Annotated in this window: 60 protein-coding genes (2 of these 60 cut by a window edge); 38 read left to right on the top strand and 22 right to left on the bottom strand. The window is 59.6% G+C overall.

Features of this window, described 5'->3' with window-relative positions; all coding sequences use genetic code 11:
• Positions 1-20, bottom strand: the 5' portion of a protein-coding gene (locus AB4N41_RS19195; RefSeq protein ID WP_236169561.1) for a DUF3772 domain-containing protein. Its footprint begins 2,362 nt before the window's first position; only the first 20 of its 2,382 coding nucleotides appear in the window; its start codon is at positions 18-20; its stop codon lies off the left edge, out of view.
• A 165-nt stretch (positions 21-185) separates the two neighbouring features.
• Here AB4N41_RS19195 and AB4N41_RS19200 point away from each other — a divergent pair, with 165 nt between their 5' ends.
• The 5 genes from AB4N41_RS19200 (at position 186) to AB4N41_RS19220 (ending at position 2,244) form a co-directional block, all read left to right on the top strand.
• A complete protein-coding gene (locus AB4N41_RS19200; protein WP_150635663.1) occupies positions 186-695 on the top strand; it encodes a CinA family protein in 510 nt (169 codons plus the stop codon).
• Positions 692-1,210 carry a hypothetical protein gene (locus AB4N41_RS19205; RefSeq protein WP_252877891.1) on the top strand — a complete coding sequence of 173 codons (519 nt, stop codon included), beginning with the start codon at positions 692-694 and terminating at the stop codon, positions 1,208-1,210. The genes AB4N41_RS19200 and AB4N41_RS19205 overlap by 4 nt, the downstream gene beginning before the upstream one ends.
• A 7-nt stretch (positions 1,211-1,217) precedes the next feature.
• Positions 1,218-1,673, top strand: a complete 456-nt coding sequence (locus AB4N41_RS19210) for a DUF421 domain-containing protein (RefSeq protein ID WP_024012534.1) — start codon at positions 1,218-1,220, stop codon at positions 1,671-1,673.
• An 86-nt stretch (positions 1,674-1,759) separates the two neighbouring features.
• The gene (locus AB4N41_RS19215; RefSeq protein WP_024012535.1) at positions 1,760-1,987 is read left to right on the top strand and encodes a PLD nuclease N-terminal domain-containing protein; all 228 of its coding nucleotides are present in this window, start codon (positions 1,760-1,762) and stop codon (positions 1,985-1,987) included.
• A gap of 110 nt (positions 1,988-2,097) precedes the next feature.
• Positions 2,098-2,244, top strand: coding sequence for a hypothetical protein (locus AB4N41_RS19220; RefSeq protein ID WP_016774259.1), 147 nt, complete (start codon positions 2,098-2,100; stop codon positions 2,242-2,244).
• Positions 2,245-2,356: 112 nt separating this feature from the next.
• Here AB4N41_RS19220 and AB4N41_RS19225 read toward each other — a convergent pair whose 3' ends face one another.
• Entirely contained in the window at positions 2,357-3,583 is a 1,227-nt protein-coding gene (locus tag AB4N41_RS19225; protein WP_150635661.1) for an MFS transporter, read from the bottom strand.
• A gap of 107 nt (positions 3,584-3,690) precedes the next feature.
• Here AB4N41_RS19225 and AB4N41_RS19230 point away from each other — a divergent pair, with 107 nt between their 5' ends.
• Positions 3,691-4,143 (top strand): winged helix-turn-helix transcriptional regulator, encoded by a 453-nt coding sequence (locus tag AB4N41_RS19230; protein WP_056784779.1) that lies wholly within the window; start codon positions 3,691-3,693, stop codon positions 4,141-4,143.
• Between the two features lie 168 nt (positions 4,144-4,311).
• The gene (locus AB4N41_RS19235; RefSeq protein ID WP_150635660.1) at positions 4,312-4,737 is read left to right on the top strand and encodes a VOC family protein; all 426 of its coding nucleotides are present in this window, start codon (positions 4,312-4,314) and stop codon (positions 4,735-4,737) included.
• Here the strand turns inward: AB4N41_RS19235 and AB4N41_RS19240 are convergent, their stop codons facing one another.
• On the bottom strand, positions 4,738-5,652 hold the full coding sequence (locus AB4N41_RS19240) for a LysR family transcriptional regulator (protein ID WP_197891978.1): 915 nt from the start codon (positions 5,650-5,652) through the stop codon (positions 4,738-4,740).
• A gap of 202 nt (positions 5,653-5,854) precedes the next feature.
• Here AB4N41_RS19240 and AB4N41_RS19245 point away from each other — a divergent pair, with 202 nt between their 5' ends.
• Complete coding sequence (locus AB4N41_RS19245; RefSeq protein WP_252877892.1) at positions 5,855-7,195, top strand: nucleobase:cation symporter-2 family protein; 1,341 nt, start codon at positions 5,855-5,857, stop codon at positions 7,193-7,195.
• A 33-nt stretch (positions 7,196-7,228) separates the two neighbouring features.
• Positions 7,229-7,738 carry a nucleoside deaminase gene (locus tag AB4N41_RS19250; RefSeq protein ID WP_095179608.1) on the top strand — a complete coding sequence of 170 codons (510 nt, stop codon included), beginning with the start codon at positions 7,229-7,231 and terminating at the stop codon, positions 7,736-7,738.
• Positions 7,739-7,906: 168 nt separating this feature from the next.
• On the opposite strand, the gene AB4N41_RS19255 is transcribed toward AB4N41_RS19250, so the two are convergent.
• From AB4N41_RS19255 to AB4N41_RS19280, 6 genes are all read right to left on the bottom strand, one after another.
• Positions 7,907-8,155, bottom strand: coding sequence for a DUF6555 family protein (locus tag AB4N41_RS19255; protein WP_041480580.1), 249 nt, complete (start codon positions 8,153-8,155; stop codon positions 7,907-7,909).
• A gap of 84 nt (positions 8,156-8,239) precedes the next feature.
• On the bottom strand, positions 8,240-8,446 hold the full coding sequence (locus AB4N41_RS19260) for a hypothetical protein (protein ID WP_370593551.1): 207 nt from the start codon (positions 8,444-8,446) through the stop codon (positions 8,240-8,242).
• Between the two features lie 178 nt (positions 8,447-8,624).
• Entirely contained in the window at positions 8,625-9,557 is a 933-nt protein-coding gene (locus tag AB4N41_RS19265) for an MBL fold metallo-hydrolase (RefSeq protein WP_252877893.1), read from the bottom strand.
• A 40-nt stretch (positions 9,558-9,597) separates the two neighbouring features.
• Entirely contained in the window at positions 9,598-10,800 is a 1,203-nt protein-coding gene (locus AB4N41_RS19270) for an NAD(P)/FAD-dependent oxidoreductase (RefSeq protein ID WP_095179611.1), read from the bottom strand.
• Between the two features lie 223 nt (positions 10,801-11,023).
• Positions 11,024-11,380 carry a response regulator transcription factor gene (locus AB4N41_RS19275; RefSeq protein WP_056784799.1) on the bottom strand — a complete coding sequence of 119 codons (357 nt, stop codon included), beginning with the start codon at positions 11,378-11,380 and terminating at the stop codon, positions 11,024-11,026.
• A gap of 96 nt (positions 11,381-11,476) precedes the next feature.
• The gene (locus AB4N41_RS19280) at positions 11,477-12,481 is read right to left on the bottom strand and encodes a GlxA family transcriptional regulator (protein WP_056784802.1); all 1,005 of its coding nucleotides are present in this window, start codon (positions 12,479-12,481) and stop codon (positions 11,477-11,479) included.
• Positions 12,482-12,680: 199 nt separating this feature from the next.
• Here AB4N41_RS19280 and AB4N41_RS19285 point away from each other — a divergent pair, with 199 nt between their 5' ends.
• Positions 12,681-13,352 (top strand): response regulator transcription factor, encoded by a 672-nt coding sequence (locus AB4N41_RS19285; RefSeq protein ID WP_056784803.1) that lies wholly within the window; start codon positions 12,681-12,683, stop codon positions 13,350-13,352.
• Between the two features lie 56 nt (positions 13,353-13,408).
• On the top strand, positions 13,409-18,871 hold the full coding sequence (locus AB4N41_RS19290; protein ID WP_056784805.1) for a trifunctional serine/threonine-protein kinase/ATP-binding protein/sensor histidine kinase: 5,463 nt from the start codon (positions 13,409-13,411) through the stop codon (positions 18,869-18,871).
• Between the two features lie 57 nt (positions 18,872-18,928).
• Here AB4N41_RS19290 and AB4N41_RS19295 read toward each other — a convergent pair whose 3' ends face one another.
• On the bottom strand, positions 18,929-19,693 hold the full coding sequence (locus AB4N41_RS19295; RefSeq protein WP_252877894.1) for an SDR family oxidoreductase: 765 nt from the start codon (positions 19,691-19,693) through the stop codon (positions 18,929-18,931).
• Between the two features lie 116 nt (positions 19,694-19,809).
• Here AB4N41_RS19295 and AB4N41_RS19300 point away from each other — a divergent pair, with 116 nt between their 5' ends.
• The gene (locus tag AB4N41_RS19300; RefSeq protein ID WP_252877895.1) at positions 19,810-20,754 is read left to right on the top strand and encodes a GlxA family transcriptional regulator; all 945 of its coding nucleotides are present in this window, start codon (positions 19,810-19,812) and stop codon (positions 20,752-20,754) included.
• 12 nt (positions 20,755-20,766) lie between these two features.
• On the opposite strand, the gene AB4N41_RS19305 is transcribed toward AB4N41_RS19300, so the two are convergent.
• Positions 20,767-21,534 (bottom strand): sulfite exporter TauE/SafE family protein, encoded by a 768-nt coding sequence (locus tag AB4N41_RS19305; RefSeq protein ID WP_457263509.1) that lies wholly within the window; start codon positions 21,532-21,534, stop codon positions 20,767-20,769.
• Positions 21,535-21,677: 143 nt separating this feature from the next.
• Positions 21,678-22,652, bottom strand: coding sequence for a hypothetical protein (locus tag AB4N41_RS19310; RefSeq protein WP_252869237.1), 975 nt, complete (start codon positions 22,650-22,652; stop codon positions 21,678-21,680).
• 143 nt (positions 22,653-22,795) lie between these two features.
• On the opposite strand from AB4N41_RS19310, the gene AB4N41_RS19315 reads away from it, so the two are divergent.
• From AB4N41_RS19315 to AB4N41_RS19340, 6 genes are all read left to right on the top strand, one after another.
• Positions 22,796-23,662 carry a LysR family transcriptional regulator gene (locus AB4N41_RS19315; protein WP_095179615.1) on the top strand — a complete coding sequence of 289 codons (867 nt, stop codon included), beginning with the start codon at positions 22,796-22,798 and terminating at the stop codon, positions 23,660-23,662.
• A gap of 124 nt (positions 23,663-23,786) precedes the next feature.
• Positions 23,787-24,347 (top strand): nucleotidyltransferase family protein, encoded by a 561-nt coding sequence (locus AB4N41_RS19320; protein WP_095179616.1) that lies wholly within the window; start codon positions 23,787-23,789, stop codon positions 24,345-24,347.
• 617 nt (positions 24,348-24,964) lie between these two features.
• Positions 24,965-25,324 carry a DUF6124 family protein gene (locus AB4N41_RS19325; RefSeq protein ID WP_252877897.1) on the top strand — a complete coding sequence of 120 codons (360 nt, stop codon included), beginning with the start codon at positions 24,965-24,967 and terminating at the stop codon, positions 25,322-25,324.
• A 138-nt stretch (positions 25,325-25,462) separates the two neighbouring features.
• Positions 25,463-27,004 carry a phospholipase effector Tle1 domain-containing protein gene (locus AB4N41_RS19330; RefSeq protein ID WP_056784821.1) on the top strand — a complete coding sequence of 514 codons (1,542 nt, stop codon included), beginning with the start codon at positions 25,463-25,465 and terminating at the stop codon, positions 27,002-27,004.
• On the top strand, positions 27,004-27,660 hold the full coding sequence (locus AB4N41_RS19335) for a DUF2931 family protein (RefSeq protein ID WP_460137906.1): 657 nt from the start codon (positions 27,004-27,006) through the stop codon (positions 27,658-27,660). The genes AB4N41_RS19330 and AB4N41_RS19335 overlap by 1 nt, the downstream gene beginning before the upstream one ends.
• Positions 27,661-27,740: 80 nt before the next feature.
• Positions 27,741-28,034, top strand: a complete 294-nt coding sequence (locus AB4N41_RS19340; RefSeq protein WP_252877898.1) for a hypothetical protein — start codon at positions 27,741-27,743, stop codon at positions 28,032-28,034.
• Between the two features lie 64 nt (positions 28,035-28,098).
• Here the strand turns inward: AB4N41_RS19340 and AB4N41_RS19345 are convergent, their stop codons facing one another.
• Together AB4N41_RS19345 and AB4N41_RS19350 are read right to left on the bottom strand one after the other, a co-directional pair.
• Positions 28,099-29,058, bottom strand: coding sequence for an EamA family transporter (locus tag AB4N41_RS19345; RefSeq protein ID WP_041480569.1), 960 nt, complete (start codon positions 29,056-29,058; stop codon positions 28,099-28,101).
• 167 nt (positions 29,059-29,225) lie between these two features.
• On the bottom strand, positions 29,226-30,152 hold the full coding sequence (locus tag AB4N41_RS19350) for a LysR family transcriptional regulator (RefSeq protein ID WP_095179622.1): 927 nt from the start codon (positions 30,150-30,152) through the stop codon (positions 29,226-29,228).
• Positions 30,153-30,264: 112 nt separating this feature from the next.
• Here AB4N41_RS19350 and AB4N41_RS19355 point away from each other — a divergent pair, with 112 nt between their 5' ends.
• The 8 genes from AB4N41_RS19355 (at position 30,265) to AB4N41_RS19390 (ending at position 36,172) form a co-directional block, all read left to right on the top strand.
• Positions 30,265-31,017, top strand: coding sequence for a 3-oxoacyl-ACP reductase family protein (locus AB4N41_RS19355; protein WP_041480567.1), 753 nt, complete (start codon positions 30,265-30,267; stop codon positions 31,015-31,017).
• Between the two features lie 7 nt (positions 31,018-31,024).
• On the top strand, positions 31,025-31,621 hold the full coding sequence (locus tag AB4N41_RS19360) for an NADPH-dependent F420 reductase (protein ID WP_252878170.1): 597 nt from the start codon (positions 31,025-31,027) through the stop codon (positions 31,619-31,621).
• A gap of 49 nt (positions 31,622-31,670) precedes the next feature.
• Positions 31,671-32,069 (top strand): nuclear transport factor 2 family protein, encoded by a 399-nt coding sequence (locus AB4N41_RS19365; RefSeq protein WP_252877899.1) that lies wholly within the window; start codon positions 31,671-31,673, stop codon positions 32,067-32,069.
• Positions 32,070-32,176: 107 nt separating this feature from the next.
• Entirely contained in the window at positions 32,177-32,479 is a 303-nt protein-coding gene (locus tag AB4N41_RS19370) for an ArsR/SmtB family transcription factor (protein ID WP_024012559.1), read from the top strand.
• Between the two features lie 62 nt (positions 32,480-32,541).
• On the top strand, positions 32,542-33,516 hold the full coding sequence (locus AB4N41_RS19375; protein WP_252877900.1) for a zinc-dependent alcohol dehydrogenase family protein: 975 nt from the start codon (positions 32,542-32,544) through the stop codon (positions 33,514-33,516).
• Positions 33,517-33,544: 28 nt separating this feature from the next.
• Positions 33,545-33,886 (top strand): antibiotic biosynthesis monooxygenase family protein, encoded by a 342-nt coding sequence (locus AB4N41_RS19380; protein WP_150635651.1) that lies wholly within the window; start codon positions 33,545-33,547, stop codon positions 33,884-33,886.
• Between the two features lie 164 nt (positions 33,887-34,050).
• Positions 34,051-34,752: a DUF695 domain-containing protein gene (locus AB4N41_RS19385; RefSeq protein WP_252877901.1), complete on the top strand. Its 702-nt coding sequence runs from the start codon at positions 34,051-34,053 to the stop codon at positions 34,750-34,752.
• A gap of 274 nt (positions 34,753-35,026) precedes the next feature.
• Positions 35,027-36,172 carry a sensor histidine kinase gene (locus AB4N41_RS19390; RefSeq protein ID WP_252869247.1) on the top strand — a complete coding sequence of 382 codons (1,146 nt, stop codon included), beginning with the start codon at positions 35,027-35,029 and terminating at the stop codon, positions 36,170-36,172.
• A 39-nt stretch (positions 36,173-36,211) separates the two neighbouring features.
• On the opposite strand, the gene AB4N41_RS19395 is transcribed toward AB4N41_RS19390, so the two are convergent.
• Entirely contained in the window at positions 36,212-38,068 is a 1,857-nt protein-coding gene (locus AB4N41_RS19395; RefSeq protein ID WP_236169182.1) for an ABC transporter ATP-binding protein, read from the bottom strand.
• Between the two features lie 298 nt (positions 38,069-38,366).
• Between AB4N41_RS19395 and AB4N41_RS19400 the strand changes: the two genes are divergently transcribed.
• From AB4N41_RS19400 to AB4N41_RS19410, 3 genes are read left to right on the top strand one after another with little or no spacing between them, the layout of a single operon-like run.
• Positions 38,367-39,017: a hypothetical protein gene (locus AB4N41_RS19400; protein ID WP_406228832.1), complete on the top strand. Its 651-nt coding sequence runs from the start codon at positions 38,367-38,369 to the stop codon at positions 39,015-39,017.
• Positions 39,017-39,445, top strand: a complete 429-nt coding sequence (locus tag AB4N41_RS19405) for a phage holin family protein (RefSeq protein ID WP_052392217.1) — start codon at positions 39,017-39,019, stop codon at positions 39,443-39,445. Before AB4N41_RS19400 ends, AB4N41_RS19405 begins: the two co-directional genes overlap by 1 nt.
• A complete protein-coding gene (locus tag AB4N41_RS19410) occupies positions 39,442-40,254 on the top strand; it encodes a DUF3618 domain-containing protein (protein WP_460137907.1) in 813 nt (270 codons plus the stop codon). The genes AB4N41_RS19405 and AB4N41_RS19410 overlap by 4 nt, the downstream gene beginning before the upstream one ends.
• Before the next feature lie 369 nt (positions 40,255-40,623).
• Here AB4N41_RS19410 and AB4N41_RS19415 read toward each other — a convergent pair whose 3' ends face one another.
• On the bottom strand, positions 40,624-41,517 hold the full coding sequence (locus AB4N41_RS19415; protein WP_460137908.1) for a LysR family transcriptional regulator: 894 nt from the start codon (positions 41,515-41,517) through the stop codon (positions 40,624-40,626).
• A 130-nt stretch (positions 41,518-41,647) separates the two neighbouring features.
• Here AB4N41_RS19415 and AB4N41_RS19420 point away from each other — a divergent pair, with 130 nt between their 5' ends.
• On the top strand, positions 41,648-42,859 hold the full coding sequence (locus tag AB4N41_RS19420) for an MFS transporter (protein WP_460137909.1): 1,212 nt from the start codon (positions 41,648-41,650) through the stop codon (positions 42,857-42,859).
• Position 42,860: 1 nt separating this feature from the next.
• Here AB4N41_RS19420 and AB4N41_RS19425 read toward each other — a convergent pair whose 3' ends face one another.
• On the bottom strand, positions 42,861-43,019 hold the full coding sequence (locus AB4N41_RS19425; RefSeq protein WP_081932631.1) for a DUF2986 domain-containing protein: 159 nt from the start codon (positions 43,017-43,019) through the stop codon (positions 42,861-42,863).
• 125 nt (positions 43,020-43,144) lie between these two features.
• On the opposite strand from AB4N41_RS19425, the gene AB4N41_RS19430 reads away from it, so the two are divergent.
• From AB4N41_RS19430 to AB4N41_RS19440, 3 genes are all read left to right on the top strand, one after another.
• Positions 43,145-43,645, top strand: coding sequence for an anti-virulence regulator CigR family protein (locus AB4N41_RS19430; protein WP_353188051.1), 501 nt, complete (start codon positions 43,145-43,147; stop codon positions 43,643-43,645).
• A gap of 152 nt (positions 43,646-43,797) precedes the next feature.
• Positions 43,798-44,772 carry a quinone oxidoreductase family protein gene (locus tag AB4N41_RS19435; RefSeq protein WP_460137910.1) on the top strand — a complete coding sequence of 325 codons (975 nt, stop codon included), beginning with the start codon at positions 43,798-43,800 and terminating at the stop codon, positions 44,770-44,772.
• Positions 44,769-45,695: a LysR family transcriptional regulator gene (locus tag AB4N41_RS19440; protein ID WP_252877910.1), complete on the top strand. Its 927-nt coding sequence runs from the start codon at positions 44,769-44,771 to the stop codon at positions 45,693-45,695. Before AB4N41_RS19435 ends, AB4N41_RS19440 begins: the two co-directional genes overlap by 4 nt.
• A gap of 239 nt (positions 45,696-45,934) precedes the next feature.
• Here AB4N41_RS19440 and AB4N41_RS19445 read toward each other — a convergent pair whose 3' ends face one another.
• Complete coding sequence (locus AB4N41_RS19445; RefSeq protein WP_016774305.1) at positions 45,935-46,411, bottom strand: hemerythrin domain-containing protein; 477 nt, start codon at positions 46,409-46,411, stop codon at positions 45,935-45,937.
• A 254-nt stretch (positions 46,412-46,665) separates the two neighbouring features.
• On the bottom strand, positions 46,666-46,881 hold the full coding sequence (locus tag AB4N41_RS19450; protein ID WP_041480553.1) for a PLD nuclease N-terminal domain-containing protein: 216 nt from the start codon (positions 46,879-46,881) through the stop codon (positions 46,666-46,668).
• Between the two features lie 169 nt (positions 46,882-47,050).
• Between AB4N41_RS19450 and AB4N41_RS19455 the strand changes: the two genes are divergently transcribed.
• A complete protein-coding gene (locus tag AB4N41_RS19455; RefSeq protein WP_310220454.1) occupies positions 47,051-48,178 on the top strand; it encodes a saccharopine dehydrogenase family protein in 1,128 nt (375 codons plus the stop codon).
• 1 nt (position 48,179) lies between these two features.
• Positions 48,180-48,677, top strand: a complete 498-nt coding sequence (locus AB4N41_RS19460) for a DUF2269 family protein (RefSeq protein ID WP_252877912.1) — start codon at positions 48,180-48,182, stop codon at positions 48,675-48,677.
• Here the strand turns inward: AB4N41_RS19460 and AB4N41_RS19465 are convergent.
• Both AB4N41_RS19465 and AB4N41_RS19470 read right to left on the bottom strand, forming a co-directional pair.
• Positions 48,660-49,112: a thiol-disulfide oxidoreductase DCC family protein gene (locus AB4N41_RS19465; RefSeq protein WP_310220457.1), complete on the bottom strand. Its 453-nt coding sequence runs from the start codon at positions 49,110-49,112 to the stop codon at positions 48,660-48,662. The genes AB4N41_RS19460 and AB4N41_RS19465 overlap by 18 nt on opposite strands.
• 51 nt (positions 49,113-49,163) lie before the next feature.
• A complete protein-coding gene (locus AB4N41_RS19470; protein WP_460137911.1) occupies positions 49,164-50,084 on the bottom strand; it encodes an AraC family transcriptional regulator in 921 nt (306 codons plus the stop codon).
• Positions 50,085-50,172: 88 nt separating this feature from the next.
• Between AB4N41_RS19470 and AB4N41_RS19475 the strand changes: the two genes are divergently transcribed.
• Positions 50,173-51,141, top strand: a complete 969-nt coding sequence (locus AB4N41_RS19475; RefSeq protein ID WP_460137912.1) for an oxidoreductase — start codon at positions 50,173-50,175, stop codon at positions 51,139-51,141.
• Between the two features lie 203 nt (positions 51,142-51,344).
• On the opposite strand, the gene AB4N41_RS19480 is transcribed toward AB4N41_RS19475, so the two are convergent.
• A complete protein-coding gene (locus AB4N41_RS19480) occupies positions 51,345-52,220 on the bottom strand; it encodes a LysR family transcriptional regulator (protein ID WP_431078520.1) in 876 nt (291 codons plus the stop codon).
• 98 nt (positions 52,221-52,318) lie between these two features.
• On the opposite strand from AB4N41_RS19480, the gene AB4N41_RS19485 reads away from it, so the two are divergent.
• Together AB4N41_RS19485 and dctA are read left to right on the top strand one after the other, a co-directional pair.
• Entirely contained in the window at positions 52,319-53,488 is a 1,170-nt protein-coding gene (locus AB4N41_RS19485; RefSeq protein ID WP_315435498.1) for a mandelate racemase/muconate lactonizing enzyme family protein, read from the top strand.
• 101 nt (positions 53,489-53,589) lie between these two features.
• Positions 53,590-54,848, top strand: the 5' portion of a protein-coding gene (dctA, locus tag AB4N41_RS19490; protein ID WP_460137913.1) for a C4-dicarboxylate transporter DctA. 49 nt of this gene lie beyond the right edge of the window; the window shows 1,259 of its 1,308 coding nt (coding positions 1-1,259); the start codon lies at positions 53,590-53,592; its stop codon lies off the right edge, out of view.

Below are 54,848 nucleotides of genomic sequence, written 5' to 3' on the forward strand. Positions count from 1 at the left end.
GACTTGAATGAACAGCGCATGGGGGCGGCGGGCTCGAGTGGATCACACAGTCTATGAGGGTAGGTGATCGTGCCGAACAGGGCGGAAAACTTTCACTGGAAGAGGCGGGTATACGCTCATCCAGTCCAGCGGAATGATCCGCACAGCGAGCTGTCAACCGGCAATAACAGCTTCGAGAGCGTGCCATGTCCATCGCCAAGGAAACGATTGAATACCTGCGCCAACATTCGCTGATCATCACCACCGCCGAATCCTGCACGGCCGGGGAAATCGTCATGTTGCTGTCGGAAGTGCCCGGCAGCGGCGAGCTGATCGAATGCGGCTACGTGGTCTATTCGCCGCAAGCCAAGCAGCGCTTGCTCCACGTCAGCCCGGCGACCATGGAAACCTTCAATCTGACCAGCGTTGAAGTGGCCAGTGAAATGGCCATCGGTGCGTTGCGCGACAGCACGGCCAACGTCGCGGTCGCCACCACCGGCATTCTCGGACCCGATGATATGGACGGCATCAAGGCCGGTACGGTGTGTTTCGCCTGGGCATTCCAGTTCGATGACCAACATTTTCTGTTCAGCACCCGGCAATGGTTTCCCGGATCGCGCAGTGAAGTGCAGACCCTGGCCTGTGAGTTCGCCTTGCAGCAGTTGCCGGCCTATCACCGTCGTGCCTTGCGCGGCGAAGGAGGGTGGCGCCGATGAAGCACGACGCTGACCATCCCGATCTGCAAAGTCGACAGTTCCCGGTGCAGGAGGACATGGCCTATCAGTTGAAGGTCTGGCGCTTCGAGCACATTGGTTGGTATCTGCTGGTGTTGTGCATGCTGCTGGGCCTGTTGGGGTTGTTTTCCCGGGGCGTGCTCAGTTCGCAGGACGCTCGCAGCGATGACGGTAAAGTCCAGGTCGAATACGAGATGTTCCATCGCAACGGCTCGACCAACCCGCTGAAACTCAGCGTGCACGCGACCCCTGAAGCTACCGTCGAATTGGACATCGGCGGCGAGATGCTCGATGGCTTCAGCGTCGAAACCATGCAGCCGGCACCGGTGCGTATGCGCAGCTCAAAACAGGGTATGCGCTTGTGGTTGCAGGCGGATGCCCAAGGCCAGGCGACGCTCTATGTGACGCTGCGCGGCGACGGACTGGGCCTGTTTCGCAGCCATATCCGCACGCTAGGCTCGAGCGAAGTGAAGCTCACTCAATTCATTTATCCATAGGTGACCCATGGACTCGGTGTTGCGCGCACTCGCGATGTATCTGGCACTGATGGTGCTGTTCAAAATTGCCGGCCGGCGTTCGCTGGCCGAGCTGACGACGTTTGATTTCGTCCTGCTGATGATCATCGGTGAAGCCACCCAGCAAGCGCTGCTCGGTGATGATTTTTCTCTGACCAATGCGTTTCTGGTGATCATTACGCTGATCGCTGTGGATGTCGGTTTTTCCCTGCTCAAACAGCGTTCCAGTTGGGTGTCGCGGCTGATCGATGGCGAGCCGACGATCATTGTCGAGAATGGCAAGCTGTTGCACCGACGCCTGCGTCATGCGCGGCTGGTCGAGGCGGATGTCATGGAGGCGGCACGCTCCAGTCAGGGCATAGAAACCATCGACCAGATCAAATTCGCAATCATCGAGCGCAACGGCAAGATTTCCGTGATCCGCCAGGATCCGGAAGGCGGCTGAACCTTTGACGCCGCACGGCCGCAATTTTTTTGAACGCTGAAAAAGCCTCACAGCCCAATGCTTACAAGTCATCGGAGGATTGCGAAATGAACGAGGCAGCCAGTTATTTTTCCATCGCCGTGGCGGTGATCATTCTGCTGGTCGATCTGTGGGCGATCGTCAGTGTGTTTCGCAGCAACAAAAGCGTCGGCGTCAAAGCCGCCTGGGCGATCGGTCTGATCGTATTCCCGGTGCTCGGCCTGATCGTGTGGGGCATCGCTGGCCCGCGCGGCGTCAAGGAAGGGCCTTCGTCGCCGGAGCACAGTAAGGGTTGAGAGCCTGATGCGGTCCTGCAATGATTTTGCGCGCATTCCGGAAATGTAGGTGAACGATGCATGCTCAAGCTTGAACCGGGTAGCGATACCACTGCTGAAAGGAGATCGACATGAAGAAAATCTGCGTATGTCTGGGGTTCTGCTCAATGTTTCTGTTGAGCGGCTGCTTCGATTCCAACGATGCACCCAACAAGGATGGTGACAAAAGCAAACCGTCGGTGCAGATGCAGACCGAGAAGCCTGAGGAGGGCAAGTAACTGCTGGCGAGTAATCCCTGTGGGAGCGAGCCTGCTCGCGAAGGCGTCAGGTCAGACAATTCGCTGCTGACTGATGCTTAGTCTTCGCGAGCAGGCTCGCTCCCACATTGGTTCAGTCGTGTGAATAAACGTACTCCAGCCACACCCAATACATCAGTGCCACAGCACTGATCCCGCCCCCGAGAAAACACACCGCCACCCAGCCAGAGTGCGCATAGGTATACGTCGCCGCGATGGCGCCCAGACCACTGCCCACCGAGTAAAAACACATATACGCACCGACCAGTCGGCTCTGCGCATCGGGCCGTGCGGCGAAGATCAGGCTTTGATTGGTGACGTGCACCGCTTGCACGGCGAAGTCGAGCAGGATTACTCCGACGGCCATCGCTAGCAGCGAACTGTCGACAAATGCGATGGGTAGCCAGGACAGCGTCAGCAGCGCCAAGGCAATTCCGGTGGTGCGATTGCCCAAGCCGCGATCGGCCAGGCGCCCAGCCCGTGCGGCGGCGAGCGCGCCCGCTACCCCCGCCAGTCCGAACAGGCCGATCTGCGTGTGGGACAACGACAGGGGCGCGGCGCTGAGCGGCAGCACCATCGACGTCCACAACACACTGAACGCGGCGAAAATCAGCAGGGCGAAGATGCCTCTGATGCGCAATACCCGCTCAGTCAAAAAAAGTTGGAACATCGAGCGCAGCAATTGCCGATAGCTGCCCTGTGAGGGCGGTTTTGCCGAGGCGGGCAGGGTGCGCCAAAGCACCAAAGCCATACCGACCATCGTGACTGCCGAGACAAAATACACGCCGCGCCATCCGGCCAGATCAGCCACTACGCCGGAAACGAAACGCGCCAGCAAAATGCCCAGTACCACGCCACTGGTGACGGTGCCCACCGCGGCGCCGCGTTGCTCCGGGCGAGCAAGGCTGGCGGTGCAGGCGACCACCACTTGCACCACCACCGCCAGCAGACCCACCAGCATCATGGCGCCGAGCAACACTCCCCAGCTCTCGGACAGGCCCACGGCACACAGCGCCGTTGCAGACAAAAGCAGTTGGCTGACGATGAGTTTCTTGCGATCGAGCAGATCACCCAGCGGCACAATGAACAGCAGCCCGACCGCATACCCGGCTTGCGTGGCCGTGACCACAACGCCGATTGCACCGGGTGAAACGCCGAGGCTGGCGGCCATCGATTCCAACAATGGCTGTGCGAAATAAACATTGGCCACTGCCATCGCGCAGGTGATTGCAAAGAGAAAAGTCTGCAAACGACTCAGCCCGGTCGTTGCGCTGTCAGCTGCGGCTTGCGCATTGATCAGGGTTTGCGTCTGACACGGCATCCTTGCTTCCTCGTAGTGTGGTTTTGAATTGAAACCGATACGTTGATCTTTATTCATTCGGGTTGTTAAATGCAACCACATTCAATAGCCGATCCATCAGGAATCACATGGCCCGACAACAAACATTGGCGCAGAGCGAATGCCCGGTGGCCCGAACACTCGAAGCCATTGGCGATCGCTGGGCCTTGATGATCATTCGCGATGCGTTCGATGACGTGCGCCGTTTCAGTGAATTCCAGAAACGTCTGGGCTTGGCCAAGAACATCCTCACGGTCAAACTGAAAATGCTCGTCGAGCTCGGCGTGTTGCAGATTCAGCCCGCGTCCGATGGCAGCGCCTACAAGGAATACGTGCTCACCGACATGGGCCGGGCGGTGTTCCCCATCGTCGTCAGCCTGCGGCAGTGGGGCGAGCGTTTTCTGTTTGTCGAGGGGGAGGAGCACTCGATCCTGCTCGACAACGAACGGGCCGAGCCCGTCGAAACTATCGTCGTGCGCTCCAGCGCCGGCGCGGTGCTGGCCCCGGCAGACTGTCACCGAAAAGTGGTGACGCGCCGGTAAAGAAGCCGAGCAGATAGTCGTGGCGCGTATTCACAGACGCGCTATCTCAGGGCATGGAACGTCGGGTCGGCATCTGGCGAGTTTCTGATCTAGGCTGTTTCCAACCTCGAGCAACAGCGGTGCGCCGTTGCCAGATTGGTTTAACCAACGCGATTGCCGGAGTGCCTGATGAGTCTTTCACCTTTCCACCTCGCCATCCCGGTCTACGATCTTGCCGCTTGCCGCCGTTTTTACGGTGAAGTGTTCGGTCTGGACGAGGGCCGATCCAGCGCGCAGTGGGTCGATTTCAATTTTTACGGCCACCAATTGGTCATCCATGAACAGCCGCAGACAGCTGCCCAGGAAAGCGTTCACAGCAACCCGGTCGACGGTCACGACGTACCGGTCCCGCACTTCGGCATCATTTTAGAGTGGCAGCAATGGGAAGCACTGGCCGAGCGACTGAAGTCATTCGGCACGCAATTCGTGATCGAGCCCTACATTCGATTCAAGGGGCAGGTCGGCGAACAGGCGACCATGTTTCTGCTCGACCCCTGCGGCAATGCGCTGGAATTCAAGGCGTTCAAGGACATGGGCCAGGTGTTCGCCAAGTAATCACAGCGTAGTGATCTGCCCGTTGCGATCGCGCTCATAAACCTTGTTGGCCTGGAGCTTTTCCTTAAGCCAGCGCTCGGCCGTCCCTAGTGGCCGTTGGCGTGCCCATAACAGGTCGACGCCGATTTGCCAGTCGGTATGCGGGTACGCCGACAGCTGCAACTCGACCAGTTCGCCATTGCCCAGTTCACGCTGGATCAGCTGGCGCGGCAGGGTCGCCCAGCCGAGGCCGGCGCGGACCATTTCGAGCAGGGCCAGATAGCTTTCCGCTTGCCACAGTTGCGTCGAACGCAGGTATTCACTGCTCGGCAGTTTGCTGGCGTGCGCACTGAACGCCAGGCGCCGATGCACGTGCAAATCGTCGAACGTGACGTTGTCCAGTTTCGCCAGCGGATGATCGGGATGACAGACGTGCAGCATGATCAGTTTGCCCAGTTGCTGGAACGCCAGTTCCCGGGGATAGCCCGGCTGCGAAAACGCCACGCCCAGCACCGCCTCGCCACTGCTGACCAGTTCGCTGACATCGCCGTAGACCGGGTGGCGAATGATCAGATCGACAAACGGAAAGGCCTGCTCGAACGCTTGCAGCACCGGCATGATCGGGCCGTATGGCGTTTCAATCGCCAGGGTCAGGCTCGGTTCGACGCTATCGGAAAGGCAATCGGCGTGGGCCTCGAAGGTCATGCAGCGCTCCAGTACCGCCTCTGCCTGGACCAGCAATTTATGCCCGCTGGCGGTGAGGGCAGGGCTGCGATTGCTGCGGTCGAACAACTCGACGCCAAGGTCGGTTTCCAGATTGGCGATCGCCGCGCTGATGGTCGATTGCGTCTTGCCCAGCTTGCGCCCGGCGGCGGAGAACGAGCCGCTTTTCACCACCTGGACGAACATCAGCAACTGATCGAGTGAGAAGCGCACGCGGTGTACTCCGAGGTTGAGCGAGACGGCGATTGTGCCGCGTCTTTGCCATCGAAAAAAGCGATGGTTGCCAATTTGTTTCATCGTTAAAAACATTCAAGGATGACCCCGCGTCTTCGAACGCCGGGGCCGATTCTGTTTGTGCGTCTGTCCCTGAGCGCCCGCGATTACACCCAACGCTGCCCCTTCAGGAGCTTGTGCCATGACTACACAACGCGTTCACCCGGTCGATGAGGTGTTGCCCCTGCGGCAGCTTTTCACCTTCGGTCTGCAGCATGTTCTGGTGATGTATGCGGGAGCGGTGGCGGTGCCGCTGATTCTCGGCAGTGCGATGGGGCTGACGTCGGCTCAGGTGGTTTTACTGATCAACGCCAACCTGCTGACCTCTGGTGTGGCGACGCTGATTCAGACCCTCGGCTTCTGGAAGTTCGGCGCGCGTTTACCGTTGATTCAGGGCTGCTCGTTCATTGCGCTGGCGCCGATGATCATGATCGGCAAGGAGTTCGGCCTCAGCCAGATCTTCGGGGCGGTGATCGCCGCCGGCTTCCTGACCATCGCACTGGCGCCGGTGTTCAGCCGCTTGTTGCGATTCTTTCCACCCGTGGTGATTGGCAGCCTGATCACCATCATCGGTATTTCACTGATGCCGGCGGCGGCGATCTGGCTGGGTGGTGGCAATCCCGATTCGCCTGACTTCGGTCGCCCGGCCAATCTGCTGCTGGGTCTGGCCACGGTCAGTGTGACGCTGGTGATTTATGCGAAATTCAGCGGCTTCATCGGTAACCTCAGTGTGCTCATCGGCTTGTTTGTCGGCAGTCTGATCGCTGCCGCCTGCGGCATGACGCACTTCAATCGGGTCAGCGAGGCGGCGTGGTTCGAGTTGAGCGCGCCAATGGCGTTCGGTCCGCCGGAATTTTCTCTGGTACCGATTCTGATCATGACCCTGGCGATGCTGGTGATCATGGCCGAGACCACTGGCAACTGCCTGGCCATTGGCAAACTGGTCGGCAAACCCACCACCCAGCAAACCCTTGGCAACGCGTTCCGCGCCGACGGCTTGTCGACCATGCTCGGTGGCTTGTTCAACAGTTTTCCCTATAACGCCTTCACGCAAAACACCGGCCTGATTGCGCTTTCCAGCATCAAGAGCCGCTTCGTCGTTGCGGCCGCTGGCGCGATCATGGTGTTGATGGGCTTGTTTCCCAAGCTCGGCGCGCTGATTGCGGCGGTGCCGACGCCGGTGCTGGGCGGCTGCGCGATCGTCATGTTCGGCATGACCACGGTGGCGGGCATTCAGGAACTGTCACGGGTGCAGTTCGAGGGCACACGCAACGCCATTATTGTTGCGGTGTCGGTCAGCGTCGGCGTCCTGCCGATGTCGTTTCCGGCCCTGTTCGAACATGTCGGCCCGACGCTGAAACTGGTGCTCGACAGCGGCATTTTTCTCGGTGCGATCACCGCCATTCTGCTCAACCTCTTGCTCAACAAACAAAAACCATCGACCGACGCCGTCGGCGCTTCCACGGCCGAACTGGCCGACTGACTTTTGTCTTTTCTCACTGCCCAGGAGTTACCCATGAATCAATTCACTCAGCTTGTCCCGGCCGGCGTCAGCGATCTGGACCTGGCATTGCTGCGCCAGACCATCGCCCTGTCGCAGGCGTCGAAACAACGTGGCCGGCACCCGTTTGCGGCGCTGGTGGCGGACCGCGACGGCAACGTCATTGCCGAAGCGGGCAACAATTCGATGCCGCCGGAAGGTGATCCCACCCAGCACGCCGAACTGGTCGCGGTGGCTGCGGCGGCGAAGCGTTTGTCACCCACGGAGCTGGAGGCGTGCACGCTGTACACCAGCGCCGAACCTTGCTGCATGTGCGCGGGCGCGGTGTATTGGACCGGTGTCGGGCGAGTGGTGTACGCGTTATCGGAACATGCTTTGCTCGGGCTGACCGGCGATCATCCCGAGAACCCGACGTTCTCGTTGCCGTGTCGCGAAGTGTTTGCCAGAGGGCAGCGCACGGTGAGCGTTTTCGGGCCGATGCTGGAGGAAGAGGCGGCTGAGCCGCATAAAGGGTTCTGGTCTTAGTTGATATGGATCGTTCCCACGCGGAGCGTGAGGAACGATCAGTTTCGCGCGGTCAGGTACTGGTCACTTCACCGGGACGATAACCGCACATTCCCCAGCGGAATGCCCCCCTGGTCTGTTGTGGGGCGCCTGGCTGACTTGCAAGCTCAGCCAGGCGACCCGATTTGCCTAAGCCTCCGTCCAGTCCAGCGCTGCGGTCTCGCGCCACTTCACCTCCGTAATCCCATAGCGCTCGGCCTGGGGTTTGGAAACCACTTTCAACGGTGGTTTACCCGGTTTCGGAATCGGCGCAATACCGGCGTCACAGCTCGCCCAATGCCAAGCGTCGGCGTTGCGCATACTCTTGGCGCGGATGACGAATGATTTTGGCTGGTCGTGATGTTTGTATTCGATGACGAAAATATCGGTGCTACGCATGAGTTCCTCCTTACGCTCATACGTAAATGATTTTGTCCGACAAGAAAAATTCAAAGGATTTTCTGGCCAGATGATCATCGTCACTCAGCGCTCTGAAACGCGGTTCTTCATGAAGCCGCGCAGGTTCATCAGGAACAGGCAAAGCTGCAGAACGATCAGCGCGTAAGCCCCGGCATGGACGCCCCAGATCACCCACAGCAAATTGCTCAGACTGAAACAAACGAAGCCGCTCATGCGCCGTTGCGGTCGTTGCGAACCGATCAGCCAGGCGGCCAGAACGGTGACCAGCATCGCCGGCCATTGCACCCAATCCAGATATGCCAACACTCCATCCTCTGCTCAGATTTGCTTGATGCAGAAAGGGTACACAGCAACCGAAGTATGGTCACCGCCCGCACGGTTCTGCGTAGCAATGGCGGTGAAAAAGGTTTCGCCCGGCAGAAGCCGGGCGAAGATTTCAGGCGCGCAATCAGTAATCCCAAATCGCAGGTATCCAACGGAAAGCAGCACCATTGATCGCGACCCTACCCACCGAAGGGAAGGCCAGATGCGTGGCGACAAACAGCTCGCCGCTGGCGGCGGCTTCCTTGAGCATGCGCACGCGCACTTCCACCGATTTGGTCGGATCGTGTTCGAAACCGTTGTGCCAGTCAGGGTGATCGAACGCCACCGGGAACAACGCGTCACCGGCAAAGGTCAGGCGCTCGCCACCGGAGTTGACGTAGACCACGCAGTGCCCTGGCGTATGACCACCGGTGAGTTTTGCAACTACGCCCGGTGCAACCTGACATTCGTCTTCGAATATGTGCAACTTGCTTTCATAGTGGTTGATGAACGCGTTGGCGGTGCTGCGCAGGACGTCTGGTACTGGTGCGGGCATGTCGGTGCTGGTGAAGTCTGGCGTGGACCAGAAATTCACTTCGGCAGCGGTGACGTGGATGCGCACGTCGTGGCGCAGACGGCTCTTCACCGAGTCGACCAGTAGGCCGCCGATATGGTCCATGTGCATGTGCGTGATGACGATATCAGTGATGTCGGCGAGGTCCACCCCGGCAGCGGCCAGGCGCTTGGGGAACTGCCCGGCGCGCGGGAAACCGGGGAATTGGCCACCGAGGCCGGCGTCGACGAGGATGACTTGTTCGCCGCTACGCACCACCAGCACGTTGAGCGCCCAGTCGAAGGCGTCAGGGCCCAGATACATTTCCTTGAACCAGGCGGCACGGTCGGCGGGGGCGGCATTGGTTGACATGGTCTGGGTCGGCAACGGCAACACGCCGTCGCTGATCACCATCACGTCAATGTCGCCCAGGCGCAGGGCGTAGCGCGACGGCACCAGTTCTTCGCTTTGCGTTTGCAGGGCCACCGCGCGGTTGGCGGTGAAGGAATCCAGATGCAGGGTCATGGTGTTCTCCTTGTTCTCAGGGCTAAAGCGGAGGGTGAAATCAGGCTACAGGGATCAGCGGATCGGCGGCCGCGAGGGCGGCGCGACGTTCGGCGGCGGGCGGGTAGATCCACACCGTGTTGATCTGCGTCTTCAGCTCTTTGGCTTCGGCCTTCACCAGTTTCAGCTGACGATCCCAGCCTTCGGTGTACACCGCGCCCCAGGCGCCCAGATCCAGGCAAGTCACGTACTTGGGCTGGCGATACATTGTCGGAGCGACGCCGAGGATATCGGCGGCGGCGTTGTTGCCGGCGTAGCGACCCAGGCTGATCGCATGCTGGCAAGACATCGCGGCATAGTTGCCGAGGTCGTCAGTGGCGGCGCGAGCGACATCACCGGCGGCAAAGACGTGATCGATGCCGTGCACCTTGAGGTTGCCATCGACATGCAAGCGGCCCTGGCCATCGCGTTCGGCGTCGAGTTGTTCGGTGAGCGGGCTGGCGCGGAAACCTACGGTCCAGATCACGGTGTGGCTTTCGATGTGGCGGCCATCGGCGAGGGTGACGCCATTGGCATCCACAGCGGCAACGCTGGCATCGACGATCCATTCGATACCCAGGTCATTGGACGCCTCGATGATCGACGGGCGAATGCCATCGCCCATGGTCGCAGCGATGTCCTTGCTGCGATCGACAATGATCACGCGCAGGTCTTGATCCTCACCGAGAATCGCGCGCAGGCGCGCCGGCATTTCCGTCGCAGTTTCAATCCCGGTGAAACCGCCACCGGCGACCACCACGGTGTTGCGCGCAACGCTGGGCGGTTGGTTGCCGAGGGCGATGAGATGGCGTTCCAGACGCGCCGAGGATTCGATCTGATCGACATCGAACGCATGCTCCTTGAGGCCAACCACCGGAGGCCGAGCGAGCTGGCTGCCGCTGGCGAGAACCAGCCGATCGTAGGCCAGTTCACCCGGACGCCCGGCCTCGTCGCGGTAACCGATTCGGCGCGCCCGGGCATCGATGCTTTCAGCGGTGCCTTTGACGAAGCGCACACCCACCGCATCGAACAGCGCGTCGAGCGGCGCGTACATGCTGTGCACGTCCGGCTCGTAGAAGCGCGGGCGAATACGCAATTCCGCTTGCGGGGCGAGCAGCGTGATCTCGACATCCTGACGGGCATGCATATCCAGCAAACGCGCAGCGCTCAGCGCACTCCACAGCCCGCCGAACCCTGCACCGATCACCAATAATTGCTGTTTCATAATGTGCTCCCTGACGCTGATGGATGGATGACACCCGAGTCCGATGCGGACTCTGGCGTGACGATCACTGGCCGCCGTAACTGCTTGCCGTACTGCCTGGCGCTCAATCGCCCGCTGTGTAGAGCCATGCTAGGGCGGGGAGGCTACGAGCGCAGTTGTCCATCGGTGTGCGTGGGGTACGCATGGGTGGAAGGGGGGTATACGAAGGTATGGGGAAAAAGGATCAACCCAGCGCTTTTTCCAGGCAGGCGAGCAAACGTTCAGCCTGAAATGGCTTGGCCAGACACGCGATGACCCCGGGTACGCTGTTGGGCATTTTGCCCGCATGCGCCGACACAAAAATCACCGGCATCCGCCAGCCTTGCGCCCGCAGTGCATCCAGCATCTGCAAACCACCCATGCCCGGCATCTGAATATCGGAAATCAAACAATCAGTCTGCGCCGGCCCGTCCGAGTCAAGGTAGTCCGCTGGCGCCGCATAGCAGAACACCTGATACCCCGACGCTCGCAGCAGGCTGCTCAGCGATGTGCGCATTGCCTCGTCGTCGTCCACTACCGCAATGACATGCGTCTTGTACATAAAGCTCCCGGGCCGGGCGGCCGAGCTGGTGACTCCTGTCGTTCTTGCACCATACGCTGATGGCCAGCGGGCAAAACTATACGTAGGTATAGCGGTTCAGCCATCGCGGCTGAAGCGACTGCGGTAGTCGCGCGGGGAGATCGACAGGTGGCGCTGGAAGCAGGCGCGCAGGCGTTCTTCATCGTTGAAGCCGCAGAGACGGGCGATTCGTTCGATTTTGTGCGGGGAGTTTTCCAGCAGGCGTTTGGCCGCTTCGAGCCGGAACAGCTCGAGCGCTTTCGACGGTGTGCGCCCGGTGCGCGCTTTATAGACCCGCGTGAAGTTGCGCAGGCTCATTGCGGCTTGCTCGGCGAGGCGCTCCACCGTCAGATTCGGGTCGCCGAGGCGCTCCATGAGCCAAAGGTGCAGATCATCGAACATCGCAGCGTCCTGCGCCTGCGATTGCAGCAGCGTGCTGTATTGCGCCTGGCCGCCGGGGCGTTTGATGTACACCACCAATTCCCGCGCGACTTGCAACGTCACTTCACGGCCGTAATCGGCCTCTACCAGCGCCAGCGCCAGATCGATCCCGGCGGTGACTCCGGCCGAGGTCCAGACCTTGCCTTGCTGAATGAAGATCGCGTCGGCATCTACCTCGACCGCTGGAAAGCGATCGCGCAAAGCGTCGCACATCGCCCAGTGAGTGGCAGCGCGGCGGGCGTCGAGCAATCCGGCCTGAGCCAGCAGAAACGCACCACTGCACACCGAGACCACGCGGCGGGCGAGGTGAGCATGGTCCTGCAGCCAGTCGCTCAGTTCGCGGTGCTCCTCAAGGGTCTGGCAGATGTCAGGGGCGCCGGGCACGACCAGCGTGTCCAGCGCGGTGGTGTCGAGCGTGGTTAACGCTTGGGTGTCGATGGCCAGCCCTTCGACGGTCGGGATCAAGCCGCCGCTGAGGCTGGCGGTGTGCAGTTGATAACCGGGCTGCCCGCGCTCGACCAAGGCTTTGCTCGCCGCCCAGAACACGGTCTGCGCACCGCTGAGATCGAGCAGGCTCAGCCGTGGGTAGGCGATAAACACCACGTCGCGCGGGGCCGTTGTAAAAGCGGGATGAGTGGACATCGCGGGCCTGCCTGTTTGCAGCGCTAGAGGCGGGACTGCCTCAGCCTGGCCGATTTTCAGGGGTTTCTGGCCGGCCGGCAATGGTGCTGACTGTTAGCCTGATTGCTGACCGTCCGGCCGGTGTCTGGCTGCGGTGGCCATCCTGAACTAGATTTATTGACCAGCCCAATGCGTGCTGCGATCTCGCCGAGGAGACACAATGACCTTGTGGTCGCATTCCAGCCCTGCGCAAAGTCCCGATGTGCTCGGCGAACCAGTGGTGTACGTGGTCGATGACGATGCCTCGATGCGCCAGGCGCTCGACAGCTTGCTGCGCTCGATCGGCTTGCAGGTGCGAACCTTCGACAGCGCCGGAGATTTTCTCGCGCAAGCGCAACGTGAGGTACCCGGTTGCCTGGTGCTCGACGTGCGCCTGCGCGGCGAAAGTGGCCTGACGTTTCAGGAACAGATGGAAAAAAATGGCTTGCGCATCCCTGTGGTGTTCATGACCGGCCACGGCGACATCGCCATGAGCGTCAAGGCGATGAAGGCCGGCGCGGTGGATTTTCTGGCCAAGCCGTTCCGTGATCAGGACATGCTCGACGCCGTGGCCAGTGCGTTGGCTCGCGACCGTGCGCGGCTAGCAGCCGAACACTCCGGCGCCGTTTTGTGTCGGGCTTACCAAACCCTGACCGCACGTGAGCGCGAAGTGCTCGGCTTCGTCATTGCCGGGCTGATGAACAAACAGATTGCCGGACAGCTCAACCTCAGCGAGGTCACGGTCAAGGTCCACCGTGGCCAGGTCATGCGCAAAATGGCCGCACGTTCAGTGGCCGATCTGGTGCGTATCGCAGAAGCGCTGGGCATCGAGCCTGTCCAGCGCAACCCCTGAGCGCTGGCGACGTGCAACTCACCGTGCGGCAAAAAACCTGAGCAGTGTTGACGCAGATGGCCAGCAGAAAACAGATTTTGTGGGACGACGGCGAGCGGGTGCTGTCCCGTGAGCGCGGTTCGAATGATGGCAGCCTACTGGCGGTGCGTCCGGCGATGGGCCAGCCATTGCCGAGCACCCTGGAGCGTCTGGCGCATGAATACAGCCTCAGGGACGACCTCAATCCTGCCTGGGCGTTGCAGCCGACAGCTTTCGAGCGTACGGGCACCCGAGTTCGTCTGCTGTTCGACGATCCGGGTGGCGAGCCGTTGTCGCGATTGCTGGTCGCTCCGCTGGATATCGAAACCTGTCTGGAATTGGCCACGAACATCGCCAAGGCACTGGGCCATATGCATCAGTGTGGTCTGGTGCACAAAGACCTGAAACCGCAGCATGTCTTTGTCCATTGCCATGACGGGCAGGCGCGGCTGACCGGCTTCGGCCTGGCCACGCGCTTGCCACGGGAACGGCAAGCGCCCACGCCACCGGAATCTATCGCCGGCACGCTGGCTTACATGGCGCCGGAGCAAACCGGGCGGATGAATCGTTCGATCGATTCGCGTAGTGATCTGTATGCCTTTGGCGTGACGCTGTACCAGATGCTCACCGGCTCGCTGCCGTTCAGTGCCAGTGAACCGATGGAGTGGGTGCATTGCCATATCGCGCGGCTGCCAATGCCCGTGTGTGAACGGGTGGCGACGGTGCCGCCGATGTTCTCGCGAGTGGTCATGAAACTGCTGGCGAAAACTGCCGAGGAGCGCTATCAGAGCGCAGTCGGTGTCGAGCATGACTTGCGCCGTTGCCTCGATGACTGGCGCCGTATGCGGCAGATCGAGACGTTCACGTTGGACGAGCAGGGCGCCTGCGAGCGCTTGCTGATTCCGGAAAAACTCTACGGCCGCGAACACGAAGTGCAAACGTTGATCGATGCCTTCGCCAATGTGGTGCAGACAGGCGCGCCGACACTGGTGCTGGTATCCGGCTATTCCGGCATCGGCAAATCGTCGGTGGTCAGTGAACTGCACAAGGTGCTGGTGCCGTCGCGTGGCTTGTTCGCCGCCGGCAAGTTCGACCAGTACCAGCGCGACGTGCCTTATTCGACTCTGGTTCAGGCCTTTCAGGGGCTGGTGCGGACGCTGTTGGGCAAGCGCACCGACGTACTGGCGGGCTGGCGCGAAGCACTGTTGCGGGCACTGGAAGCGAATGCGCGGTTGATCACCGATCTGATCCCCGAACTCAAGCTGATCATCGGCGAGCCGCCGCCCGTGCCTGAGTTGGAGCCGCAACAGGCGCAGCAGCGGTTCCTTCAGGTCTTGCAGCGTTTTATCGGCGTGTTCGCTCAGTCCGAGCATCCGTTGGCGCTGTTCCTTGACGACCTGCAATGGCTCGACGCGGCCACCCTTGATCTGCTCGAAGATTTGCTCAGTCGCGCAGAGACCCCTCATCTGCTGCTGGTCGGTGCTTATCGCGACAACGAGGTAGATGGCGATCACCCACTCAGCCGCACACTCAAGACCCTGCATCACGCCGGCGTACACATTGACGAAATTCGTCTGGCGCCACTGGCTGGCGCGCACATCGAACAACTGATCAGCGAGTCACTGCGCTGCCCGCCGGCGAGCATTGTCGCGCTGGCGCGGCTGGTGCTGGACAAGACCGCTGGCAATCCGTTCTTCGTCATCCAGTTTCTGCACGCCCTGGCCGAGGAGAAGCTGCTGACATACGAGCCTGCGTGCCAGCGCTGGCGGTGGGATGTGCACCTGATCAACGGCAAGGGCTACACCGACAATGTCGTCGATTTGATGGTCGGCAAACTGGCGCGGCTGCCCCAGGAAACCCGCCAGGCGCTGCAACAACTGGCCTGCCTGGGCAACGTCGCGCGTCTCGACACGCTGGCCACAGTCCTTGATGTGCCGGTGCCTCACGTTCACTCCGCATTGTGGCCGGCGGTGCGGCTTGAGTTGGTCGAGCGTCAGGACGGTGCCTACAGGTTTGTGCATGATCGCATCCATGAGGCGGCGTATTCGCTGATCGCTGAAACCGAACGGGCGCAAATGCACTTGCGCATCGGCCGGCTGCTGGCACTGCAAACCCAGGGTGAGCGGCGCGAGGAGGCGATCTTCGAGATTGTCGGCCAGCTCAATCGCGGTGCGCATCTGATCAGCCTGCGTGCCGAGCGCGAGCAACTGGCCGAGTTCAACCTGCTCGCCGGCCAGCGAGCGAAGGCCTCGACCGCTTATACCTCAGCACTGACCTATCTGGGCGCCGGCGCAGAACTGTTGGGCGAGCAGGGTTATGACAGTCGGCATGAACTGGGTTTCGCTCTGGAGCTGAACCGTGCCGAGTGCGAATTTCTCACCGGCCAACTGCAGCTTGCCGACTCGCGCCTGGCGACATTGGCCGAGCGCGCCGTGACCACCGTCGAGCGCGCGGCGGTGGCGTGCCTGCAGATGGATGTCTACTTGCTGCTTGATCGCAGTGACCGGGCGGTGACGGTGTGTCTGGCCTTTCTGCGTCAGGTCGGCATCGATTGGCCAGCGCGTCCGGACGATATTCAGGTGCGCGACGAATATCAGCAGGTCTGGACCAGCCTGCGCGGGCGCAGTATCGAGCAGATGATCGACTTGCCGCTGATGGAGGATCCTGCCGCGCGGGCCACCCTCGATGCGCTGGGCAAACTCTTCGCGCCGGCGGTGCAGTCGGATCTGAACCTCGCCAGCCTGACCATTTGCAAAGCGATCAGCCTGAGCCTGCAATATGGCAACTGCGACGCCTCCTGCCTGCTCTATGCCAACTTCGGGCGCGTGTCGGGGCCGCGTTTTGGCGACTATGCCGCTGGTTATCGATTTGGCCGTCTGGGCTGCGATCTGGTTGATCGGCGCGGGCTCACGCGTTATGAGGCGAGCACCTGGTTGTGCTTCTCGATCTTCGTGGTGCGCTGGATGCGGCCAGTGCGCGAGTGCCGCGAACTGTTGCGCCGTGCGCTCAACGCGGCCCATCGCAGCGGCGATCTGCCGTATGCCGCGTTCGCCGGAAACAGCCTGATTTCCGATCTGTTGTTTATCGGCGAGCCGCTGGCCGAGGTGCAGGCGCAAGCGGAATCAGGGCTGGTCTATGCACAAAAGGTCGGTTTCGGTCTGGTGGCGGATTTCATGCGCTGCCAGTTGACGCTGATCCGCATGCTGCGCGGGCAGACGCCGACGTTCGGCTGTTTCGACGATGACGGGTTCGATGAAACAGCTGTCGAGGCGCATCTGGCCGGTTCGGCGGATCTGGCGCTGGCGCGCGGCAAGTACTGGGTACGCAAGTTGCAGGCGCGCTATCTGGCCGGGGATTACGCGGCGGCCGCTGAGTGCGCGGCCCAGGCGCAGGGACTTTTGTGGGTGGTTTCGGCGTTTTTCGAGGAGGCCGAATACCATTTCTACGCGGCGTTGACCTTGGCGGCCCACGGCGAAACTGACGCCGGTGCTTTGCAGCGTCTGGGTCAACATCATGAACAGTTGCAGACGTGGGCGCGCTTGTGTGCAGAGACCTTCGCCAGTCAGGTGGCGCTGGTCGGCGCGGAAATGGCGCGCGTCACCGGACAGTTGCTCGAAGCCGAATTGCAGTACGAGCAAGCCATTCAATTGGCTCAGGACAATGGTTTGCTCCATATCGAAGCGCTGGCCAACGAACTGGCCGCACGGTTCTACGGCGCTCGCGGGCTGGTCAGGATATCCCGGGTTTACCTGCGCGACGCACGCTACGCCTATCTGCGTTGGGGGGCTGCTGGCAAGGTGCGGGAGCTGGAGCGACGTCATCGTTTTCTGCGTGCCGAAGAGGCGCAACCGAATCCGGTCACCACGCTCATTACGCCAGTTGAACATCTCGACCTGGCAACGGTGCTCAAGGTCTCTCAAGCAGTCTCCGGCGAGATCGTCCTGGACCGTTTGATCGAAACGGTGATGCGCACCGCGATCGAACAGGCCGGGGCCGAGCATGGCCTGCTCATTTTGTTGAACGCCGACATTCCCTATGTCGCTGCGCGAACCCGTATCGGCGACGGTGCCACGCAGCTGTGCAACGCGCCGCTGCACACGGTGGCGCTGGCAGAGTCAGTGCTCTACCAGACGCTGCGCACCGGCGAAAACCTGTGCCTGGACGACGCGGTTGCCGATCCGCTGTTCGCCGCTGATCCATACGTTCAGCAACGAGGCGCGCGCTCGATCCTGTGCCTGGCATTGATGAATCAGGCGCGGGTCGCCGGGGCGCTGTATCTGGAAAACAACCTGTCCGCCGGGGTGTTCAGCCCGACGCGTCTCGCCGTGTTGCGCCTGGTGGCGTCGCAGGCAGCGATCTCGCTGGACAACGCGCGCCTGTACCGCGACCTCGCCGAGCGAGAAGCGAAGATCCGTCGGCTGGTCGACGCCAACATCATCGGCATCATCGTCTGGGGCGTGGAAGGGGAAATCATCGAGGCCAATGACGCGTTCCTGCGCATGGTCGGTTACACCCGTGATGAGTTGCTTTCGGGCAGTGTCCATTGGCGTGACATGACCCCGCCGGCGATGCGCGCTAACAGCGATATTGCACTGGCAACGGCGATCCACACTGGCCGGGCCCAGCCATTCGAAAAGGAGTACATCCGCAAGGACGGCAGTCGGCTGCCGGTGATTGTCGGTCTGGCTGCCTTCGAAGCGAGTCAGCAACAGGGCCTGGCCTTTGTGCTGGATATCAGCGAACGCAAGCTGGCTGAAGAGCAAGTGCGCGAAGGCGAGCGTCGTTATCGTCAGGTGCAAACGGAACTGGCCCACGCCAATCGTGTGGCAACCATGGGTCAGTTGGCCGCATCGATTGCCCACGAAGTCAATCAGCCGATCGCCGCCACGGTGACCCATGCTAATGCCGCGTTGCGCTGGCTCGGTGCAAAGCCACCAAATATCAACGAGGTCGAGCAGGGCCTGCGGCATATCATTCTCGACGGCAACCGCGCCGCCGACGTACTCGGGCGCATCCGCGCGCTGATTCACAAAACGCCACCGCAGCGTCAGCCTGTCAGCCTCAATCTGCTGATTGAAGAAATGGTCGGTTTCAGCCGGGGCGAAGCGCTCAAGCACGGCGCCGAAGTCAGCGTTGAGCTGGCGGCAGATTTGCCTTTCGTAGTGGCGGACCGGGTCGAACTGCAACAGGTGTTGCTCAACCTGATCATCAACAGCCTCGAAGCCATGACGATCATGGCAGAGGGGCAGCGACGTCTGCTGATTCGCAGTGAGGCGCTGGGCGATAACGTGCACATCAGCGTCAGCGATTCGGGGCCGGGCTTTGCCTGCGAGCGGGCGGAGCAAGTGTTCACGGCGTTCTTCACAACCAAATCCACCGGGCTGGGCATGGGCCTGTCGATTTGCCGCACGATCATTGAAGGACATGGCGGCAAATTGTGGGCCGAGCGCAATGAGCCGAGGGGGGCGCGGGTGGTGTTTGGCTTGCCGCGTTGTGAATGAACATGATCAACAGCCAGGCTACCCGGGCATTGAGCCCGGATGTTTCTGTCGGTGAGTTCAGGCCACCGGAATAGGATTTTCCAGCAGCGACAGGTTGAACTGCTCGATCAACCCGTGCTCGTTCGCGCCCTGGTTGGCTCGCAGCGGCAGCACTCGGTCGACCAGCACTTCGGTGGTGGCGGTTTCCAGCTTGATCAGGGTTTCCTCGATGAACTCGTCCAGCGGCATGGCGCGCTCGTCGCCGCTCTTGTGAATCAGGTCGGTATCGACCCAAGGTGGCGCGATTTCCAGGACCTTGACGCTGGTGTCGCGCAGCATGAAACGTTGCGACAGCGAGTAGGAATGGATCGCCGCTTTGGTCGCCGAATACAGCGCCGTGGTCGCCAGCGGCAGGTAGGCCAGCACCGAGCTGTTGTTGATGATGTAGGCCTCGGGCTGGCGCTTGAGGTGTTCGACGAACGCGGCGCTGACGCGCACCGGGCCGAGCAGGTTGGTCTGCAACAGACCTACTGCCTGCACATCGTCGTAGGCGCCGGAACCCGCGTTGTCGAAGGGCATGATCCCGGCGTTGTTGATGATCACGTTCAACGACGGATGGCGGCGGATGACTTCGGCGGCGACGTCCTTGATCTGCTGCGCATCGTTGATGTCCAGCTGCACGGTGTCGATGCCCGGATTCGCCTGGGCAATCTCTGCCAGCAGGGTCTGGCGACGACCAGCGATGATGACCTTGTTGCCGCGCTGATGCAGGGCCTCGGCCAGTGCGCGGCCGATGCCGGAAGTGCCGCCGGTGATGAAGATCGTGTTGGCTTCAAGTTTCATGAGCTGCGTCCCGCGAGTGGATTGATTGGAATGCAAGCCATGATGGAGAAAACCTGCTCCGACCTGAATGACGTATGTGGTAGTGTTTCAGGACATTCAACAAACGGAGCGCGACCATGCATCGAGTCGGCTATCTGCTCACGGAAGGTTTTCAGGTGATGGCGCTGGCGACCCAGTCGGTGTTCGAGTTCGCCAACATCGTCACGGGCAAAGCCGTGTACAAGGTGCAGAACTTTTCCCAGGCCGGCGGCATCGTCAGCTCCTCGCTGGGCTTGCACGTCGATACGTTGCCGCTGACGCAAGCGGGGCTGGCCGACAGTTGGCTGGTGGCGGGAACGCTGACACCGCTGACGCCGCCCGATGCTAATGTGCTGCACAGCGTGCGCGGGCTCGCCGACGGCGCACGCCGCGTGGCCGGCATCTGCACCGGCTCGTTCGTACTGGCGCAGGCGGGCGTGCTGGACAACCGCCGCGTGACCACGCACTGGGCGTTCGCCCCGGCGCTGCGCAGGATGCATCCCTCGGTGAACGTCGAGGACGACCGGATCTTTATCATCGACGGCCCGGTGTGGACGTCGGCGGGCATGACCGCTGGTGTCGACATGGCGTTGGGCATGGTCGAAAAAGATCTGGGCAGCGACATTGCGCGCTCGGTGGCCCATCGGCTGGTGATGCATCAGCGCCGCTCGGGCGGGCAGTCGCAGCACTCGGAATTGCTGTCGCTGTCACCCAAATCCGATCGCATTCAGAGTGCGCTGGATTACGCGCGCAAGCACCTCAATCGCCCGTTGAGCGTCGAAGAACTGGCCGAAGTGGTGCACCTGAGTCCGCGGCAATTCACCCGCGTGTTCACCGCCGAAACCGGCCAGTCTCCGGCCAAGGCGATAGAGAGCCTGCGCCTGGAAGCGGCGCGTTTGCTGATCGAGCAGAGCAATCACAGTCTGGATATTGTTGCCAGAGAAACCGGGTTTCGTGACCGTCGGCATATGCGCGAGGTGTTCATGCGCGGCTTTGGCGTGCCGCCGCAGGCGGTACGGCGGGATTCGCGGCGGAGGGTATGACGTGACCAGGGTCTACGAAAAAATGTTGATCCCCATTCTGCCGATCAGGAATACGAGCAGAATCAGGAAGAAAACTCTGATGAAACTGCTTCCATACCGTAATGCCAAAAAGACACCGGTCAGTGCACCGGCCATATTGCATAAAGCAACTATGCCGCCAATCGCCCACAAGACATTACCGGAGGGGATAAAAAATATGAGCGCAGCGCTGAACGTCCCCAGGTTGACCAGTTTTGCAGAGGCTGATGCATTGAGGAAATCAAAGCCAAAGACCTTGACGAAGATAAACAGCAGCAGGCTGCCACTGCCCGGGCCGAAGACACCATCGTAGAAACCGATCAGGCTGCCAAAGAAAACTCCAAGGCAAATGTCTTTCTTTCCGAAGTGGCGGTCGGTGCCTGCCAAACCAAGTTTTTTTTCCATAAACGTGTAGATAGCCATGACTATCAATATGAAAAAGACGACGATCTCCATCAATCTTTTAGGAACAAGGGATACCGAGAGAGCTCCGAGAAAAGAAAATAAAAAAGCGGCGAGCATGGTCGGAAGCATTAAATTCCAGCGAATTTTTATGCGCTTCAGGTAACCCGATATTGATGAAATATTGCCTGCCAGAACGGCCAGTTTGTTGGTGCCGAAAATGGTGGCAAGGCTGTACTGGGGTAGAGCATGTAGAAGTGCCGGCACCTGTACCAGGCCCCCGCCACCGACCGCAGCGTCTATCAGGCCACCACAAAACGCGAAGAAACCCAATGCAAGAACAGCGTGTTCAACATCCATGCGATAGATCCCTGCGGAACGTCATTTGGCCGGAAGGTTCATGAGTCGCTCGTGGTTTGGTTTAAATATCGTCAAAACATGCCGATCATTCTCCAAGCTCACATTATGAGAGTTCATCGGCATGCTTCGTTAATCCATAGAGATCAACAGGTCATAATCCGATGCATGGCGGAGAATGCATTGCCGACTCTTTCATTGTAATTGAGCATGATGCCCTTCAGTCGCGCAGGCTTGAATTCCAGACCTACCGTCTGACCGTAAGCTTGCGCGGCCGCCAAGGCATGCAATCCGTGTTTGTTCTCAACTTCTCCGGAGTGCCCCATTACGTAGCCTTTGGCGTTACGCAGGTTTTGCGTGTTTGTCCTCAAGAACGGATTGGCCGCGAGGAGCTTTGCTTCAATATATTGAGCGATGAAATTGTATTCACGACCGTTCCACAGTTCAGATGAGATTGAAACCATCATCGCATCCATAATTGAAGATTTGTGTTCCTGCGAGTTTAGTGCCGTTTTATGCTTGGCGACCCCGGTGTTGTATAGGAAGTCCGCGAAGTCATTGCATTCAGCAATTTTGAATTGTTCTTCAACCCAGGCTGACGCACCAAAAGCTGCAGTCATGTAGTTGTACATTCCGTCATGGCCCTGATGTCCAAGACCGAAATCATCTTTCGCCACTTCATGCATATGCGCCATGACATTGTGGTAACCCTCACGTCTGTCGGCAGATACCGATATCGCATCCGCCGACAGGCGCATGATGATTTTTGCCGAGACAAGGCTGGTGGTTTTATGGGTTTCATTCCACCCATTGAAAAAGCTCAATACCGACGAGTCTATTACTGGCTTATCGAGGAACGCCCTGAATGCGCTTTCAGCCGCCAGTTGTGCGTCTTGCGTGATGGAATGATTGAGTACCTCAAGCATGGCGTCCTGTATCTCAGCAACGTTGCCGACGCAGGCCAGCAACGGTTGACGCCGTTGGTTTTCTTCTAAGGTACGTCCGGGAATTTTCAAGTTGCGTATGTGCTTGGGCAGGGCCTGGATAAATGTCTCGCCAAATTCTTGCATGGATTTATGTTCAAGCGGTTCCAAACGACTCTGTGGCGATGCTGAGCTCATGATGTGTCCTTCTCCCTAAAGACCTATGAAATGTTTGGTTTTAACGCACTTTCTTGCCTTGCAGCGGCGAAATTAGCCCGATTTGTTGACCTGCGACAAGTGACTTATACTGACCCAATCATTCATTTTTAATGAGCGTTTACATGGAGTTTTCGCAACTGGTCATGTTCAAGGCAGTAGCCGATCTGGGCAGTATCGTCCGTGCCTCGGAGCGATTGCACTGCGTGCCGTCCAACATCACCAACCGCATCAAGCTTCTGGAACGTGAGCTTGGAGTTGACCTGTTTATAAGGAAAGGCAGAGGATTGATCATCAGCCCTTCAGGTCGGCTTTTTCTCGGCTATACCAACAAAATCCTGTCTTTGTGCGAAGAATCGCAACGAGCGCTTGATCCGTCGTCAGCTCCTTCGGGAGAACTCAGGATTGGTGCCATAGAATCATCCGCTACCGGCCGGTTACCCAAAGTGCTATCCAGGTTTCATCAACTTTATCCGGCTGTACAAATGCAATTCAGCACTGGCGATTGGTCACAATTATCCGCAGAAGTGGTCAACTACACGTTGGACGGGGCAATAATTGCCGTCAGGCCAGAACATCCGGACATCGAGAGTCTGGAGATCTATGAAGAGGATCTAGTGGTGATTGCCTCGCCGTCCGCGGGGGTGATAAACCAGCCAGAGGACCTGCGCGGTGTGGATTTATTCATGTGGCCTGAAGGATGTCCCTACAGAAAGGCTTTGGTAACCTGGCTGGAGCGGTACAAAGTTTTCAATCCGATAACAAGCATAGCCAGTTATGGCACCATCCTTGGCTGCGTAAGTTCAGGCGCCGGGATATCGTTGGTGCCGAGAGGCATGTTTGAACAGTTCCGCCAGCTCGGCGGTATTCAAGGATTCTTCTTCAATGACTTAAAGCCTGTGCAGAATTATTTTATCTGGAACAGGCACGTTGAATCTCATCGCGCAAAAGACAAGTTTGCCGATTTGCTCAAGGAAGAGTTCAAGGTTTGAGAAGTGGGCGGCAGTTGGCCCTATCCTGCAAAGTTCGCCTGCACTCGTCATTCAGCACAAGGGACCGAGCCCTTACAGAGACCACTGATAGGCTCTCGCAACCATGGTCATTGGATTGAAATAAATGAATCTGGAAGCGCAACTGCGGGATCTGATTGCTGAAGATCTCGTCCGCATGCACATCTTGCGCATAGTCAGGGATCTCAACTTGCCGGACTGCTGGGTTGCCGCAGGTTTTGTGCGCAGCCTGGTTTGGGATCATCTGCATCAGCGCCAACCTTCGCCGTTGCCCGAGGACATTGATGTCATATGGTTTGACAGAACACGTCCCGGTGATCAAACGGATTTGGCCGTGGAGGTCGAGCTTGCAGCACTGTGCAGTGACTTGAAGTGGTCGGTGAAAAACCAGGCACGCATGCACCAGCGGAACGCCGATGCGCCTTATGGGGCGGCTGCGGATGCAATGACGTTCTGGCCGGAAACTGCTACGGCAGTAGGTGTCAGGCTTGATCGGCATGGTGCGATAGAGGTTTCGGCGCCGTTGGGGCTGGAGGATTTGTTTGCGCTGAAAGTGCGGCCAACCGCCCGATTTGAAAGTGATAAATACGTGGTGTTTCTGGAGCGCCTGCAGTCGAAGAGATGGCTCGAGATCTGGCCGAAATTGACGCTCGTAACGCAGGGTTGATGCCGCCCCGATTGATCGTTTAAACCGATAAGGAAATCTTTATGCATCCCGACCTTTCGTAGAGCGCTCGGGTTTTTGATTGAGGCTTTGAAGTACCAGGGACAACTAGCGGCACACGACCGAGGAGCAAAATGGAGATTGACCCGCTGCTTAAGAAGCGACAGTTGAATGTGCAGGAGCAGAATGCTGTGACTGCCCATCGCCTGATCCCCTTGTAGGAGTGAGCCTGTTCGCGATGACGCCAGCCCATTCACCGCCACATAAACAGAAAACCCTTAGCCCGTTTAAACAGTAAATCAAGCATTAAGCAAACGGCTACAACGCCTTGCGCCATTCCCTACGACTACGCCAGAATCCGCCGGCTTGTGCGTCTAGGTCGCGGGTTCTATCGTCTGTCGGTCGCTGAAAAACAGTGATCGGGTTTGGTAGCCCGCCATAACTAGTCGCATCGCGCACCGTTCGCAGACCGGCTTCAGGTCGCTGCTCAATGGTGGCCATGCGCAGGACACCTTCGGGTGTGCCGGTTCCTAGTTACCGGTCTACCAACCCGCGTATGGCCGCCACCTTCGTTTGGTAGCGAATGTGAAGGCTCCTTTTAGCTAACTAGGAGTTTCACCATGTTCAAAGTCACACCCAATCCCCCAACCACCGACCCCGCATCCCCCTACGAATCAAGTGCATCGAAAAAACTACACGAAGCCGCCGAACGCGCCCTCGATCACTACCTCGGCCCGGCAGACATCCTGGCCAGCACCAACACCCCGGAACAGATGTTCCTCGCCAACCCGAAATACGACACCGAATCCCTGCTGGCCAACGCCAGCGAATCCCTCGGCTCGGCCACCACCATGCTCTACGACTTCGCCGCGCTGCTCGACAACCCGCGCCGCAAAACCCTGCTAGGCATCGCCCAGGTCGTCATGCTCGGCGAAGTCGCGGTCAATCAGGCTTTGGACAAAGTCGAAATAGCCAAATAACCCGCAATGCGACGAGCGCAAAACCTCGTCGCAACACCCGGGCGCACCACGGCTGGCACACGGCCACGGCTTGCACCACCCGGGCTCGACTGTCACCCTTCGGGCCGTTCTTCAAGGATCAGAACAAGGAATCAAGGATTGAGTGGTTACGTTCCAAACCCGCCGAAAAACTACCGCTACGAACAAGCCAAACCCGTCGACCTGCACGCCCAGCACTGGGCCGAATATGAGAAGCACGGGAAAGAGCCCGCGCGCGAGCCTGAGAAGATAGGCATTGCGTTGAGGATCGGGGTTTTCTTTGATGGCACTGGCAACAATGCGAACAACTCTGCTGCGGGGTTGTTGTGTGGTGCTCAGCATCCGATTGCGCCTGAGGATATTCCTCCCAGTTGTCAGCCCTATATGGGAGATCCGGACAGCAGTTATGGCTCTGGCGCGACGAATATCAAAAAACTTGCCGATCTGTATTACGAGGCTCCGATTGCTGATGGAGAAGGGCCTATAAAACAGGTGTCACGCCCGTTATATATCGAAGGCATCGGTACTCAATCCAACGAGAAAGACAGTATCGTCGGTCAAAGCACGGGACGTGGAGAGACGGGAGTAGCCGGTAGGGTGCAGACTTCGTTTACGTTCATCAAACAGGTTGTTGAAGACGCCCTGCAAGAAAATCCGAACAGTGAAATTGCCTCGCTAACTTTTGACACTTTTGGATTCAGTCGAGGTGCAGCGGCGGCACGTCATTTCTGCAATGAAATTGTACGAGGCAAGCAGGGGCCGTTAAGGGATCTGCTTAGCACTTACGCCCATAATTTCAGCCGCACCTTTCTAGATCAATATGGCAGCAGTATCCGAATGGGCTTCATCGGTCTATTCGACACCGTGCCGTCTATTGCCGGTTTCACTAATTTCGGTAGAGTGCAAAGCCCCATTGCTCCGGGCATTAAACTGTATCTCGACCCTCGCTTCTTCAAGGATGTTGTCCACTTGGTGGCGCGCGATGAATGTCGTGCCAATTTCGCCCTCAGCAATGTCAATCCCGATTATCCAGAATATGTTTTTCCGGGCGTGCATTCGGATATCGGTGGTAGCTATCTCGACGAAGTCGAGGAATGCGTATTGGTCAGTCCCATGCAGAGACTTGATGTATGGAGCAACACTGACGTTCAATCAACTTCGATCTATCAGGACGCCGCGATGGTGAAAAAACAATGGGTCGCCAAAGGATGGCCTGCCGATCTGTTGGAAATCGTAACGCCCCCCGCGCTTGCTTTGCCGCCCGATCCGCAAGATCGTTTCGGGCCTAAACACAAACGTGTATACGCTGGGCTTCAGCTCAAACGCCCGGTCAGTGGCAAACTCTCAAGGGTTTATTTGAGAGTCATGTATCAATTGGCCAAAGAAAAAGGTGTTCCTCTCCACGATATTCCCGAACGACCCGAGTACGCCGTTCCCCAGGAGCTGCAACCGCTTTGTGAAAGATTCATCGCCGGTGACTTCAGCACCACAGCTGAAGAGGAGAAATTGCTGCAATTGAAATACATCCACACATCTGCCAACTGGAATCACCCGCAAGGAAGGCGGGACGGCAGCGGCCTGAAAGCTGTTTATATCAATTCACCAACGGAAAATGGCATTCGCATGCAGCATCCTCATGTAGCTGACTGGAAGCTTTGGTAATGAGAATATTCTTGGCTCTACTGGGCGTTTTGGCCTTTACCGGCTGTCACGCGACAGGCTCCAATTCAGGTGAAAACGATCCCAAATATCCTTGGTGGGAACTGGCGTTTATCAAGCCCAATTTCATGAACGTTTGGGTCGAAGACAGCTCAGTGGAAGACATCAACGGTCGAACGTTTCTGCGAGCCGGGGGAGGAAACGCCAGCGGCGCTGAACCAAATGACGACAAAGAATCCGCGCGCGGTTGGGTAGGTGTGGGAGGTACGGGGAAACCGGTTATTGGCGCAGATCTGCCCAAGCGAATTTTCGTCCGTTGGCAGTCTATACCCGAGCAAAAAACCTACCGGGCTTGGGTGGATTTTCCTGAGGAAGCCAGACGAGTAATGGTGAAATCTACCCATCAGCGCTGCGCCGAAACTCCCGACAGGACAGCGCGCTTCATGGCTTCTGTGTATTTGGGACTCGCACCAGGTGGCATAGTCCAGGTCTGGGTCAGAGATCAGTGTCGACGCCCGATCAAAGTCGCCCGCACCCAAGCAGAGTTGGAACCGCTGGGGCCGGAGTTGGGCAAGAACGGTGGTCAGTATGCCTATCCCGTGAGTGAAAAGGCCAAACGATACATTGATAAGTTCGGCATCCCGTACGGTAGCTGGTAAATGACGTGGATGGAGCAGCATCTACTTTTCAGGCGCCAGACCGTTTCAATTTCGCTGGGTCGAATTAGCGGGGCGGCGTCTTGAGAATAGAAAAGGTCGACCGTTTCGATGATGTCGACTACGACGCAGGCTATGAGTATCGAGGTTTCAATTACCTGATTCTGGATGGTGTCGATGAGTTTCTCGTAAGAACTTACGATGATCAACCCGGTGGTGCGATGGTTTTGCACCCTACTGATATGGCCGCAAGCACCAGGCTCAGAACCTTGGTGGGATTCTTACAAACAGAGCTGGAGGCAACTGCTATTTATCTCTACAAGGGTGAAATAGGAAGCTATGTCCAGGTAGACCTCGAGAGCCTGCAATTCTGCTGATCCGGTATCGAGCCGGGGGCGATAAGCAGGACTCGCCAACCAAGGGTCCCGCCACCACACCCCCTCAAACCTCAGCCTTCACCCCAACCTTCACCGCCGCTTTGCGATACGTCAGCAAAACAATCCCGCTCACCACAATCACGCCACCGATGATCTGTCCTCTGCTGAGCATCTGATCCAGCACAATCCAGCCCATCAACAACGTCGCCAATGGCTCAATGTTCATGACCGGTGCGTTGCGTGGCATGTCCAGCCTGGGTACGGAAATGAACAACACAATGAAGCCGGTCCCATAGAGCACGACGAGCGTGGCAAGGGCCAGCCAGCCGGTTGAGGTGGCGGGGAGGTTGAGTCCGCCGGGGAGGGCGCCGGTCAGGCCGGCCAGGTTGACGCTGCTGAAGACGATGAAGATGGTCAGCAGGCTGCGCACCGAGCCGCGCACTTGCGACAGTTTGTGGTCGGTGATCCACAGCGCGCAGGCGAATACGCTGGCGGCGCAGAAGGCGAGTGCGACGCCCAGTAGCCATTCCGGGCCGACGCTGGCGCTGTCTGACAGACGTCCGGGGACGTCCAGTACGAACACCAATCCCATGAGAATCAAGCCCATCAACATCGCGGTGCGCGCGCTTGGTCGTGGGCCGCCCAGCGCCCAGGTCAGCAAGGCGAGCAGGATCGGAAACACGTTGGCCACCAGCAGGGCCAAAGCGACCGGGACCCGCGCGACAGCGGAGTACAGACATAGGCTCTGCGCGGTGATCAACAGCCCCAACAGTAATTGCCAACGCCAAGCGCCCGCCGGCAGACGCAGACTTTGCCGCTGCCACAGGACGAGAATGGCCAGCACCAGCAAGGTCCCGCCCGAGCGCATCAGAATCGCCAGCAACACGCCCGCGCCATCATCAAAAGCGACCCGTGCCGCGACGTGGTTGCCGGCGAACGCACAACCCATGCACAACAGAATGATCACGGCGAGATAACGGGGGAAGGGCGGCGGTACGGTTGGCGCAAACTCAGGACGGGACATGGCAGATCTCAAAAATGATAGCCACTCGGGGTGGCTCAGGTTTTATTATGTTGTCGTACAACTGCCAGATTTGTACCGTAATCGAGCGGGGCCGGCAAGCTTGAAAGGCTTGTAAAATCGCTTGGTTGTGGTGCTGCTTAGATCTTAGAGGTCGTATAACTTGCTCGTTAAACCCGAGCATCGAGTCGAATTGCCCACCCATCCTCTCGAGCCTGACCGACCAGAAAATCCACAAAAGCCCGGGTTTTTGCTGGCAATAGTTTCTGGCTGGAAAAGTACAAATAGATCTGCCCTGCATCGACATACCAATCGGGCAAAACCCTTTCCAGCGTACCGTCCTGCAGATACGGCAGCACATCCGGAACCGCCAACAGCGCAACCCCTAATCCCAAGCGCGCGCACTGACACAGCGCCTGCGGATCGTTGACCAACAGGCGCGGCGTCAACTCGAGGGGCGCTCGTTGCCCGTCGGGGCCTTGCAGCATCCAGCTACGCACCTTGCCGGTCTGCACCGAGCGCATGGCCAGGTGATTCAGCGTCGACAGCTCTTCAATGCGCTGGACGCGCGGGCGCCCCGACAGATACTCCCGCGAGGCCACCAGAATCAGATGCGCCGGGGCGATGGCTCTGGCGACCACACCTTGCGCGAGTTCGATGCCGCCGCCGATAGCCGCATCAAAGCCGTCCGCGATGAGATCGACTTGGCGATTGTCGACATGCCATTCGGGGATCACGGCGGGATATCGATTGAGAAATTCCGGCATCAGCGGCAGCAGGAAATCCCTGGCAAAACCCGGTGCCGCACTTAGACGCAGGGTGCCGGAAGGCTCTCCGGCATTGCCGGCCACATCGGCGATCGCCGCTTGAACACTTTCCAGTCCTGAACCGACATTGGCCAGAAAGCGTTCTCCCGCTTCGGTCAGCGTGAGTTTGCGCGTGCTGCGCTGAAACAAGCGTACGCCGAGGTTAGCCTCCAATTGCGCGACATTGCGGCTGACCGCCGCGGGTGTCAGGCCCAGGCGGCGCCCCGCCGCAGAGAAGCTTCCTGCCTCGGCGCTGCGCACGAATGAGAGCAAATTACCCAACGTTTCCATCCGCGCACCTTCAACTAATGATTGAAAGTGATTCTAGTTGTCTTCCACTACTGGTGGAAGATCAAAAAGCGTCTCATAGCCTCATCAACTTCAACCACCCAGAGGCTCGACCATGAACACATCCACGCTTCCACTGACCGGCAAAATCGCCATCGTTACCGGTGGCTCACGCAGCATCGGCGCAGCCATCGCCAAACGGCTCGCGGCAGATGGCGCAACCGTCGCTATCACCTACAACGCATCGCCAGATCGCGCCGCAGCGGTCGTGCAGGAAATCGTTGCGGCGGGCGGCCAGGCTGTGGCGCTGGCGGCCGATGCGGGCAATCCCGAGGCTGTACGTGCAGCGATTGCCGAGGTTGCACAGCGTTTTGGCAAGATCGACATTCTGGTGAACAACGCTGGTATCAGCCTGCTCGGTGCCCCCGAGGACATCGCCTTTGAGGACTTTCAACGCATCCTTGCGGTGAACGTGACCGGCGTCTTCGTCGCCACTCAGCAAGCGCTCAAACACATGGGGCAGGGCGGCCGCATCATTCACATCGGCAGCTCGATGGTGCAATACGCTGCGTTCGCTACCGCCTCCGTCTACACCCTGAGCAAAGGTGCGCTGACCGGTTTCAGTCGTGGACTGGTGCGCGATCTGGGGCCGCGCGGCATCACTGTGAACACAGTCCATCCTGGCCCGACCGACAGCGACATGAACCCGGCCGACGGGCCTATTGCGGACTTCCTACGCCCGAACATCGCCATGGGGCGGTACGGCGAGGGCAAGGATGTTGCCAGCGCGGTGGCGTACCTGGCCAGTGCAGAGGCAGGGTTTGTCACCGGCGCAGAATTAATCGTCGACGGCGGCTTCACAGCGTAAGGAGAGCATCATGATTATCAGCATCATTGGTACTGGCTCCATCGGCACCGCCATCGCTCGGTTGCTCGTCAACGCAGGCCTGCCGGTCAGCCTGGCCAACAGCCGCGGGCCGCAGAGCCTTGCCGCTTTGGTCGACGAATTGGGTCCACTCGCACAAGCGGTGACCGCTCAGCAAGCCAGCCAGGCAGACATCGTTTTTCTGGCGGTGAACTGGTCGAAAATCCCCGACGCGGTAAGCGATCTCGGGCCTTGGGATGGACGTATCGTGATCGATGCCAACAACCCGATCGAGGCACCACTGTTCAAACCGTTCGATCTGGGCGGCCAGCCGTCTTCGCAAGTGGTGGCGCAGATGCTGCCCGGTGCGCACGTGGTCAAGGCCTTCAACCATTTGCTCGCGGCTCTGCTGAGCGATCCCTCCGCCGAGGGCGGCAAGCGTGTGCTGTTTTATTCCGGTGAAGATGCCGCGAGCAAAACCAAGGTTGCAGAGCTGATTGATCAATTGGGTTTTTACGGCATCGATCTCGGCGGTGTGCAGCAGGGAATGCTTGCGCAGTTTCCGGGCGGACCGCTGCCAGCCTTGAACCTGGTCAAACATGGTTAATCGCTGAGCCCGGGCAACCGGGCTTCACACACAAATCGAGGAATCAAAAATGGCTGGCTCAGATTCGCGAAATACTGATGAAGTTGAAAACTACGACGCCTTGCTACGGGCCAATCTGCAGCGCGTGTTCAACGAGCGCGATGCACAGAAGCGCATTGCAGCGGTGCAGGAGCTTTTTGCAGACGCACCGACGATGTATGAACCGGCTGGCATCGTCACCGGGCAAGCGGCGATTTCGGCAGTGGCCGGTGCGTTGCTGGATCAGTTCGGGCCGGACTTCGCTTTTGTTGCGGAGGGCACTGCAGTTGGGCATCACGGCTTGGGTTATCTGCGCTGGCACGCAGGCCCGGGCGATGGGCCGGTCATCGTCAGCGGCGTCGATGTGGCAGAAATCAGCGAAGGGAAAATCGTGCGACTGTGGGTGTTGCTGGATGCGCCCCAAGGCTGAGCTGTCCGGCAGGGCGGCAGATCGGGTTCCATTGCCGCCTGTCGCCGACTGTCAATCAGATCGATATCCCGCATTGACATATCGAAGAATCTCGATATCCTCGGCGAATGGAACTGATCGAAATCTTCAAAGCCCTCTCGAACCCGACGCGCCTCAAGATCCTTGAAGGCCTGAAGGATCCCGTGAAGAACTTCCCCCCGCAGGATGAGGGTGACGTTCTTGTTGAGGGTGTCTGCGTCAGCAGTATCCAGGAAGGTATCGGCCTGTCGCAGTCGACGGTATCGAGTTATCTGGCCACGTTGCAGCGGGTGGGGCTGGTGGAGGTGCGGCGCATCGGTCAATGGACCTACTACAAACGCAATGAGGCAGCAATCAGCGCGCTTGCAGAGATCATAGGGAAAGAGCTGTAAATTTTTTTACTACAGGATATCGAGAATTCTCGATATCCCTCTTTATCGATACGAGGTTTTCCATGAAAGCGATGATTTTGAAATCCTTCGGCGGCCCTGATTCGTTCGAACTCAACGATGTGCCCAAACCGGTTCCGCAAGCGGGCCAAGTGCTGGTCCGAGTGCACGCTACTTCCATCAATCCGCTGGATTATCAGGTTCGGCGCGGTGACTATCCCGACCTGGTGCCGCTGCCAGCCATTACCGGTCACGACGTGTCGGGCGTGGTTGAAGCCATCGGGCCGGGCGTCAGCGCTTTCGCGCCGGGCGACGAGGTCTGGTACACCCCGCAGATATTCGACGGGCAGGGCAGTTATGCCGAGTACCACGTCGCAGCCGAAAGCATCATCGCCAGGAAGCCTGCTTCTCTGAGCCACCTCGAGGCGGCCAGTCTGAGTCTGGTCGGCGGTACGGTTTGGGAAGCGCTGACCGTGCGCGCCGTGCTCCGCGTTGGCGAAAGCATTCTGATCCACGGCGGCGCCGGCGGGGTCGGCCATGTGGCGATTCAGGTGGCCAAAGCCATGGGCGCCAGAGTGTTCACCACCGTGCGCGAGGCCAACGCCGAGTTCGTCCGCAGCCTGGGTGCCGACGTGGTGATCGATTACACCCAAGAGGACTACGTCGAAGCGATCATGCGCGAAACCGCCGGGCATGGCGTTGATGTGGTGTTCGACACCATCGGCGGCGATACCCTGTCCCGCAGCGCCGACGTGCTCGCTCAGCTTGGCCGCGTGGTCTCGATCGTCGACATCGCGCAGCCACAAAACCTCGTCCAGGCCTGGGGCAAGAACGCCAGCTACCACTTCGTCTTCACCCGCCAGAATCGCGGCAAGCTCGATGAATTGAGCGCGTTGGTCGAGCGCGGCCAGTTGCGGCCACATGTGGGCGCCGTCTATTCGCTCGCCGACATCCCGCTCGCCCACGCTCGACTGGAGAGCGCCAACAACGGTCTGCTGGGAAAAATCGCCATCGCCGTCGAGCCTACGCTCATCGTCTGAATCCGCTCACTGATTTTGGAGAAGCATCATGGTTTATGAAATCGCAGTCCTGCCCGTTCACCCGCAACAGACTGAAGCCTTTCGACGGGCATTTGCCGAAGTCGAACCGTTGCTGACCCGCGCCAAGGGATACGGCGGCCACTTGCTGGCGCAAGGTATTGAAACTCCCGAGCAGTTCAATCTGATCGTGCGCTGGCAGTCACTTGAGGATCACTCGCCGGGGTTTGAGCAGAGTGAAGACCACCAGCGGTTCATGCTGGGGTTGGAGGATTATTTTTCCGCAGAGCCGAGCGTGTATCACATTGAGGGTGGTGCTTTTCCGGGGGGCGACTTTGGCGTATCGGACAGCGGAGCCAGCGTAGGCCTCTGAGTGAGTATGTGGCTGTTCGTCAGAAGCGGCTGTGGCTGGTCGAGCACTGCTTGTGATGAATTGCCACATTAATTCCGCCTCGGCCTGTTCATGGAGCAGGGGTGGCAGGCAAAATGCGCCGTTTTCCATATGTCTCGTACTGCAACTCATCCAAGGAAGGCCACTTGAAAGTCATTCCCCACGCTTCCCTGCGCCCTGAAATCTGGCCAGCCGTTGTTTTATTGGTGCTGGCAAGCCTGATCACGTCCGGCTGCACGCGCTCCCATTCTCCAAAATTGGTGGAGCGCGATCCGTGTCTGGATGCCGGTCCAGCGCATACAACGGCCTACAACAAATGCGTGAGCGAGCGGGAAGAGCGCCGCGCTGAAGCGCTCAGAATACTGCTCAGTGATGATCCTGCTGACAATCCGCAACGGCAAGTGGCCGTGACAGGCGACAGCGATTTCCAACCGTCTGATTTTCCTGACGACCCAATGCCAGCGAGTTTTCGCATGCCTTCCGACCTGAATCTCAAGGATACCCGGGCATTTCCTTACAAGGCTCGCATCAGCTGGAAATACGTGTCGGATCGCTTCCTGCCGAGTTCAAAGGAATCCGCGCGGATGATGCGGGTAGACCGCCTGATTAAGGCGGCCGTAACGGCGGATGGGTTCGCAAAGTGGGGGTGCACGGTCACCGGCGGAAAGCGTCAGGTGTGGGTTTTCTACACCCTGGACGACGCGGCCTTTGTCAGCCGTGTGCAGGCAGCTCTGGCGCAGACCGGGCCCTATCCGATCGAGTTCAGCAGCCGTAAACAGACGGATGTGAATGCTGAGGTGCCGAACACCGAGCAAACTCGACTGACGCCCAAGCGATGCCTGGAGTGAAGACTCTCAACGGATAACCTCTTCAAACGGACTTCTCTCATCGCAAGGAGTCCGTAGCCGTAGTCGCTTCAGAGGCGTTCGTTGCGGGCGCAGCGATCATCTCATGCCGACCGCAACCTCTTCAGCATACCGATTTTCCTCCGACGTTAGCCCAGCGCTTTGGTGGTAGGCTGCATCCCCTCAGCCGTACTTTCTGTACTCCTGAATTTCCCTTTCCGAAATCTGCGCCGGCTCAGTTGCTGGCGTTGATGGATTTCCCCTGCGGACTACAGCCATGCGCCTGCCAGATTTCATTCTCGAAAACCTAGAGCCGATACTGCAGGCCTGGGAAGATTTCGCCCGCACCATCGAGACACCAGGTGCGGAACTCGATAACGTCGCACTGCGCGATCACGCCGAGCAGATGTTGCGCGCCATCGTTATCGATCTGCGTAGCAAGCAGACCATCAGCGAGCAAATCGCCAAGGCCCAGGGTCATGCGCCGCGCGACGATGAAGAAACGGCTGCGGAAACCCACGCGGTGACGCGGCTGATGGCCGGTTTCACCATCGATCAGATGGTTTCCGAATACCGCGCGCTGCGCACCAGTGTGCTGAGCCAGTGGCTGCGTCAGGTCAAGGATGGCAAATCGGTGAATGTCGACGACATGACGCGCTTCCACGAAGCCATCGATCAGGCGCTCGCCGAGTCGATTGCCAGCTACTCGCGCGCCGTCGAGGCGTCGCGCAACGTGTTTCTGGGGATTCTCGGCCATGACTTGCGCACGCCACTGGGGGCGATTCTGCTTGGTGCGGATATGTTGCGTCGTACCGAAGCCACCGACCCGCGCACCAGCAAAGTGGCCAGGCAGATCTACGCCAGCGTGCAGCGCGCCAGCCAGATCGTTGGCGACCTGCTGGATCTGACGCGCTGCCAGATGGGGCCGGGTATTCCGGTGAAAAAATCCCTGATCGATCTCAGCCCTGTGTGCGAACGGGTGATCGAGGAAATCCGCGCCTTTCATCCGCAGGCCAACGTGCGGTTCGATGCAAAGGAAGCGGTGATGGGAGCGTTCGATGGCGCGAGGATGGAACAGGTCTTTTCCAACATCATCAGCAATGCGGTGACCCACGGCGACAATAAGTTTCCGGTCTCGGTCGAGTTGCAGGTCCGCGAGGATTGCGCGGTGTTCACCGTACATAACGGCGGTGAACCGATCCCGGAGGATGTATTGCCGTTCATCTTCAACCCGATGGGGCGGTTCTCGCAGCGCTCCGTGGTTGATCACGGGCCGGTTGCCGGGCTCGGTCTGGGCCTGTTCATCGCCTCGGAAATCGTCGCCTCGCATGCCGGCTCGATCGAGGTCAGCTCTGACCTGGAAGGCGGAACCGTGTTTCGCGTAAAGCTTCCGGTTAATGCAGAAAGCCCCGTCACCATCTAGGCCAATCGATGGAGGGCCGGCCCCGGCCCTCCAGCCTGATCACTCCTCCATCACCTCAACCAAACCGCGATCCTCACCGAGGAACCCGCCGCTCTGGTGTTGCCACAGCCGCGCATAGGTGCCGTTCTTCTCGAGCAATTGCGCGTGGGTGCCTTGCTCGATGATGCGGCCTTCGTCCATGACGATCAGCCGGTCCATCGCCGCAATGGTCGACAAGCGGTGGGCGATGGCGATCACGGTTTTGCCCTGCATCATTTCATCGAGGCTTTCCTGGATCGCCACTTCGACTTCCGAGTCCAGTGCGCTGGTGGCTTCGTCGAGCAACAGGATCGGTGCGTTCTTCAGCATCACCCGGGCGATGGCGATGCGTTGGCGCTGGCCGCCGGAGAGCTTGATACCGCGTTCGCCGACCAGCGTGTCGTAGCCGCTGTGGCCCTGTTTGTCGCTCAACTGGCTGATGAAACCATCGGCTTGGGCGTTCACCGCAGCGCGGTGGATGTCTTCGTCGGTGGCGTCCGGGCGTCCGTAGGCGATGTTGTCGCGGATCGAGCGGTGCAGCAGTGACGTGTCCTGGGTGACCATGCCGATCACGCTGCGCAGACTGTCCTGAGTCACCTCGGCGATGTTCTGCCCATCGATGCGGATCTCGCCGCGATCAACGTCGTAGAAGCGCAGCAGTAGGTTGATCAGCGTCGATTTACCTGCACCGGAGCGGCCGACCAGGCCGATTTTTTCGCCGGGGCGAATGTGCAGGGTCAAGCCGTCGAGCACCTGGCGTTCGCCGTTGTAGTTGAAGCTGACATTGTCGAAAACCACTTCGCCGCCGGCCGGCTCCAGCACTTTGGCATCCGGCGCGTCCTGGACTTTCGGGCCGCTGGTCAGGGTGGCCATGCCGTCCTGCACGGTGCCGATGTTTTCGAACAGCGACGTCATCTGCCACATGATCCAGTGCGACATGCCGTTGATGCGCAACGCCATGGCGGTGATCGCCGCAACAGCGCCGGTGCCGACTTCGCCCTGATGCCACAGCCACAGCGCGTAACCGCCGGCACCGATAATCAACGCGACCACCAGCGCCTGATTGACGATCTCGAACTGGCTGACCAGACGCATCTGGCGGAACCCGGTGAGCTTGAAATCTTCCATCGCCGCACGGGCAAAATGCGCTTCACGCTTGGAGTGAGAGAACAGTTTGACCGTGGTGATGTTGGTGTAGGCGTCGGCAATCCGCCCGGTCATCGACGAGCGCGCATCGGCCTGTTCCTGGCCGACCTTGCCCAGACGCGGGACGAAATACACCATCGCCAGCCCGAACAAAACGATCCACGCCAGGAACGGCAGCATCAACTTCAATGCAAAGCCACCAGCCAGCGCAATGATCGCGATGAAGTACACGCCAATGCCGGGGAGAATTTCGATCAAGGTGAACAACACCTCGCGCACCGACAACGCAGTCTGCATGACCTTGGTCGTGACCCGGCCGGAGAACTCGTCGGAGAAGAACGACAGACTTTGCCGCAGCATCAACCGGTGAAAGTCCCAGCGCAGGCGCAGCGGCAGATTGATCGCGAGGATCTGGTGCTGGACCATCGTGCGTAGCGCCACCAGCCCGATGCTGACTACCAGCACAATGCCGATGCCCCACAACACGCGGCTTTCCTCGTCACCAGCAGCGCCGCCAGATTGCCAGGTCGAGAGCAGATCCACCACTTGCCCGAGGAACGAAAACAGCCATGCCTCGTAGATCGACACGCTGGCGCTGAGCAGGGCGAAGGCCAGGATGTAACCGCGCGCGCCCCGGGTGCAGGCCCACAGAAATCGCATCAGGCCGACTGGCGGTGGCGGCGCCTCGTCGGGCGGGAAGGGGTCGAGCCTTTCTTCAAACAGGCGAAGCATTGCGGTCTCCGAAGTGATCAGGGTGTGGGGATTCTGCCATCTATCGGCGGCGTTGAGGGTTTCACTGCCATCATCTGGATGAACCCCCGTGCCTTGTCTTGACCGCAGACCGGCGCAGAAGCTCAACACAATCCTGCCAAGCGCAACCTTTCGTCGCTGATCCAGACCTGATGCTGCACGCTCATCAACCTGTTTGAACTCTCGCGCAAGCTGCTCCGTCATCTCCTATGTGGGGGCTCGAGGCAATGTTGCCGTGTAGCTCCGTTTTTACGTTTTCAGTGAGAAGGCGAGGGGCGACATGAATACTTCAGACAGCAGGTCAGGGTATGAATCAGGTGATCCCAACGGCAAGCCTGAGCAAAGTTTTGATCATTTGAAGGACAACGTCAGCGAAGCACTGGGCGGTGCGCGGCAGCAGGCCGATGCGCAATTCGGCCAGTATCGCGACACGGCGGCCGAGCAGATCGAAGCCTTGGCGCAAGGGGCGAAAAGCTTTGTCTCGGAACTCCAGGACAAGGACACGCTGGGTATGTCCGACTACCTGACCGACATGGCGGATTCCATGACCGGGCTGGCAGGCAATCTGCGCGGCAAGAGTGCCGAGCAGTTGCTGCATGATGCGGCGGATCTGGCGCGCAGCAATCCGGGATTGTTCATCGCCGGCAGCATTGCCATCGGTTTCGGCCTGTCGCGGTTTCTCAAAGCAGGCACCTCTGCAGCAGCGACGGTCAGTGCCGAACACGATCCAGCGGCGGGCTCCACCTCGACGCCACCGCCAGCCGATTACGGCGCGCAGCGGCCCTATGAATCGTCAGTGCCGCCATCGGCCCACGCCAATCCGGGACTGGCCACCGACATCACCCCGACCTCGCCCAGTGACAGCGATCACCCCGCTGATTTTGCCGCGGCTTCCGTACCGCACGCACCCGACGCCAAAGGAGAACTGTGATGAACAGAGATGAATCTGATCTGAGCGGGGCAAGGCCCCTCGGCCAAACGGATGACGCCTCCGTGGTCGGCCTGTTGCGACAACTGTCGCGCGAGGTACCGGCCTTGTTCACCAAGGAACTGGCACTGGCAAAAGCCGAACTGCACAACAGCCTCAGCACGCTGAAAGCGGGCATCGCTGCGGTGGCCGGCGGCGCGATCGTGTTCCTCGCCGGCTTCATCATTCTGTTGATGTCGGCGGTGTACGGCCTGAGCATGTTCATGGCGCCATGGTTGGCCGCGCTGATCGTCGGCGTGGTGGTGATGATCATCGGCTTCGCCATGCTGCAATCCGGGAAAAAGCAATTCGAGCCATCTCACTTCAAACCTGATCGCACCCTCGACGCCTTGAACAAGGATCAGGAAGCGCTGCGGAGGAAAGTCTCATGAAAAGCGAACTGGATATCGAAGCGGAAAAAAGCCCGGAGCAGATCGAGCGCGAAATCGATGCGCAGCGCGCCAGCATCGGCAACATCGTCGATCAACTGGAGAGCAAGTTCACCCCCGGGCAGATGATCGATCAGGCCTGGGGGATGATGCAGAGCAACGGCTCGACGTTCTTCACCAATCTCGGCACCAGCGTGCGCAATAATCCGGTGCCAGCGGTGCTGAGTTCCGTGGGCCTGCTCTGGCTGATGATCAGCCAGAATCGCCCACCGGTGCCGCAGCCGACCTATCGCAGCGGGCCGGATCAGGACAAGGCCGGCGAGTGGGCCGACGGTCTGGCCGACGGCATCGACAGTGCCCGCGCGCATTTGCACTCGACCTCGGATTCGCTGAAGGACGGCTACCAGTCGCTGAAAGGCAAGGCCAGCCACCTTGGTGAAAACGTCGGTGCGGCGAAGGAAAACCTGAGCCATGCGATGCATGACGCCGGTGACCGGTTGTCGCGCAATTCGCAGGTGCTTGGCCAGCAGTTCAGTCACCTGCTCAAGGAGCAACCGCTGATGGTGGCTGCCGCTGGGGTCGCTTTGGGTGCCTTGCTCGGCGCGGCGTTGCCGACCACCTCCACTGAACAGCGCTACATGGGCCGCACCAGCGCTGGCATGGTCGACAAAGCCAAGCAAAAAGCTCAGGAAGGGTATGAAACCGTGCGTGACACCGTGACCCGAACCACTGAACAAACCGAAGTCGAAACCAAACCGGAACCGGCGCGGCCGTCTTCTTCGGATCTGTCGCAGGGTCTGGGTACATCCTGACGGTGAGAAACAAGAGAGGCCTGTAATGGGCCTCCCTTCGTCGTTGTGCGGCGGTAATTCGGTGTGCCGCTGTGGTGAGCCAGCCTGTAAAAACGTAGCCTTGCCCCGGATCATTGTGGGAGCGAGCCTGCTCGCGAAAGCGGTGTGTCATTCAACGTGGATGTATCTGATCTGGCGCCTTCGCGAGCAGGCTCGCTCCCACAGGGATTTTGGTTGCGCTGAAGATTTTGGCCTTGCCCCGGACCATTGTGGGAGCGAGCCTGCTCGCGAAAGCACTGGGTCAGGCGATGATGAGGTTGAATGTGCCGACGCCTTCGCGGGCAAGCCCGCTCCCACAGGGATTTGGCTTGGATTGAAGAGTTGCGTTTGTCAGCGGTTGTATTTCAGTGCTTCGACAAACGCTGCAAACGCTGCCGAGCCCTGGCGCCGGTTCGGGTAGTACAGGTGATAGCCCTGAAACGTCGGGCACCACTCTTCCAGGACTTCCACCAGTCGTCCGTCCGCCAGATACGGCGCGACCAATTGCTCGGGCACGTACGCCACGCCGATGCCATCCACGGCGGCATTGAGCACGTGCATGATGCTGTTGAACACCAACTGCCCGTCGACCTTCACGCTGAAATCCTGACCCTTGTGCGCAAACTCCCAGGCGTATATCGCGCCGGCCGGTTGGTGGCGGATGTTGATGCAGGTGTGTTCCGTCAACTGATGCGGCGTGGCGGGGGCCGGGTGGCGGGCGAAGTAATCGGGCGAGGCGACCACGGCCAGGCGCCAGTCCGGGCCGATGCGTACGGCGATTATGTCTTTGCTGATTGATTCACCGAGACGAATACCAGCGTCGAAGCGCTCCTTGACAACATTGGTGAAACCATAATCGACGTAAAACTCCAAGGTGATGTCCGGATAGTCCTGCAAAAACTTTGTAAGCATCGGCCGAATGCACAACTCAATCTGATCGTCCGTGCAGGAAATCCGAATGGTGCCGCTGGGCTTGTCGCGCAATTCGCCAAGGGCTTCGAGCTCGGCGCTGATCTGCTCGAACAGCGGCGCAATCGAATGCATCAAGCGCTCGCCAGCCTCGGTCGGCGAGACGTTGCGCGTCGTGCGAGCCAGCAAGCGGATACCCAGACGCTGCTCCAGCGCGCGGACCGTATGACTCAACGCAGAAGGCGTGACGCCGAGGCGAGCAGCGGCTTTGGTGAAGCTTTGATCCTGGGCCACCGCCAGAAAGGCCTGCAGGTCATTGACTTTGGTGTTGCTCATTGCTGAATTTTTCTCAAAAGCACATGAAGATTACCGCTACTAATCAAGTTAAGTCCGATCCGTCAAGCTTTGCAGCCTGAGTAGCGGGGCAGAAGTGCCTCGACCATTTGTTCTTCCAAACAGGTTTTGCATGACGGCCCAAGCAATCGACAACCCGACAAACCAGCCCATGGGCGTGTCCACTGCCGGCGAGCAACCGGCGTACTGGAGCGGCGTGTTCGCCATGACCCTGTGTGTCTTCGCGCTGATCGCCTCCGAGTTCATGCCGGTCAGTCTGCTCACGCCCATGGCCACGGACTTGCACATCAGCGAAGGCCTGGCCGGCTACGGCATCGCCATCTCCGGCGCGTTCGCGGTGCTGACCAGCCTGACGATCACCAGGCTTGCCGGTTCGATGGATCGCAAGCGCCTGTTGCTGCTGTTGACGGCGCTGATGTGTGCGTCCGGGCTGGTGGTGGGCCTGGCGCCCAACTACACGGTTTACATGATCGGTCGCGCATTGATCGGCGTGGTGATTGGCGGCTTCTGGTCGATGTCGGCAGCGTTGGCCATGCGTCTGGTGCCCTCCGCCAGCGTGCCCAAGGCATTGGCAATTTTTAACGGCGGCAATGCTTTGGCTACGGTGGTCGCGGCGCCGCTGGGCAGTTATCTCGGCAGTGTGATTGGCTGGCGCGGGGCGTTTTTCTGCCTGATACCGGTGGCGTTGATTGCGCTGCTCTGGCAATGGATCAGCTTGCCCGCGCTCCCCGCCGCGCCACGCAAAGCCAGCGCAGCCAACGGCTTTGCGTTGTTCAAAAGCCGCCGGGTGGCATTCGGCATGCTCGGCGCCGGCCTGTTCTTCATGGGCCAGTTTGTGCTGTTCACTTACCTGCGACCGTTTCTGGAAACCGTGACCCGGGTCGATGTTTCGGTGCTGTCGATGATTTTACTGGTCATTGGTGTGGCGGGGTTCATCGGCACCGTGGTCATCGGTTCGGTGTTGAAGAAGGGGCTGTATCGCGTGGTGATCGCCATCCCGCTGTTGATGGCGATGATCGCAGTGGCGCTCATTGGGCTGGGCAGTTCAGTGGTGGCGGCGTTCGTGTTGCTGGGCTTGTGGGGATTGATCGCCACGGCGGCGCCGGTAGGCTGGTGGTCTTGGCTGGCGCGCACGCTGCCTGACGATGCCGAAGCCGGCGGTGGGCTGATGGTGGCGGTGGTGCAGTTGTCTATCGCTTCGGGGTCGACCGTCGGTGGTCTGCTGTTCGACGGCAGTGGCTATCGGCTGACCTTCTTCGCCAGCGCGGCATTGCTGGTGCTGGCGGCGCTGATGACGTGGCTGACGTCGCGGCAGAAAGCCTGACTCAGCTCTCGGTATTTTCCACTGAAGCCTGCGCGGCTTCGGCTTCCAGCTTCAGGCGATCAGCCTTGCAGATGTATTTGGGCTTTTTCGGCGCCAGTTTGGCGTTGGCCTTTTTGGCTTTTTCCTTGAACAACTGCTGCAGCTTCTTTTGACGATTCATGTTTTTTCGATCGCGGGTGGAGAGGGTGGGAATCCTGACGCAAGGCCGAGTGGTCAGCAAGGAGAAATCCACTAAGCTGAGCACATTCCCCCAAACTCAAGCCCCCCAAACCGAAGGAATCGCACATGAGAAAAGCTCGCAGATTGATTGTCGCGCTGTCTTGCCTCGCGCTTGTAGTCGGCAGCACGACGGCACTGGCTGACCCCGGCAATGGCAAGGGGCAGGGTGGTCAGGGCGGCCAGGGCAACGGCAAGGGCAAACCGCAGAACATGCAGGATCACGGCAAACAGGGCGGGGGCGGTCAGGGCAATGGCAACAAAGGCCAGCAACACTCTGGCTATCGCGGCGGCGGACCGAGCATTGATCGCGGCAATATTCTCGGCATCGTCGGCGGCTATCGCGGCGAATACTGGAATCCGGGGCCAGCACTGCCGCCGGGCATTCAAAAGAATCTGGCGCGGGGCAAACCGCTGCCTCCGGGCATCGCCAAGAAGCTGGACGGGCGGCTGCTCGGCCATCTGCCTCATTACGACGGCTACGAATGGCAACAGGTGGGCACCGACCTGATCCTCGTCGCGCTGGCTACCGGGCTGATCTACGAAGTGCTCAACGGCGCGTTCGATTGATTCTGCAAAGAGGAGTGGCAGCACCTGCCGCTCCTTTTTTATTCATGCATAGCTGCATCAGATGCAGCAATGAACTGCATTCAGGTTGGGTTGTTCGTTGAATGCTGAGCTTTCAGACTGAGCTCAACGGCTAACGATGAATGGAGATGACCATGGCCAATGCAATCCGCTTCACCGCAACCGGCGCACCGGACGTCCTGCAACTGCACACTGTCAGCGAACAGCCCCCCGGGTCCGGCGAGGTCTGGCTGGAGCAAGCGGCGGTGGGTGTTAATTACCTGGATGTCAGCCAGCGCAAAGGTGCAGTGCCCGTGGCGTTGCCCTCGGGGCTGGGTCTGGAAGGCGCGGGTCGGGTGGCAGCGGTCGGTGCCGGTGTGAGCAATGTCCGCGTCGGCGATCGAGTTGCTTATGCCACTGGCCCCTTGGTTGGTTACGCCTCGGCGCGGCTGTTTCCGGCGGAGCGTCTGGTGAAGATCCCCGATGAGTTGTCGTTCGAAGATGCGGCGGCGGTGTTGTTCAAAGGCATCACCGCGCAGTATCTGCTGAAGGCGACTTATCCGGTCGGGCCGGGCACGACGATGCTGCTTTACGGTGTCGCGGGAGGTCTGGGGGAAATCATGGTGCCATGGGCCAAACACCTTGGCGCAACAGTGATCGGTGTGGTGTCGAAGCAGGCCAGTGTCGACAAGGCTCGCGCGTCCGGTTGTGACGAAGTACTGGTGTTCGATGCCGAAACCCTCGCAGCCGACGTGTTGCGTATCACCGAGGGGCGCAAGGTCGATGTGGTGTATGACCCGATTGGTCGGGTGTCTTTTCAGGCCTCGCTGGACAGCTTGCGCCCACGCGGGCTGATGGTCTCGTTCGGCGCGCAGACCGGCGCGCCGGCAGCGGTGGAAATAGCCACGCTGAACGCCAAGGGCTCGCTGTTCCTGACCCGTCCATCGCTGGCCGCGCACACTGCCACGACAGCCGAATATCAGGAGCGCGCGCAAGACGTGCTGGCTGCGGTGGCCGCCGGTATCATCACGCCGCAAATCCGCGCGCGTTATTCATTGGCTGACGCGGCACAAGCGCATGCCGATCTCGAGGCAGGCCGATCATCAGGGGCGATCATTTTAAAACCATGAATCTGGATGTTCTGAGCAACCCGCACAGCGATGAAATCGCTGCTTTCCTGGCCGTCGCCGCGCAAGGCTCGTTTGTCGCGGCGGGGCGTTTGTTGCAGCGTCATCCGACCATCGTTTCCAAGCGCCTTGCGGCGATGGAGAAGCGACTGGGCGTGCGGTTGGTGGAACGCTCGACGCGACACGTGCGTATCACCGAGGCCGGCCTGCAACTCGAACAGCGCCTGCGCGCGGCCGTCGAGTTGATGAACGAAGCGCAGCAACAAGCGGTGCAGGGCGCCAGCGAAGTACGCGGCACCCTGCGCCTGGCGTTGCCGGCGGCGATGGGGCGCTTGTGGCTGGGGCCGCTGCTGCCGGAATTTCTCAAGGCTCATCCGCAGGTTTCGCTGGTGGCCGATTACAGCGAAGGTCTGGTCGACATCATCGAGCAGGGTTTCGACGCGGCTATCCGCATCGGCGAGCTTGAGGACAATCGGCTGACCGCAAAAAAGCTCAGTGACCATCGTCGGATTCTTTGCGCATCACCGACGTACATCGAGGCCCATGGCATGCCGCAGACACCACAGGATCTGCTGCAGCACAATTGCCTGCGCTTCAGTGGGCTGGCCTCGTTCCCGCTGTGGCGCCTGCATCGCGGCAACGAGGTGCAGACCATCACGCCCCACGGCAACCTGACTGCCAGCGACAGCGAATCCCTGCTCGCCGCCGCCCGCGCCGACGCCGGCATACTCGGTGCTGGCGACTGGCTGATGAGCCGCGATCTGGCGGCAGGTCGGTTGATTCGTGTGTTGCCCGGCTGGCATCTGGATTCGGCGGGCGGCGTCTATCTGGTCAGGCCGTCATCGCGGTTTCCAGCGGCGGCGGTGGTGGCGTTCAAGGAGTGGATTGAAGGGAAATTCGATCCGGCGCCACCTTGGGCGGTTTGATCACAACCTGCATCAAGACCGACACTGACCCTGTGGGAGCGAGCCTGCTCGCGAAAGCGCAGTGTCAGTCATAGTTGATGTGGCTGACCTGACGCCTTCGCGAGCAGGCTCGCTCCCACAGGTTTCGTGGCTTGTTCAGGAATTGCCGAACATACGTATATCCAATGTGGGAGCGTGGGCCAGTTTGGGCGCACAAAAAAAGCCCGGCATTGCCGCCGGGCTTCGGTGTCTTCAACACTTCAAGCGGCGATTTTGTTGGCCGCCATTTCCTTTTTGTGGCTGGCCTTCATCGCTTCCATCTGTGCGCCCAGTTCCTCGAGCTTGGCCTTACCCAGAAGCTTCTGCGCTTTCGGGAACATTTCCTCTTCTTCCTCCTCGATGTGGTGCTCCAGCAGTTCCTTGACCACTTTGACCCGACCGGCAAATTCCGGGCTGCCTGGATCGGTTTCTTTCAGATCAGGCAGTACCAGCGAATCCACGGTGCGGTGCTCTTCCTTGGCTTCGTAGTACATGATGTCTTCTTCCTTGCTGCCGGCTTCCTTGAACGCAGGGTAGAGAATCTCTTCTTCGAGGCGGGTGTGGATGGTGATTTCCATTTCCAGTTTGCCCAGTAACTCGACGCGTTTTTTCAGCGCACGGTCGGTGGACTCACTCAGTTGGCTGAGGATGGCTTTTACTTTTTCATGGTCGGCTTTGAGAAGGTCGATGGCATTCATTTTTTGAGGCCTCTGCTTTTCACGGATTGAACACAGCGTTCTTTTTCGCGCTGCTGTGTATTCAGGAAGAGGCTATCGCAGGACTCATGCCAACTCGCCGATCAAGCGCAACCCTTCTAAATCAAGGGCTGGCATCGAAGCAGGCACAATGCTTTCGTGCAGCCTGCAAGAAATCCGCGTGGCGGGCATTGCATATAACAAGCCCGGCAAAAGCCGGGCTGTGGTGATACTTGAGACGGGCCTGCGCCCGTGGGTCACCGGTTAGCCTGGGAAGGCGAAATGCGACCGACATGCTTGGGTCCCGCCAGTGCCCAGGCGATCAGGCCGAACAGCGGCACGAACACGATCAGCACGATCCACACGCCTTTACTACTGGATTTCCCTTCGCTTTTACGCACCCGATTGATGGCCCAAAGCTCGATCAGCACAAGAATGACCGCCAATACGATCCACACGGTTTCGATTTGCATAGGCTTAGCTCCTGATGGTCTGTGCGTTAGGCGACGATAGGGGCGTTGGGTTCATTCTTTTTGCCTTGGACAAGCGGGCGGGGTGATACCCGGTTGCAAAATAAATGTCTGATCGCCGCTGCGGCCTATATCCTCTGCGCCACGTTTGGGCTGAAACAGGGACAGGGCAATGGCATTCAGGGTGATGGTTGTCGGTGGTTACGGCAATTTCGGCAGTATCGTGTGTCGGCATCTGGCGCTCATGCCAGAGATTGAACTGCTGTTGTCGGGCCGCGATGCACGCAAGTTGCAAATCAAGGTCGCTGAGCTGCAAGCGCAATCAGGCCGTCCGTGCGGAGGGTGGTGCGGCGATGCAATGGGCGCAGGTTTTCAAGCGGCGTTGCGAGAGTTGAATGTTCAGTTGGTGGTGCACACCGGCGGGCCGTTTCAGGGGCAATCCTACGCAGTCGCTGAAAGCTGCATCGGCGCCGGTGTGAATTATTGCGATCTGGCTGACTGCCGCACCTTCGTCAACGGCATTGATGTGCTCGACGCCCGCGCCAGGGAGGCTGGTGTGGCCGTGCTCAGCGGTTGCAGTTCGGTGCCGACCTTGTCTTCGGCGATCATCGATCAGCAGCGCTCACGTTTTGCGCGAATCGACTCGATCGAGCATGGCATTTCTTCCTCGGCAAAAATGCCGGGGCTGTCCACGGTCGAAGGCGTGCTCGCTTATGCCGGCAAACCGATCAGGCAGTTGAAAAACGGCCAGGATCACGAAGTATTGGGTTGGCTCGATCTGACCCTGCGCAGCATGCCGCAACTGGGCACGCGGGTGCTGGCCAATGTCGATGTGCCTGACATGGATATTTTCGCACGCCGCTATGGCGCACAGACGCTGCGCTTCAAGGCTGGCGCCGGCCTGAAGCTCGGCGGCGTCGCCAATGCCTTGCTGGCGAAAGCCTTGCGCTTCGGGCTGGTGCGCGATCATGTGCGCTGGGCGGCGCGTCTGCATCGACTGGGCACGTGGTTCGAACGCTTCGGTGATGGCAAAAGCGCGATGTACATCGATGTTCAAGGCATCGGGGTTGACGATCAGCCGCTGAGCCTGACCGCGCAACTCACCGCGCTGAATGACAAAGGCCCGGAAATCCCCAGCTGCGCCGCCGTCGCCCTGGCAATCAAAATGGCGCGGGGTTATGCACCGCAACCTGGCGCGAGGCCGTGTGTTGGCGAAATCAGCGTCGATGAATATCTGGCGGCGATCAACGATCCGGCCAACTTGAGCCTGTCGGTTCAATTCTCCGATGGACAGCGTTGAGATGCTCTATCTCTGCCTGAAGTACCTGCATGTAATCGCGGCGATTTTCCTCTTCGGTTTCGGCATGGGCTCCTACCTCTACCTGATCGCCGCCAGCCGCAGCGGCAACCCGCAAGTGATCGCCCATGTCGCAAGGATGGTGGTGCGTTTCGATACGTGGATCACCACGCCGGCAGGGATTGTGCAGGTCATCACCGGCTATCTGCTGATGCGGCTTTCCGGGCTTTCGATGAGCAGTGAGTGGCTGCTGACGTCGCTGATCATTTTCTTCTGCGTAGGCGCACTGTGGCTGCCTGTACTGGTATTGCAAAAGCGTCTGCAGAAGATGGCGCTGAGCGCGGGCGAGGGCGGCCTGCCTCTGGATGATCGCTTTGCAAGCACTTACCGCTGGTGGTTCTGGATGGGCATCGCCGGGTTCGCCGGGATGTTTGTCATCGTGCTGATGATGGTGACGAAGATGACACCGGTGCAACTGGTCGGGTTAACCGTGGGCTTTTAGAAAGCGGCTTTCATGATCCGCTGTTGGCAGCAGGCAAGTGTCGTACTTGCCGAACAGCCGATAGCGGTTCAGCGCGATTCGATCGTAAGCCCAGTCACGCAGGCGGCGCGGGAAAATCCGCAGCAGTTTCAGCGGCTGCCAGCGCATCGGCAGTTGCCCGACCACTGCAAGGAATGCATCTGATCGCTCCCAATAATTGCGGTCGCGGATCACCGCCATGGTGTCGAACTCATCCAGGGGCAAGCCGGCCCACGCCAGCAAGGCCTGGCCTTCGGGCGATTGCACGGTCGCCAGACGCACATGGCGCTGATGGTCATGGCGAATCAGGAAGCGCGCCCAGCCGTTGCACAGTTTGCACACGCCGTCGAACAGCACCACGGTTTCGCCTGGCTTGAGCAATGGCGCGGGGGTGGGGCGGGTTTTCATGGCAGGCATCGGCGGATGTCCTTGGCGGCGGTTGTCGCGATCATAACCTCGATCATTGTCCTACAGGAGTGGATCGCGGCGGTATTGGCCCGGCGATATGCCGTGCACGCGGCGGAAGGCAGCGCCAAACGCCGCGTCGGACAGATAGCCCAGTGACGCGGCGACAGTGGCCACATTGTCCCGACCATTGCGCAAGCGAAACGCGGCCACGCGCATTCGCCAGCGCGTGGCGTATTCGACCGGTGCCAGACCCATGCGTGTCTTGAACAGCGCGGCGAAACCGGAGCGCGACATGCAGGCAATCTCGGCCATTTGCGTCAGGCGCCAAGGTTTTTCCGGGGCACCGTGAACGGCGCGCAAGACGCCGGCAATCGCCGGTTCCCGCAGTCCGCCCAGCCAAGACAATTGTTCGGCATCCGCGCTGTTGATGTGATGGCGCAGCGCATGGATGAAGATCAGCCGCAGCAGGTCGTTGCACATCGCCTGCGAGCCGGCCTGGTGTGATGGCCACTCGCGCTCCAGTTCATCCAGCAGCCAACCGAACGACGAGGCACCTGTGGCCTCTGCGCGAATGATCAGCGAGGTCGGCAGCACGTCGAGCAGTTCGGTTGCGCCGGGTCCCGATAGCGACACGCTGCCGCCCAGCAGCTCGACTTCCTCGCCGACGCCAAACGTCGCCGAGACGCCGTCATGGGCAAAAACATCCGCTGCATTCACCGCCTCGACGTCGGCGCCGCTGGCCAGAATGAACGGCGTGCGCGACACCACAAAGCAGTCGCCGGCCCGCAGCAACTGCGCCGGCAAGCCCTGCATGCGCAACCAGCATTCGCCTCGTCGCACCACGTTGAATTTCAGTTCGATGGGTTGAAATCGCAGCGCCCAGACGCCTCCCGCTTGCAAGCGAACCGAGCAGGCTGCTTGCAACTCGGAGAGCGCCAATACGGCAGAAAGCGGATCGCCAGCAGGATTTTGGATGATCACGACAGAAACCTGGATTTATCAGACTGGTTCGTCCGTAGAGCTTAGCCAAGAATGAAGACCTTCGATAGCTCACTCAGGATTCACGCTCATGGCTACGCTCCAACAACCTGTGCAATCACCGTTCAACGCCGCGAGCACAGCGGCTGAAGTCATGGCTGGCATCGATCTGCGCGGGCAGCTCGCTGTGGTCACCGGCGGCTATTCCGGCCTGGGTCTGCTGACGGTGAAAAGCCTCGCGGCGGCGGGCGCGCAAGTCCTCGTGCCGGCCAGAGATACGGCGCGGGCAGAGGTGGCATTGGCCGGTGTTGAAGGTGTCCGCGTGACGCCCATGGACCTCATGCAGGCTGAATCGGTGGCGGCGTTCAGCCACAGCGTGGTCAGCGCGGGTCAGCCGGTGTCATTGCTGATCAACTGCGCCGGAGTCATGGCCGCGCCGTTGCTGCGCGATGCCGATGGCCATGAAGGCCAGTTCGCGACCAACCATCTCGGTCATTACCGCCTGACCTGCGGCCTCTGGCCCGCGCTGGTCAAGGCTGGACAGGCGCGGGTGCTGTCAGTGTCATCGCGCGGGCACCAGATTGCCGGGATCGACTTTGGCGACATTGATTTCCTGCAACGGCCGTATGACAAATGGGTCGCGTATGGTCAGTCGAAAACGGCCAATGCCTTGTTCGCCATGGCGCTCGATCGTCGCGGGCGCAGTCATGGCGTTCGTGCGTTCTCATTGCATCCGGGGCAGATTCTGACGGATCTGGCACGGCACCTCAGCACAGCGGAACTTGCCGCATTCGATGCACTGGATGAGCAGGGCCGGCCACGGCTGGATGCCCACAACGGTCTGAAAACGCTGGAGCAGGGCGCCGCGACGGGATTGTGGTGTGCGACCAGTGCATTGCTTGCGGATTTGGGTGGCGTGTATTGCGAAGACTGCAATGTTGCGCCGATCAATCAACCTGAAGCGGGCCGCAAGGGCGTTGCGCAATGGGCGGCGGATGCTGAGCTGGCTGAGCGACTTTGGGCGGTTTCGGAGCAATGGACGGGGCTCACGGTGGCATAAATCGAGTCAAAGGACAAAAGCCCCTCACCCTAACCCTCTCCCGAAGGGAGAGGGGACTGACCGAGGTGTTTAGTAGAAATTCGCCGACCTGAAATACCGGGTCGAACTCAGTTCTTGAACAGCACCCAAATCGGCTCCCTCTCCCTCGGGAGAGGGCTGGGGTGAGGGGCTGAGGTTTCCAGCAAAACGCACAATCGCGGCGCTCACTCCCCCAGCTTCGCCCAGAACTCCTCCGCCGAAGGGCTGATCGGTGCGGTCGGGCGAGTCAGGTGTATTTCCAGTGGAATGTCCCAACTGTCATCCAGCGCCCTGACCAGGCGCCCGTCGGCCATTTCCTGTTCGGTCAGGCTTTTCGGCAGCCAGGCGACGCCTTTGCTTTCCAGCGCCATCGACATCAGCACTGCCGCCAGATGGCTGCTGAACAGCGGTTTCAAATGCAGATAATCGGCCTTGCCGTGTAGCCTGTGGGCGACGATTCGGCCCAGGCCGGATTCGTGGGTGTAGGCCAGATAGGGCAGGGTTTCAGGCGATGTGTCGAACTGGGCTGAAGCACTCGCCAGCGGCACAAGTACGTCCTCGCCGACCTTCTTGCCAATGAACTGATCAGGCGCCAGTAATGGCGGAACGTCGGGGTGGCGATGGCACAACAGAAATTGCACCTGACCATGAATCAGCATCTGTTCGCACACGGCCATGCTGTCGGAATGCAGGCGAACCGCGTCGATCGGCGCGCCACTTTCGGCGCTGCGCAACCAGCGTGGGAAGAAGGTGAATGACAGCGAGTGAGTGGCAGCAAACTGCAAGGTTTTCGCCGCCATGCCAGCCACTTCCTGGGCCTCGGAGCGCATGCGGTATAGGCGTCTGGCCGCTTCCTGAGCGCTGGGCAAAATCTGCCTGCCGGCCTCGGTCAGCGTCGCGCCCTGCGGAGTGCGCACGAATAATTCCACGCCCATCCAGTTCTCCAGTGAACGCACCCGACGACTGAATGCCGGCTGCGTCACATGGCGCGCTTCGGCGGCCCGGACAAAGCTGCCGTATTCGGCCAGCGCTGAAAAATCCTCAAGCCAAACCAGTTCCAAGGGCAATGCCTCCTGTGCATAGGGCGCGGCATTAATAGCATTGGGCGAGTGTCGTCGCAACGCATAACGTTGGCCCACCACAACAAGAGGAACCCGTCATGCGTATCGTCGATATCCGTGAAAAAACCGTCTCCATCGCTTCCCCGATCGCCAATGCCTACATCGACTTTTCGAAGATGACCTGCTCGGTCGTCGCGGTCATTACCGACGTGATTCGCGATGGTAAGCCGGTCATCGGTTACGGTTTCAACTCTAACGGTCGCTACGGTCAGGGCGCGTTGATGCGCGATCGTTTTCTGGCGCGGATCACCGAGGCCGACCCGCAAACCCTGATCGATCACGAGAACAATAACCTCGATCCGTTCGCCATCTGGAAAACCCTGATGACCAACGAAAAACCGGGCGGGCATGGCGAGCGTTCGGTAGCGGTCGGCACCATCGATATGGCGGTGTGGGACGCGGTGGCGAAGATCGAAGGCAAGCCGCTGTATCGCCTGCTCGCCGATCGTTATCGCAACGGCGTCGCCGATGACAAGGTCTGGGTGTATGCGGCGGGTGGTTATTACTACCCGGGCAAGGACCAGACCAAGCTCAAGGCCGAAATGCAGAGCTATCTGGATCGTGGCTACGACGTGGTCAAGATGAAGATCGGCGCGGTGCCGCTGGACGAAGATATCCGCCGCATTGAGGCGGTGCTCGAAGTGGTGGGCGACGGCCAGCGCCTGGCGGTCGATGCCAACGGCCGCTTCGATCTGCAGACCGGTATCGCGTACGCCGAAGCGATCAAGAAGTACAACCTGTTCTGGTACGAAGAAGTCGGCGACCCGCTGGATTATGCGCTCCAGGCCGAGCTGGCCAATCACTACGAACTGCCGATGGCCACCGGCGAAAACCTGTTCTCTCACCAGGACGCCCGCAACCTGTTGCGCCACGGCGGCATGCGTCCTGACCGCGATTACCTGCAATTCGACTGCGCGCTGTCCTACGGTCTCGTCGAGTACATGCGCACCCTGAAAGTGATGGAAGAGCTGGGTTGGTCTTCGCGCCGCGTGGTGCCACATGGCGGTCACCAGATGTCGCTGAACATCGCCGCTGGTCTGCACCTGGGCGGCAACGAATCGTACCCGGACGTGTTCCAGCCCTTCGGCGGTTTTGCCGATGGCATCCGCGTAGAAAACGGCTACGTCGGGCTGCCGGATATTCCGGGCGTCGGCTTCGAAGCCAAATCTGCGCTGTATGCCGTCATGCGCGAACTGGGCGAGGGCTGATTCGGTTTCACCTGCGGCCTCGTTCGCCGAGGCCGCACTTTCAGGCGTCATCTCGACGCCAAAGCCACATGCCCACCACAACAATAAAATGAGGTGCTTCCGTGGAAACTTCAAAATCGCGCTGGTACAGCCAGCTCTATGTGCAGGTGCTGATCGGCATCGTCATCGGTGCTGCCATCGGTTACTTCGTGCCCGACATCGGCGCCAAGCTGCAGCCGTTCGCCGACGGTTTCATCAAGCTGATCAAGATGCTCCTGGCGCCGATCATTTTCGGCACGGTGGTGGTCGGTATCGCCAAGATGGGCAGTATCAAGGAGGTCGGTCGCATCGGTGTGAAAGCGCTGATCTACTTCGAGATTCTTTCCACCATCGCTCTGGTGGTCGGCCTGATCGTAGTCAACGTGGTCAAGCCCGGTGCCGGCATGAACATCAACGCCGGTACCCTCGATGGCAGCGCTGTCAACAAATACAGCCAGGCGGCGAGCGAGCAGGGCGGTCTGGTCGAATTCTTCCTCAATATCATCCCGCACACCTTCCTCGGCGCTTTTTCCAATGGCGTCATGCTGCAAGTGATTCTGTTATCGGTGCTGATGGGCGTCGCCTTGGTGCAAATGGGCGAAACCAGCAAACCGCTGATCAACACCATCGACCTGTTCCTGCAAAGCCTGTTCAAAATCGTCGCGATGGTCATGCGTCTGGCGCCGTTGGGCGCGGGGGCTGGCATGGCATTCACCATCGGCAAATACGGCATCGGCACTCTGCTTTCGCTGGGGCAGTTGCTGGTCGCGCTGTACATCACCACGCTGATTTTCATCGTCGTTGTATTGGGCGCGGTGGCGCGATGGTCGGGCATGCCGCTGATGCAGTTTCTGCGTTATTTCAAGGATGAAATCCTGATCACCCTGGGCACCTGTTCGACCGAAGCGGTGCTGCCGCGAATGATGGTCAAACTGGAAAAGCTCGGCTGCAAGAAGTCCGTGGTCGGCATGGTCCTGCCGACGGGCTACACGTTCAACGCGGACGGCACCTGCATCTACCTGACCATGGCGGCGATCTTCATCGCCCAGGCGACCAACACGCCGCTGACCTTCATGGATCAGATGATTCTGCTTGGCGTGTTCCTGCTGACCTCCAAGGGCTCGGCCGGTGTGGCGGGAGCAGGGTTTGTGACACTCGCGGCCACGCTCACCACCATTCACTCCATACCTCTGGTGGGCCTGGTGTTGCTGTTGGGCATCGACCGCTTCCTCAACGAGGCGCGAGCGGTGACCAACCTGATCGGCAACGGCATCGGCACCATCGCCATCGCCAAATGGGACAAGTCGTTCGATGTCGAAGCGTGCGAGCGGGAAATCGCCGC

It is taken from the genome of Pseudomonas sp. S2_A10, from assembly GCF_054668465.1.

What these genes read in the sequence shown, in the direction of transcription:
- AB4N41_RS19300 (WP_252877895.1), top strand. Translation starts at nt 19,810, where the DNA reads ATGCATCGAGTCGGCTATCTGCTCACGGAAGGTTTTCAGGTGATGGCG.
- AB4N41_RS19390 (WP_252869247.1), top strand. Translation starts at nt 35,027, where the DNA reads ATGCGCCTGCCAGATTTCATTCTCGAAAACCTAGAGCCGATACTGCAG.
- AB4N41_RS19365 (WP_252877899.1), top strand. Translation starts at nt 31,671, where the DNA reads ATGGCTGGCTCAGATTCGCGAAATACTGATGAAGTTGAAAACTACGAC.
- AB4N41_RS19320 (WP_095179616.1), top strand. Translation starts at nt 23,787, where the DNA reads ATGAATCTGGAAGCGCAACTGCGGGATCTGATTGCTGAAGATCTCGTC.
- AB4N41_RS19370 (WP_024012559.1), top strand. Translation starts at nt 32,177, where the DNA reads ATGGAACTGATCGAAATCTTCAAAGCCCTCTCGAACCCGACGCGCCTC.
- AB4N41_RS19355 (WP_041480567.1), top strand. Translation starts at nt 30,265, where the DNA reads ATGAACACATCCACGCTTCCACTGACCGGCAAAATCGCCATCGTTACC.
- AB4N41_RS19450 (WP_041480553.1), bottom strand. Translation starts at nt 46,881, where the DNA reads ATGCAAATCGAAACCGTGTGGATCGTATTGGCGGTCATTCTTGTGCTG.
- AB4N41_RS19375 (WP_252877900.1), top strand. Translation starts at nt 32,542, where the DNA reads ATGAAAGCGATGATTTTGAAATCCTTCGGCGGCCCTGATTCGTTCGAA.
- AB4N41_RS19395 (WP_236169182.1), bottom strand. Translation starts at nt 38,068, where the DNA reads ATGCTTCGCCTGTTTGAAGAAAGGCTCGACCCCTTCCCGCCCGACGAG.
- AB4N41_RS19455 (WP_310220454.1), top strand. Translation starts at nt 47,051, where the DNA reads ATGGCATTCAGGGTGATGGTTGTCGGTGGTTACGGCAATTTCGGCAGT.
- AB4N41_RS19435 (WP_460137910.1), top strand. Translation starts at nt 43,798, where the DNA reads ATGGCCAATGCAATCCGCTTCACCGCAACCGGCGCACCGGACGTCCTG.
- AB4N41_RS19275 (WP_056784799.1), bottom strand. Translation starts at nt 11,380, where the DNA reads ATGTACAAGACGCATGTCATTGCGGTAGTGGACGACGACGAGGCAATG.
- AB4N41_RS19350 (WP_095179622.1), bottom strand. Translation starts at nt 30,152, where the DNA reads ATGGAAACGTTGGGTAATTTGCTCTCATTCGTGCGCAGCGCCGAGGCA.
- AB4N41_RS19405 (WP_052392217.1), top strand. Translation starts at nt 39,017, where the DNA reads ATGAACAGAGATGAATCTGATCTGAGCGGGGCAAGGCCCCTCGGCCAA.
- AB4N41_RS19485 (WP_315435498.1), top strand. Translation starts at nt 52,319, where the DNA reads ATGCGTATCGTCGATATCCGTGAAAAAACCGTCTCCATCGCTTCCCCG.
- AB4N41_RS19210 (WP_024012534.1), top strand. Translation starts at nt 1,218, where the DNA reads ATGGACTCGGTGTTGCGCGCACTCGCGATGTATCTGGCACTGATGGTG.
- AB4N41_RS19255 (WP_041480580.1), bottom strand. Translation starts at nt 8,155, where the DNA reads ATGCGTAGCACCGATATTTTCGTCATCGAATACAAACATCACGACCAG.
- AB4N41_RS19425 (WP_081932631.1), bottom strand. Translation starts at nt 43,019, where the DNA reads ATGAATCGTCAAAAGAAGCTGCAGCAGTTGTTCAAGGAAAAAGCCAAA.
- AB4N41_RS19465 (WP_310220457.1), bottom strand. Translation starts at nt 49,112, where the DNA reads ATGCCTGCCATGAAAACCCGCCCCACCCCCGCGCCATTGCTCAAGCCA.
- AB4N41_RS19310 (WP_252869237.1), bottom strand. Translation starts at nt 22,652, where the DNA reads ATGAGCTCAGCATCGCCACAGAGTCGTTTGGAACCGCTTGAACATAAA.
- AB4N41_RS19230 (WP_056784779.1), top strand. Translation starts at nt 3,691, where the DNA reads ATGGCCCGACAACAAACATTGGCGCAGAGCGAATGCCCGGTGGCCCGA.
- AB4N41_RS19475 (WP_460137912.1), top strand. Translation starts at nt 50,173, where the DNA reads ATGGCTACGCTCCAACAACCTGTGCAATCACCGTTCAACGCCGCGAGC.
- AB4N41_RS19225 (WP_150635661.1), bottom strand. Translation starts at nt 3,583, where the DNA reads ATGCCGTGTCAGACGCAAACCCTGATCAATGCGCAAGCCGCAGCTGAC.
- AB4N41_RS19315 (WP_095179615.1), top strand. Translation starts at nt 22,796, where the DNA reads ATGGAGTTTTCGCAACTGGTCATGTTCAAGGCAGTAGCCGATCTGGGC.
- AB4N41_RS19215 (WP_024012535.1), top strand. Translation starts at nt 1,760, where the DNA reads ATGAACGAGGCAGCCAGTTATTTTTCCATCGCCGTGGCGGTGATCATT.
- AB4N41_RS19285 (WP_056784803.1), top strand. Translation starts at nt 12,681, where the DNA reads ATGACCTTGTGGTCGCATTCCAGCCCTGCGCAAAGTCCCGATGTGCTC.
- AB4N41_RS19305 (WP_457263509.1), bottom strand. Translation starts at nt 21,534, where the DNA reads ATGGATGTTGAACACGCTGTTCTTGCATTGGGTTTCTTCGCGTTTTGT.
- AB4N41_RS19380 (WP_150635651.1), top strand. Translation starts at nt 33,545, where the DNA reads ATGGTTTATGAAATCGCAGTCCTGCCCGTTCACCCGCAACAGACTGAA.
- AB4N41_RS19335 (WP_460137906.1), top strand. Translation starts at nt 27,004, where the DNA reads ATGAGAATATTCTTGGCTCTACTGGGCGTTTTGGCCTTTACCGGCTGT.
- AB4N41_RS19220 (WP_016774259.1), top strand. Translation starts at nt 2,098, where the DNA reads ATGAAGAAAATCTGCGTATGTCTGGGGTTCTGCTCAATGTTTCTGTTG.
- AB4N41_RS19290 (WP_056784805.1), top strand. Translation starts at nt 13,409, where the DNA reads ATGGCCAGCAGAAAACAGATTTTGTGGGACGACGGCGAGCGGGTGCTG.
- AB4N41_RS19235 (WP_150635660.1), top strand. Translation starts at nt 4,312, where the DNA reads ATGAGTCTTTCACCTTTCCACCTCGCCATCCCGGTCTACGATCTTGCC.
- AB4N41_RS19325 (WP_252877897.1), top strand. Translation starts at nt 24,965, where the DNA reads ATGTTCAAAGTCACACCCAATCCCCCAACCACCGACCCCGCATCCCCC.
- AB4N41_RS19400 (WP_406228832.1), top strand. Translation starts at nt 38,367, where the DNA reads ATGAATACTTCAGACAGCAGGTCAGGGTATGAATCAGGTGATCCCAAC.
- AB4N41_RS19420 (WP_460137909.1), top strand. Translation starts at nt 41,648, where the DNA reads ATGACGGCCCAAGCAATCGACAACCCGACAAACCAGCCCATGGGCGTG.
- AB4N41_RS19280 (WP_056784802.1), bottom strand. Translation starts at nt 12,481, where the DNA reads ATGTCCACTCATCCCGCTTTTACAACGGCCCCGCGCGACGTGGTGTTT.
- AB4N41_RS19440 (WP_252877910.1), top strand. Translation starts at nt 44,769, where the DNA reads ATGAATCTGGATGTTCTGAGCAACCCGCACAGCGATGAAATCGCTGCT.
- AB4N41_RS19345 (WP_041480569.1), bottom strand. Translation starts at nt 29,058, where the DNA reads ATGTCCCGTCCTGAGTTTGCGCCAACCGTACCGCCGCCCTTCCCCCGT.
- AB4N41_RS19250 (WP_095179608.1), top strand. Translation starts at nt 7,229, where the DNA reads ATGAATCAATTCACTCAGCTTGTCCCGGCCGGCGTCAGCGATCTGGAC.
- AB4N41_RS19410 (WP_460137907.1), top strand. Translation starts at nt 39,442, where the DNA reads ATGAAAAGCGAACTGGATATCGAAGCGGAAAAAAGCCCGGAGCAGATC.
- AB4N41_RS19260 (WP_370593551.1), bottom strand. Translation starts at nt 8,446, where the DNA reads ATGCTGGTCACCGTTCTGGCCGCCTGGCTGATCGGTTCGCAACGACCG.
- AB4N41_RS19430 (WP_353188051.1), top strand. Translation starts at nt 43,145, where the DNA reads ATGAGAAAAGCTCGCAGATTGATTGTCGCGCTGTCTTGCCTCGCGCTT.
- AB4N41_RS19295 (WP_252877894.1), bottom strand. Translation starts at nt 19,693, where the DNA reads ATGAAACTTGAAGCCAACACGATCTTCATCACCGGCGGCACTTCCGGC.
- AB4N41_RS19245 (WP_252877892.1), top strand. Translation starts at nt 5,855, where the DNA reads ATGACTACACAACGCGTTCACCCGGTCGATGAGGTGTTGCCCCTGCGG.
- AB4N41_RS19200 (WP_150635663.1), top strand. Translation starts at nt 186, where the DNA reads ATGTCCATCGCCAAGGAAACGATTGAATACCTGCGCCAACATTCGCTG.
- AB4N41_RS19445 (WP_016774305.1), bottom strand. Translation starts at nt 46,411, where the DNA reads ATGAATGCCATCGACCTTCTCAAAGCCGACCATGAAAAAGTAAAAGCC.
- AB4N41_RS19415 (WP_460137908.1), bottom strand. Translation starts at nt 41,517, where the DNA reads ATGAGCAACACCAAAGTCAATGACCTGCAGGCCTTTCTGGCGGTGGCC.
- AB4N41_RS19265 (WP_252877893.1), bottom strand. Translation starts at nt 9,557, where the DNA reads ATGACCCTGCATCTGGATTCCTTCACCGCCAACCGCGCGGTGGCCCTG.
- AB4N41_RS19270 (WP_095179611.1), bottom strand. Translation starts at nt 10,800, where the DNA reads ATGAAACAGCAATTATTGGTGATCGGTGCAGGGTTCGGCGGGCTGTGG.
- AB4N41_RS19205 (WP_252877891.1), top strand. Translation starts at nt 692, where the DNA reads ATGAAGCACGACGCTGACCATCCCGATCTGCAAAGTCGACAGTTCCCG.
- AB4N41_RS19460 (WP_252877912.1), top strand. Translation starts at nt 48,180, where the DNA reads ATGCTCTATCTCTGCCTGAAGTACCTGCATGTAATCGCGGCGATTTTC.